The organism is Herbiconiux sp. (genome assembly GCF_004297105.1).
Taxonomy (GTDB): Bacteria; Actinomycetota; Actinomycetes; order Actinomycetales; family Microbacteriaceae; genus Herbiconiux.
The window spans coordinates 57672-114334 of the sequence record NZ_SCVE01000001.1; the positions used below are offsets into that span (position 1 = coordinate 57672).

53 protein-coding genes, 1 tRNA gene and 1 other RNA gene (2 of these 55 cut by a window edge) are annotated in these 56663 nt (G+C 69.6%); 21 read left to right on the top strand and 34 right to left on the bottom strand.

Translation table 11 applies throughout. The features are described 5' to 3' along the window. From EPO52_RS00240 to EPO52_RS00265, 6 genes are all read right to left on the bottom strand, one after another. Positions 1–597 carry the 5' portion of an ABC transporter permease gene (locus EPO52_RS00240; protein ID WP_290800440.1) on the bottom strand. The gene continues 417 nt to the left of window position 1, outside the view, so the window shows 597 of its 1014 coding nt (coding positions 1–597); it begins with the start codon at positions 595–597; the stop codon falls past the left edge of the window. Continuing rightward, positions 594–1589 (bottom strand): ABC transporter permease, encoded by a 996-nt coding sequence (locus EPO52_RS00245; protein WP_290800442.1) that lies wholly within the window; start codon positions 1587–1589, stop codon positions 594–596. The genes EPO52_RS00240 and EPO52_RS00245 overlap by 4 nt, the downstream gene beginning before the upstream one ends. Beyond that, positions 1586–3175, bottom strand: coding sequence for a sugar ABC transporter ATP-binding protein (locus EPO52_RS00250; RefSeq protein ID WP_290800444.1), 1590 nt, complete (start codon positions 3173–3175; stop codon positions 1586–1588). Before EPO52_RS00250 ends, EPO52_RS00245 begins: the two co-directional genes overlap by 4 nt. Positions 3176–3221: 46 nt before the next feature. Further along, entirely contained in the window at positions 3222–4358 is a 1137-nt protein-coding gene (locus tag EPO52_RS00255; protein WP_290800445.1) for a substrate-binding domain-containing protein, read from the bottom strand. A 273-nt stretch (positions 4359–4631) separates the two neighbouring features. Next, positions 4632–5378, bottom strand: coding sequence for an SDR family oxidoreductase (locus tag EPO52_RS00260; protein ID WP_290800447.1), 747 nt, complete (start codon positions 5376–5378; stop codon positions 4632–4634). 8 nt (positions 5379–5386) lie between these two features. Further along, entirely contained in the window at positions 5387–5836 is a 450-nt protein-coding gene (locus EPO52_RS00265) for a heme-binding protein (RefSeq protein WP_290800449.1), read from the bottom strand. A gap of 164 nt (positions 5837–6000) precedes the next feature. Between EPO52_RS00265 and EPO52_RS00270 the strand changes: the two genes are divergently transcribed. The 11 genes from EPO52_RS00270 to EPO52_RS00320 are packed head-to-tail and all read left to right on the top strand — an operon-like array spanning position 6001 to position 15592. Then, positions 6001–7668, top strand: a complete 1668-nt coding sequence (locus EPO52_RS00270) for a GMC family oxidoreductase (RefSeq protein ID WP_290800451.1) — start codon at positions 6001–6003, stop codon at positions 7666–7668. Then, positions 7665–8129: a hypothetical protein gene (locus EPO52_RS00275; protein ID WP_290800453.1), complete on the top strand. Its 465-nt coding sequence runs from the start codon at positions 7665–7667 to the stop codon at positions 8127–8129. The genes EPO52_RS00270 and EPO52_RS00275 overlap by 4 nt, the downstream gene beginning before the upstream one ends. Further along, positions 8129–8692 (top strand): gluconate 2-dehydrogenase subunit 3 family protein, encoded by a 564-nt coding sequence (locus EPO52_RS00280; protein ID WP_290800455.1) that lies wholly within the window; start codon positions 8129–8131, stop codon positions 8690–8692. The genes EPO52_RS00275 and EPO52_RS00280 overlap by 1 nt, the downstream gene beginning before the upstream one ends. Beyond that, complete coding sequence (locus EPO52_RS00285) at positions 8689–10302, top strand: GMC family oxidoreductase (protein WP_290800457.1); 1614 nt, start codon at positions 8689–8691, stop codon at positions 10300–10302. Before EPO52_RS00280 ends, EPO52_RS00285 begins: the two co-directional genes overlap by 4 nt. Next, entirely contained in the window at positions 10295–11191 is an 897-nt protein-coding gene (locus EPO52_RS00290; RefSeq protein ID WP_290800458.1) for an N-acyl homoserine lactonase family protein, read from the top strand. Before EPO52_RS00285 ends, EPO52_RS00290 begins: the two co-directional genes overlap by 8 nt. Beyond that, the gene (locus EPO52_RS00295) at positions 11188–12111 is read left to right on the top strand and encodes an SDR family oxidoreductase (RefSeq protein ID WP_290800459.1); all 924 of its coding nucleotides are present in this window, start codon (positions 11188–11190) and stop codon (positions 12109–12111) included. The genes EPO52_RS00290 and EPO52_RS00295 overlap by 4 nt, the downstream gene beginning before the upstream one ends. Then, the gene (locus EPO52_RS00300) at positions 12024–13067 is read left to right on the top strand and encodes an NAD(P)-dependent oxidoreductase (protein ID WP_290800461.1); all 1044 of its coding nucleotides are present in this window, start codon (positions 12024–12026) and stop codon (positions 13065–13067) included. Before EPO52_RS00295 ends, EPO52_RS00300 begins: the two co-directional genes overlap by 88 nt. Beyond that, on the top strand, positions 13064–13498 hold the full coding sequence (locus tag EPO52_RS00305; RefSeq protein WP_290800463.1) for a cupin domain-containing protein: 435 nt from the start codon (positions 13064–13066) through the stop codon (positions 13496–13498). Before EPO52_RS00300 ends, EPO52_RS00305 begins: the two co-directional genes overlap by 4 nt. Beyond that, positions 13495–13902, top strand: a complete 408-nt coding sequence (gene pcaC / locus EPO52_RS00310) for a 4-carboxymuconolactone decarboxylase (RefSeq protein ID WP_290800464.1) — start codon at positions 13495–13497, stop codon at positions 13900–13902. Before EPO52_RS00305 ends, pcaC begins: the two co-directional genes overlap by 4 nt. Beyond that, positions 13895–14827, top strand: coding sequence for an NAD(P)-dependent oxidoreductase (locus EPO52_RS00315; protein WP_290800466.1), 933 nt, complete (start codon positions 13895–13897; stop codon positions 14825–14827). The genes pcaC and EPO52_RS00315 overlap by 8 nt, the downstream gene beginning before the upstream one ends. A 57-nt stretch (positions 14828–14884) precedes the next feature. Then, on the top strand, positions 14885–15592 hold the full coding sequence (locus EPO52_RS00320) for a GntR family transcriptional regulator (RefSeq protein ID WP_290800467.1): 708 nt from the start codon (positions 14885–14887) through the stop codon (positions 15590–15592). Positions 15593–15596: 4 nt separating this feature from the next. On the opposite strand, the gene EPO52_RS00325 is transcribed toward EPO52_RS00320, so the two are convergent. After that, positions 15597–16070 carry a GNAT family N-acetyltransferase gene (locus EPO52_RS00325; protein ID WP_290800469.1) on the bottom strand — a complete coding sequence of 158 codons (474 nt, stop codon included), beginning with the start codon at positions 16068–16070 and terminating at the stop codon, positions 15597–15599. Positions 16071–16154: 84 nt separating this feature from the next. On the opposite strand from EPO52_RS00325, the gene EPO52_RS17795 reads away from it, so the two are divergent. Then, complete coding sequence (locus EPO52_RS17795; protein ID WP_363339023.1) at positions 16155–17303, top strand: GNAT family N-acetyltransferase; 1149 nt, start codon at positions 16155–16157, stop codon at positions 17301–17303. Here EPO52_RS17795 and EPO52_RS00340 read toward each other — a convergent pair. From EPO52_RS00340 to ffs, 5 genes are all read right to left on the bottom strand, one after another. Further along, positions 17300–18490 carry an acetate kinase gene (locus tag EPO52_RS00340; protein WP_290800471.1) on the bottom strand — a complete coding sequence of 397 codons (1191 nt, stop codon included), beginning with the start codon at positions 18488–18490 and terminating at the stop codon, positions 17300–17302. The two genes, EPO52_RS17795 and EPO52_RS00340, sit on opposite strands and share 4 nt — an antisense overlap. Further along, positions 18487–20796, bottom strand: coding sequence for a phosphate acetyltransferase (gene pta, locus EPO52_RS00345; protein WP_290800566.1), 2310 nt, complete (start codon positions 20794–20796; stop codon positions 18487–18489). Before pta ends, EPO52_RS00340 begins: the two co-directional genes overlap by 4 nt. A gap of 123 nt (positions 20797–20919) precedes the next feature. Then, positions 20920–21573, bottom strand: a complete 654-nt coding sequence (locus tag EPO52_RS00350) for a hypothetical protein (RefSeq protein WP_290800473.1) — start codon at positions 21571–21573, stop codon at positions 20920–20922. A 3-nt stretch (positions 21574–21576) separates the two neighbouring features. Further along, positions 21577–22224: a hypothetical protein gene (locus tag EPO52_RS00355; RefSeq protein ID WP_290800474.1), complete on the bottom strand. Its 648-nt coding sequence runs from the start codon at positions 22222–22224 to the stop codon at positions 21577–21579. A gap of 170 nt (positions 22225–22394) precedes the next feature. After that, positions 22395–22491: signal recognition particle sRNA small type (ffs, locus tag EPO52_RS00360), an RNA gene on the bottom strand. A gap of 62 nt (positions 22492–22553) precedes the next feature. Between ffs and EPO52_RS00365 the strand changes: the two genes are divergently transcribed. The 3 genes from EPO52_RS00365 (at position 22554) to EPO52_RS00375 (ending at position 23894) form a co-directional block, all read left to right on the top strand. Next, on the top strand, positions 22554–23207 hold the full coding sequence (locus tag EPO52_RS00365) for an SDR family oxidoreductase (RefSeq protein ID WP_290800476.1): 654 nt from the start codon (positions 22554–22556) through the stop codon (positions 23205–23207). 166 nt (positions 23208–23373) lie between these two features. Then, positions 23374–23461: transfer RNA gene (locus EPO52_RS00370), tRNA-Ser, on the top strand. Positions 23462–23636: 175 nt separating this feature from the next. Beyond that, on the top strand, positions 23637–23894 hold the full coding sequence (locus EPO52_RS00375; RefSeq protein WP_290800478.1) for a hypothetical protein: 258 nt from the start codon (positions 23637–23639) through the stop codon (positions 23892–23894). A gap of 5 nt (positions 23895–23899) precedes the next feature. Here the strand turns inward: EPO52_RS00375 and EPO52_RS00380 are convergent, their stop codons facing one another. From EPO52_RS00380 to EPO52_RS00395, 4 genes are all read right to left on the bottom strand, one after another. Next, positions 23900–24172 (bottom strand): hypothetical protein, encoded by a 273-nt coding sequence (locus EPO52_RS00380; RefSeq protein ID WP_290800480.1) that lies wholly within the window; start codon positions 24170–24172, stop codon positions 23900–23902. Between the two features lie 403 nt (positions 24173–24575). After that, positions 24576–25013, bottom strand: a complete 438-nt coding sequence (locus tag EPO52_RS00385; RefSeq protein ID WP_290800482.1) for a DUF3151 domain-containing protein — start codon at positions 25011–25013, stop codon at positions 24576–24578. Positions 25014–25238: 225 nt separating this feature from the next. After that, complete coding sequence (locus EPO52_RS00390; RefSeq protein WP_290800484.1) at positions 25239–27713, bottom strand: phosphoketolase family protein; 2475 nt, start codon at positions 27711–27713, stop codon at positions 25239–25241. Positions 27714–27849: 136 nt separating this feature from the next. Further along, complete coding sequence (locus EPO52_RS00395; RefSeq protein WP_290800486.1) at positions 27850–28221, bottom strand: hypothetical protein; 372 nt, start codon at positions 28219–28221, stop codon at positions 27850–27852. 165 nt (positions 28222–28386) lie between these two features. Here EPO52_RS00395 and EPO52_RS00400 point away from each other — a divergent pair, with 165 nt between their 5' ends. After that, positions 28387–29016, top strand: a complete 630-nt coding sequence (locus EPO52_RS00400) for a hypothetical protein (RefSeq protein ID WP_290800488.1) — start codon at positions 28387–28389, stop codon at positions 29014–29016. Positions 29017–29087: 71 nt separating this feature from the next. Here EPO52_RS00400 and EPO52_RS00405 read toward each other — a convergent pair whose 3' ends face one another. The 8 genes from EPO52_RS00405 to EPO52_RS00440 form a co-directional block, all read right to left on the bottom strand. Continuing rightward, complete coding sequence (locus EPO52_RS00405) at positions 29088–29723, bottom strand: GNAT family N-acetyltransferase (protein WP_290800489.1); 636 nt, start codon at positions 29721–29723, stop codon at positions 29088–29090. A 34-nt stretch (positions 29724–29757) separates the two neighbouring features. After that, entirely contained in the window at positions 29758–30903 is a 1146-nt protein-coding gene (gene menC, locus EPO52_RS00410) for an o-succinylbenzoate synthase (protein ID WP_290800490.1), read from the bottom strand. 17 nt (positions 30904–30920) lie between these two features. Beyond that, complete coding sequence (locus EPO52_RS00415; protein ID WP_290800492.1) at positions 30921–31652, bottom strand: phosphatase PAP2 family protein; 732 nt, start codon at positions 31650–31652, stop codon at positions 30921–30923. 112 nt (positions 31653–31764) lie between these two features. Further along, a complete protein-coding gene (locus EPO52_RS00420) occupies positions 31765–32562 on the bottom strand; it encodes a CPBP family intramembrane glutamic endopeptidase (RefSeq protein ID WP_290800493.1) in 798 nt (265 codons plus the stop codon). Positions 32563–32695: 133 nt separating this feature from the next. Then, on the bottom strand, positions 32696–34450 hold the full coding sequence (locus tag EPO52_RS00425; RefSeq protein WP_290800495.1) for a hypothetical protein: 1755 nt from the start codon (positions 34448–34450) through the stop codon (positions 32696–32698). Positions 34451–34566: 116 nt separating this feature from the next. After that, positions 34567–35160, bottom strand: coding sequence for a hypothetical protein (locus EPO52_RS00430; protein WP_290800496.1), 594 nt, complete (start codon positions 35158–35160; stop codon positions 34567–34569). A gap of 274 nt (positions 35161–35434) precedes the next feature. Next, entirely contained in the window at positions 35435–36979 is a 1545-nt protein-coding gene (locus tag EPO52_RS00435) for an MFS transporter (RefSeq protein WP_290800498.1), read from the bottom strand. Further along, positions 36972–37541 carry a PadR family transcriptional regulator gene (locus EPO52_RS00440; protein ID WP_290800500.1) on the bottom strand — a complete coding sequence of 190 codons (570 nt, stop codon included), beginning with the start codon at positions 37539–37541 and terminating at the stop codon, positions 36972–36974. Before EPO52_RS00440 ends, EPO52_RS00435 begins: the two co-directional genes overlap by 8 nt. Positions 37542–37659: 118 nt before the next feature. On the opposite strand from EPO52_RS00440, the gene xylB reads away from it, so the two are divergent. Next, positions 37660–39114 carry a xylulokinase gene (gene xylB, locus EPO52_RS00445; RefSeq protein ID WP_290800502.1) on the top strand — a complete coding sequence of 485 codons (1455 nt, stop codon included), beginning with the start codon at positions 37660–37662 and terminating at the stop codon, positions 39112–39114. Positions 39115–39423: 309 nt separating this feature from the next. Here xylB and EPO52_RS00450 read toward each other — a convergent pair whose 3' ends face one another. Further along, positions 39424–40569: a glycerate kinase gene (locus EPO52_RS00450; protein ID WP_363339030.1), complete on the bottom strand. Its 1146-nt coding sequence runs from the start codon at positions 40567–40569 to the stop codon at positions 39424–39426. Positions 40570–40857: 288 nt separating this feature from the next. Between EPO52_RS00450 and EPO52_RS00455 the strand changes: the two genes are divergently transcribed. Then, complete coding sequence (locus EPO52_RS00455) at positions 40858–41844, top strand: D-glycerate dehydrogenase (protein ID WP_290800503.1); 987 nt, start codon at positions 40858–40860, stop codon at positions 41842–41844. 7 nt (positions 41845–41851) lie between these two features. Here EPO52_RS00455 and nrdF read toward each other — a convergent pair whose 3' ends face one another. From nrdF to nrdH, 4 genes are read right to left on the bottom strand one after another with little or no spacing between them, the layout of a single operon-like run. Then, the gene (nrdF, locus tag EPO52_RS00460; protein WP_290800505.1) at positions 41852–42838 is read right to left on the bottom strand and encodes a class 1b ribonucleoside-diphosphate reductase subunit beta; all 987 of its coding nucleotides are present in this window, start codon (positions 42836–42838) and stop codon (positions 41852–41854) included. 31 nt (positions 42839–42869) lie between these two features. Then, on the bottom strand, positions 42870–45017 hold the full coding sequence (nrdE, locus tag EPO52_RS00465) for a class 1b ribonucleoside-diphosphate reductase subunit alpha (protein WP_290800507.1): 2148 nt from the start codon (positions 45015–45017) through the stop codon (positions 42870–42872). Further along, positions 45002–45406 carry a class Ib ribonucleoside-diphosphate reductase assembly flavoprotein NrdI gene (gene nrdI / locus EPO52_RS00470; protein ID WP_290800509.1) on the bottom strand — a complete coding sequence of 135 codons (405 nt, stop codon included), beginning with the start codon at positions 45404–45406 and terminating at the stop codon, positions 45002–45004. The genes nrdE and nrdI overlap by 16 nt, the downstream gene beginning before the upstream one ends. A 7-nt stretch (positions 45407–45413) precedes the next feature. Continuing rightward, positions 45414–45653, bottom strand: a complete 240-nt coding sequence (gene nrdH, locus EPO52_RS00475) for a glutaredoxin-like protein NrdH (protein WP_290800511.1) — start codon at positions 45651–45653, stop codon at positions 45414–45416. 361 nt (positions 45654–46014) lie between these two features. Between nrdH and EPO52_RS00480 the strand changes: the two genes are divergently transcribed. Then, the gene (locus tag EPO52_RS00480) at positions 46015–46788 is read left to right on the top strand and encodes a siderophore-interacting protein (protein ID WP_290800513.1); all 774 of its coding nucleotides are present in this window, start codon (positions 46015–46017) and stop codon (positions 46786–46788) included. Here the strand turns inward: EPO52_RS00480 and EPO52_RS00485 are convergent. Together EPO52_RS00485 and EPO52_RS00490 are read right to left on the bottom strand one after the other, a co-directional pair. Next, the gene (locus EPO52_RS00485; protein ID WP_290800515.1) at positions 46719–48068 is read right to left on the bottom strand and encodes an amino acid permease; all 1350 of its coding nucleotides are present in this window, start codon (positions 48066–48068) and stop codon (positions 46719–46721) included. The two genes, EPO52_RS00480 and EPO52_RS00485, sit on opposite strands and share 70 nt — an antisense overlap. A 107-nt stretch (positions 48069–48175) precedes the next feature. Beyond that, entirely contained in the window at positions 48176–49747 is a 1572-nt protein-coding gene (locus EPO52_RS00490) for a PucR family transcriptional regulator (protein ID WP_290800517.1), read from the bottom strand. 124 nt (positions 49748–49871) lie between these two features. Here EPO52_RS00490 and gabT point away from each other — a divergent pair, with 124 nt between their 5' ends. After that, complete coding sequence (gene gabT / locus EPO52_RS00495) at positions 49872–51257, top strand: 4-aminobutyrate--2-oxoglutarate transaminase (protein WP_290800519.1); 1386 nt, start codon at positions 49872–49874, stop codon at positions 51255–51257. A gap of 143 nt (positions 51258–51400) precedes the next feature. Beyond that, entirely contained in the window at positions 51401–53167 is a 1767-nt protein-coding gene (locus EPO52_RS00500) for a M1 family metallopeptidase (protein ID WP_290800520.1), read from the top strand. A 17-nt stretch (positions 53168–53184) separates the two neighbouring features. Here the strand turns inward: EPO52_RS00500 and EPO52_RS00505 are convergent, their stop codons facing one another. The 3 genes in view from EPO52_RS00505 to EPO52_RS00515 are tightly spaced (at most 43 nt apart) and all read right to left on the bottom strand, a layout consistent with a single transcriptional unit that may run on beyond the window. After that, entirely contained in the window at positions 53185–54447 is a 1263-nt protein-coding gene (locus EPO52_RS00505) for an FAD-binding protein (protein ID WP_290800522.1), read from the bottom strand. 11 nt (positions 54448–54458) lie between these two features. Beyond that, positions 54459–55616 carry a cystathionine gamma-synthase gene (locus EPO52_RS00510; protein WP_290800523.1) on the bottom strand — a complete coding sequence of 386 codons (1158 nt, stop codon included), beginning with the start codon at positions 55614–55616 and terminating at the stop codon, positions 54459–54461. Positions 55617–55659: 43 nt separating this feature from the next. After that, positions 55660–56663, bottom strand: the 3' portion of a protein-coding gene (locus EPO52_RS00515; protein ID WP_290800525.1) for a cystathionine beta-synthase. The gene runs 364 nt beyond the window's last position; only the last 1004 of its 1368 coding nucleotides appear in the window; its start codon lies off the right edge, out of view — the gene reads right to left on this strand; the stop codon is at positions 55660–55662.

Below are 56663 nucleotides of genomic sequence, written 5' to 3' on the forward strand. Positions count from 1 at the left end.
GAACGCCACCGCGATCACCACACCCACGATGCCGAAGATCGGGATGGGCCCGATCTGCGCGGTGGTGAACTGCGAGAGCGCCGGAGCCGCGACCCCGACCACGCTGCCCGAATAGACGAGCGTGATGGTCTGCAGGCCGAAGCCCACCGCCAGAGTACCGACGAGAGGCGGCATCCCCACGAATTCGATCAGCACCGCGCTCACCGCGCCGGCGGCGAGGCCGGCGACGACGGCCACCAGGATGCCGGCCACGATGTTCGAGTTCTCACCGGCCATGATCTGGCAGGCGAGGAACGCGCTCAGCGTCATCACGTACGACACGGAGAGGTCGATGCCGCCGTTGCCGACGGTGATGACGAAGAGCTGGCCGATGCCCACGATCACGAGGAAGGTGGCGATGATGATGCCCGCGCTGATGGTCTCCACGAGTCCGCGGCCGGCGATGATGCCGATGGCGAGCCAGATGGCGATCATGCCGATGAAGGCGGGAGTGGCGGGATGCTTCAGCACGGTGAGGACTGCGGCTCCGAGTGTGGGCCTGCCCGGTTTCGTGGATTCGGCCGGCGAGGTCTTCAGCCGGGTATCGAGATCGGTCACAGCGTCCTCCGCACCTTCCGGATCCAATTGACGAGCGCACGCAGCACCAGCACGAGCACGAGCACGAGGCCCTGTGCAGCGGCCTGGAAGCTCGACTGCACACCGATGAACTGCAGGAGCGAGCCGATCAGGCCCACCACGAGACCACCGGCTACCGCGCCGACCACCGACACCTCGCCGCCCTTGAAGCTGCCTCCGCCGACGATCACGCCCGCGATGCTCAGCAGCACGTAGCTCTGGGCGATGTACGGGTCGCCTCCGCCCGTCTGGCCGCTCAGGTAGAGGCCCGACAGCAGCCCGAAGATCGCGGCGAGCACGTAGAGGCTCACCTTGGCCCTGATGACCGACCATCCGGCGCGGCGAACCCCCTCCGCGTTCGAGCCGGAGCCCCGCAGCACCGCACCGTACTTGCTGCGATGCAGGAACAGCGCCGTGACGACCGTGACGATGGTCAGCACGATGATCACGCCCGGCACCACCGGCGGGTTGAATCGCACGAAGCTCACGATGCCTTCGGGCACCACTCCTCCGGGCGTCGGCAGGATCAGGATGGCGATGCCCAGCCACACGAACGACATGCCGAGGGTCACGACGATGGAGGGAAGACCTCGCACCGCGATCAGCACCCCCATCGCGGCGTACGCGGCCACCATCACCACGAGGAACAGGATGCCCGCCGCGGGGTTACTCGGCAGGATCACCGCGATCACGACGTTGGCGAGCCCGATGAACGAGCCGATCCCGAGGTCGATGTCGCCCGCGGCGATCACGAACATCTGGGCCAGCACCGCGAAGACCAAGGGGATGAGCGGCGCGAGAACGAGGTTGAGTCCCGTCGGTGAGGCCACGAGAGGCCGCAGCGCCACCATGATGCCGAAGATGATGAGGGCGGCGACGCTCGGCAGGAACCAGGGACCAAACAGGCCGCTGAGGCGTTCGCGCGCCGTCGGTGCGGTGCTCCGCTCCCGCGTGATCGGTGGGGTGGTCGTCATCGAACCGACTCCTCTGCATCGAGGGGACCGGCTCCATCGAGAAGCTCGGCGTCCTGGCCGCCGAACGACAGCGCGATGACGGCGTCCTCCGTGGCCTCGGTCCCGGTGAGGGTGGCCACGATCGTGCCCACCCGGAAGACGAAGACGCGGTCGCAGTTGCGCAGCTCCTCGTTCTCCGTGGAGTACCAGACGATGGTCTGGCCCTCTGCGGCCTGGCGGCGGAGCAGGTCGTAGACCTCGCTCTTGGTGGCCTGGTCGACGCCTCGGGTGGGGTCTTCGAGCAGAAGGATGTCGGAGCCCACCGCCATGGCCCGCGCCATCAGTGCCTTCTGCTGCGTGCCGCCGCTGAGGCTCGTGATCGGATCGGTGGGGCTGCCCTTGATGCCGAGACGCGAGTACCACTCGTTCACCAGGGCGCCCTCGCTGCGGGGCTTGATGAGGCCGGCCGCCGTGAGCTTGCCGAGACTCGAGAAGCTGATGTTGGCGGCCACGTCCCACAGCGGGAAGATGCCGCGCACACCGCGGTCGCCGCTGACGTAGGCGGAGTCACCGACCACGGAGACCGAGTGGTGGGTGGTGCGCTTCGGCGACCGGTGCCCGCCGGAGCGGCGGGCCGAAGCGCGGTAGACCGCCTCGAGGGCGAGCAGCTGACCGTGGCCCTCGAGTCCGGCGAAGCCGATGATCTCGCCCTTCCGGATCTCGAAGTCCGCGGTGTTCCCGTCAGCCGACTGCTGCTCCAGGCGCACGACGACCTCGCCGTCGGTGACCGGTGGCGCATCGATGGTGCTCACCGGGAGGCCATCAGCCGCCTCGGGCACGGGCCGCTCGCTCTCGTGCGCCGCGAGACCCATGGCGGCCACGATCGAGTCCTTGGTGGCCGTGGCGGCATCCTGCTCGCTGAGCACCCGGCCGTCGCGCATCACGTAGATGCGCGAGAGGTGGTCGATCATCTCCTGCAGACGGTGCGTGGTGATGATGACCGAGACGCCGTCGGCCGCGCGTTTCTCCAGGTAGGCGTAGAAGCTGGCGGTCGCGGAGGCGTCGAGCGACGAGGTGGGCTCGTCGAGGATGACGAGCCGTGGAGGAGTCGTGCTCTCGATGAAGCTGCTCGCGCACTCGATCATCTGGCGGCGGGCGATCGAGAGTTCGTGGATCGTCGCGTCCTGGCGGATGCCGTGGCCCGGGAACATCTCGTCGAGCACCGCGCGCAGACTCCGCCAGGCCTTCGAGCGCCAGGAGAGGCCCTTGGCCGCATGGTCGAAGATCGCCGCCGTCTCGTCGACCCGGAGGCTCGCGCAGAGCGACAGCTCCTGGTACACGGTGCGCACCCCGAGATGCTCGGGGTGCGCCACCGCATCGGTTGCGGAGCGGGGCGTGCCACCGATCGTCACAGTGCCGGAATCGCCCGCGATGGTGCCGTTGACCACCTTGAGGATCGTGCTCTTGCCCGCTCCGTTGTGGCCGGCGATTCCGATGAGCTCGCCCCGCCCGACGGTGAACGACGCATCGTCCACCGCCAGGGTCGAGCCGAACCGCTTGCTGACGCCCTGGACGACCAGGGTGTCCTGTGTTGATTCGTCTGGCATGGTGCCCTCTCTCCGCGTGCCTTCGTGACCGTTCAGCCGACCGAGGTCAGTTGGTCGGCGGCAGCGGCGAGTCCTGCAGCACGGGGTCGCCGTCGATCGCCGCCTTCACGTAGGACTGGGCCTGGTCGAGCGTGGTGGGGTTCTCGGCGATCTGCGTGTACTCGAGCGCCGAGGCCCAGGCGTCCCGGTTCTCCTCGGGGATGATCAGGAGCGGGGCGTAGACGGTCTTGTCGGGCAGGTTGGCCGCGTCGTCCTGGTTGTTGATCAGCATCCACGACAGCCACAGGGCGGTCGAGGAGATGCTCGGCTGCGACGAGATCGACATGGTCTTGTAGTCGGGGTTCTCCTGAGCGACCTTCACCCAGCCCTGGAGGCCCTGACCCGAGTTGCCCTGGATCACGAGCGGCACGGGCGAGGTGCCGGCCTGCAGGAAGGCGTCGAGCGTTCCACCGCCGTCGTTGCCCTCGGTGAGCACGCCGTCGATCGTGGGCAGTGAGGGGAGGATCTTCGCCACCTCCTGCTGCGCGGTCGACTCGGTGAATTCGCCGTAGACCTCGCCGACGATCTTCATGTCGGGGTACTTCGCGAGAACCGACGTCGCGCCGCGGTAGATGTCGTCATCGACGGTGATGCCGGCGATGCCGCGGACGAACAGGATGTTGCCCTTGCCGCCGAGCTGGTCGGCCATGAACTGGGCCTCGAGTGCGCCGTAGGTCTCGTAGTCGAACGCGACCTTGTAGGCGCAGTCGGCGGTGGCGAGCGAGTCGAACACGACGACGGTGACGCCGGCGTCGCACGCCTCCTGGATCGCGCCGTTCAGCGCGGTCGGTGAGGCGGCGTCGATGATGATGGCGTCGTAGCCCTCGAGCACGAGCGACTGGATCTGCTGGGCCTGCTGAGGAGCCGAGCCATCCGAGTTCACCACCTTGAAGTCGCTCACCTTGTCGGGGTTGGCCTTCGCGGTGGCCTCGAAGCTGGCCTCCATCTGCTTGCGCCAGATGTTGCCGTTGAAGTAGTTGCTGAGGGCGATCTTGATCGGCTTGTCACCACCGGCGGCGCCGCCATCGGTGGCGCCGGGGTCGGTTCCCGCACCGGCGCAGCCGGAGAGGACCGCGGCGGATGCGACGATCATCGCGCCGATGGCGAGTGACCGGCGGAGGCCGGAGCGAAGTGGATTCATCATGTTTCGTTTCTCCTCATTGAGTGGAACTATGACTGCTGGTTCGGGCCGGAGCCCCAGGGACACCCTTCCCACCGCGGGCGGGGATCGACTCGCGGTCGAAGTGGGAATCGGGTCAGGAGGTCGACGACGAAGACATCCGTGTCACGTAGCTGAGCCTCATTGTAGGATTGTCGTACAACCGACGGGACCACCGTATACGCGAGTCCGATCCGGCGCAACTCCCTCCCCGAGATCGGTTCTGAGCCGGGTTATGAGCCACGTTCTGGGCCGAGTTCACGACGCCCCTCCGTCGACCACCAGGGCGTGACCGGTCATGAACGACGACGCGTCGGAGGCGAGGAACACGAAGGCCTCCGCGATCTCGTCGGCGCGGCCTTGGCGCTGCAGCGGCACGGCCGCACGCACGGCTGCATCCTGGGCCGCCCGGCCGCCCATGTGCGACACGATGGGGTCATTGAAGGGCGTGTCGACCCATCCGGGGGCGATGCAGTTCACGCGGATGCCCTCGGGCCCGAGCTCGGAGGCGAGCGTTCGCGTGAAGGCGATGATCGCGCCCTTCGAGGCCGAATAGCCCGCGAGGCCCGCCGGCGCCTTGAAGCCACCCACGGATGCCATGTTGACGATGGCCGGCGAATCACTCTCCCGCAGGTACGGCACGCCGTACTTCGCCGCCAGGAAGCACGAGCGGGCATTCACCGACATGTGCAGATCCCAGTCCGACTCGGCCATCTCGGTGATCGGCGACGAGCGCTGCACCCCGGCGTTGTTCGCGATGACATCGATGCCGCCCATGTGCTCGACGGCTGTGCGGAACAGGTTCTGCATGGCCTCCCCGTTCGACACGTCGGTCTGCACGAACCAGGCGCGTCCGCCGGCGGCGACGATCCGCTCGGCGGTCGACGCGGCGGCCGGATCGATGTCGCCGATCACGACATCGGCACCCTCGGCCGCGAACAGCTCCGCGGCGGCGGCGCCGATGTTCGCGGCGGCTCCGGTGATGACGACATGGCGTCCCTGCATCCGGCCGCTCATCGGTTCCATCCCTCGAACAGGTCGACGGCGGCTTGCGCGATGGCGACGTCTTCGTCGAGCGATCCGCCGCTGGCGCCGACCGCACCCGCGACCTCGCCGTCGACGATCAGCGGAAAGCCGCCCGCGAAGGTGATGAGCCCGCGCACCGACCCGTGGGCGAGCCCGGCGAACGGCCCGCCGGGCGAGGTCGCCTCGGCCAGGTCTCCCGACGGCTGGCGGAGGGATGCGGCGGTGTAGGCCTTCGCCGTGGCCACCTCCCCCGTGAGCACCGGAGCCCGGTCCTGACGCCCGAACGCCACGATCTCCCGGCTCGCATCGAGGATCGCGACACTCGCGGGAACCCCGATCCCGGTCGCCCGCTCGAGTGCCGCGTCGAGCAGCAGGCGAGCCTCCTCGTAGCCGAGCACGCGGGCCATGCGCGCCGCGGGGATGTCATTCGACGTCATCGTCGTCCTTTCTCGTGGCAACGCGAGCGTGCATCCGGAGAGGGCGTCGCTGCCGTTGACCTGTGACTGACTTTCGTCATACGATCGTACAGAAGACGATCGCGTCCAGCCAGACTTTTCTCGCGTCTTCCCAGAATCGATCGTCGAACGAAGGTGTTCATCAGATGCAGCATTCCCCTCTCCGCAGCCCGTCGCATCCCGGCGACAAGGCCGGTGGCAAGGCCGGCGACAAGGCCGACGTGGTCATCGTCGGGGCAGGGCCGGCCGGAGCCGTCGCGGCGCGTCGATTCGTCGAAGCCGGGTACACCGTGGTCTGCATCGAGCAGGGCGACTGGCCCGACTACACGCAGTCGCACGTCGCCGACGAATTCCTCGAGCTCAGCGCGGGCAAGCAGTGGAACCCGCAGCCCTCGGTGCGGCGGTCGTTCAGCGACTACCCGATCGACACCACCGCATCCGACGTCGAACCCCTGATCTGGAACGGCGTCGGCGGCAGCGCCGTGATGTACGCGGGCATCTGGATGCGGCTCATGCCCTCCGACTTCCGCGTGCGCAGCCTCGACGGCGTGGCGGATGACTGGCCCCTCAGCTATGAAGACCTCGCGCCGTACTACGAGCGCATCGAGCGCGACTTCGGCGTCTCGGGCCACCCGGGCGACCCCGCGTTCCCCGACATCGACGCCTACCCGATGAAGCCGGCACCCATCGGCGCGGCCGGCCGCATGATGGCCGAGGCGCACAACCGCCTCGGCTGGCACTGGTGGCCGGGCAGCAACGCCATCGCCACCGAGGACTACCGCAACCAGGGGGCCTGCGTGCAGCGCGGCGCCTGCATGTGGGGCTGCATCAACAAGGCCAAGGGGTCACCGGATGTCACCCACTGGCCCGATCTTCTGAAGCAGGGCGTTCGGCTCATCACCCGCGCCACCGCGCAGGAGATCGAGACGGATGCGCGGGGCCTCGCCACCGCGGTCGTCTACATCGACGACGACGGCGTCACCCATCGCCAGGAGGGCGATCTGGTGGTGCTCGCCGCGAACGGACTCGGCACACCTCGACTGCTGCAGCTGTCGACGAGCAGGCGCTTCCCGAACGGGCTCGCCAATGGCTCGGGGCTCGTGGGCAAGCGGTTGATGATGCATCCGTTCGCCACCGTCGTCGGCGTCTTCGACGAGCAGCTCGACCCGTGGAAGAGCGTGTGGGGGCAGCCGATCTACTCGCTCGAGTTCTACGAGACCGTGCGCGAGCGCGGCTTCCTGCGCGGCGCGAAATGGAACGTGACGCCCACCGGCGGCCCGCAGGCCATGTCGGCCGCCTTCCCGTGGGGCGGCGCCGCCATCTGGGGCGACGCCTTCCACGACACCGTGCGCGACCGCCTCGGCCACTCGCTCGCCTGGGGCATCGTGGCCGAAGACCTGCCCGAGGAGCACAACCGGGTGGAGCTCGACCACTCGACGCGCGACCGGTCGGGGCTGCCCGGGGTGAAGATGATCTACGAGACCTCGACGAACACGAAAGACCTGCTGGCCTTCAATGTGGAGCGCGCCGGCGAATCGTTGCGGGCCGCCGGCGCCAAGGAGACCATCGTCGCGCCGATGATCCGCGAGACCGGCTGGCACATCCTCGGCACCGCGACCATGGGCGACGACCCCTCGTCGTCGGTGGTCGACGGATGGGGGCGAGCCCACGACGTGCCCAACCTGATGATCGTCGACGGCAGCACCTGGCCCACGTCGTCCGGAATGAATCCGACGCCCACCATCGCCGCGTTCTCGCTGCGAGCCGTGGAGCACGCCGTCACCGCGCGCCGCAGCCAGGCGGTGGCCCTGTGAACGCACCGGCCCTGCCCGCTCCCCTGGGCGACGTGCCCCTGAGTGATGTGCCCCTAAGTGACGACGAGAGAGCGAAGCTCGCCTCCGTCGCCGACCTCTTCATCACCCGCTCCTCCGGCATGCCCAGCGCCTCCGATGCGCGGGTGCACAGCGAGTTCATCGACCGGGTGTTCGGTGTGCGGCCCGATCTGCTGCACGCGGTGCGCACCGGTCTCCGCCAGATCAAACCGCCCCTGCCGGGCACATTCGAGGAGCTCTCCGACCGGGGCCTGCCGGGGCTGCGCGCTCTCGCGGATGCCGTGACCGCCGCCTACTTCCTCAACCCCGATGTGGCCCGGCTCGTGGGCTACCAGAAGCGGTCGGTGATCCCGATCCGCTTCGACGACGACCTCGATGGTCTCGTGGCGCCCGTGAGCGCGCGCGGCCCCATCTATCGCCCGACCCCCCGAGAGGACTCCTGATGGCCTTCGACCACCGCGACGGGGCATCCGCCGCCAATCCCTATGCGCCCCTGATGGGACGCACGTTCGTCGACCTCGACGAGACCGGGCCGCTGACCGTTCTCGATGAGACACGGGCGGCCACGCTGTCGGCGTGGGTGTCGCGCCTCATCCCGGGCAACGCCCACTGGCCCTCGGCCTGCGAACTCGACACCGTGGCCTACATCGACGCGATCGTGCGCAAGGCCCCGACCCTCCGCCCTGTGCTGCTCGGCGGCATCGACGCGGCGGATGCGGCAGCGCGATCCGCCCACGGGTCGCCGTTCCGCGAACTCGAGACCGCGCAGCAGGTCGCGCTCCTCACCGAGCTCGAGACCACCGGCGCTCCCGAGGCCTTCTCGATGATCTTCGAACTGACCTATGAGGCGTACTACCGCGCCCCGAGCGTGCAGGAGGTCGTCAAGAGCCGCACGGGCTTCGACGTGCACAACACCGTCGTCGGCAAGCCGATGAAACCGTTCCCCGTCGAGCGCCTCTCGACCATCAGCACCCGACCCGACCACTTCAGGAGCGTGAACGCATGACCGACGCGAGCACTCAGATCCCCCTCGAGTCCCCCGTCGCCGACGTTCTCGTCATCGGTGCCGGCGCGGCCGGAGCCGCCGTGGTGTGGAGCCTTGCTCGCCGGGGCCTCGACGTGGTGTGCCTCGAGCAGGGCGACTGGGTTCCCCAAGACCAGATCCCCAAGAACCACGCCGACTGGGAGGTGCGCGGGCGACACTACTGGAACCCGAGCCCCGGCAAGCGCCGAGGCCCGGCCGACTACCCCGTCACGAACCTCGGCGAGAACCCGGTCGACGTGTACATGTACTCCGCGGTCGGCGGGAGCGCGATCGGCTACGGCGCCCACTTCTGGCGGTTCGAGCCATCCGACTTCAAGGCGAAGACCATCGACGACTTCGGAGTCGACTGGCCGATCGACTACGACGACCTCGTTCCCTACTACGAGATCAACGAGCAGATGATGGGCATGTCGGGCGCCGGCGGCGACCCGGTGCAGCCCGGCCGGCCATCGGTACCGCTGCCCCCCATCCCGATCGGCCGACAGGGCGACCGCTGGATCGACGGCTTCGACAAGCTCGGCTGGTACTGGTGGGCGCAGAGTCAGGCCCTGCTCTCCGAGGACTACAAGGGCCGGCCCGCCTGCGTCAACCGCGGCTTCTGCGCGTTCGGCTGCCCGAGCGGCGCTCTCGCGCTCCCCTCCAACACCTACTGGCCCGAGGCGCTCGCCGCCGGTGCCCACCTGCGCACGAACGCCCGCGTGCGCGAGGTCACCGTCGATGACGACGGCGCAGCCACGGGAGCCCTCTACTACGACGAGGAGGGCGAGCTCCGCCAGGTCAGGGCGCGCATCGTGGTGATCTGCGGCAACGGCGTCGGCACTCCGCGACTCCTTCTGATGTCGAAGTCGCCGCGGTTCCCGAACGGTCTCGCCAACAGCAGCGGCCAGGTGGGCCGCAACTTCATGCCGCACGTGCAGACCATGGTGATCGGCCACTTCGACGAGCCCACCGACGCCGACCACGGCGCGTGGGGCGGCACCGTCTCGTCGCGCCACTTCTATGAGACGGATGCCGGGAACGACTACGTGCGCGGCTTCACCATGGTGGCCATGCGCGGCTACTCCCCGCTCAACACCGCTCTCGCCACTGCGCCCTGGGGCGAGGGCCACCACGAGGCCCTCGAGCACCACCTCAACCACGAGGCCACCATCTGGGTGTGCGGCGACGATGCTCCCGAGGAGCACAACCGAATCGAGCTCGACGAGGTCAATCTCGACGAGTTCGGCCTGCCGGGCGTCACCACCTATTACACGCTGAGCGAGAACTCGAAGCGCCTCGGTGCCGACGGGGTGCGCAAGGCCACCGAGCTCGCCTTCGCTGCCGGCGCCGACTCCGTTCGAACCACCGGCTTCGACTCGATCCTCGGCTGGCACCTCCTCGGTACCGCGCGCATGGGAGATGACCCCGCGAACTCGGTCGTGAACGCCGACAACCGCGCGCACGACGTGCCGAACCTCTACGTGGTCGACGGCTCGAGCTTCTCGACGGGAGGCGCGGTCAATCCCACCCACACCATCCAGGCCCTCGCCCTCCGGGCCGCCGACAAGATCTGGGAGGCGCTCGATGTCTGAGACCGTGCCAGCCGCGACCGCGCCCGGCCTGTGGGAGATCACGATCGTGCGCGTGGGCACGCGCAGCACCTCGCGCAGTGACGTCTACCTCAACTACCCGCTGTACCACCAGGCCGACGGCCCGATCGACATGGACTACTTCTTCTGGGTGCTCCGCAGCCCGGAGGAGACCATCCTCGTCGACACGAGCTTCTCCCGGCACGGCGGCGAGTCCCGCGGCCGCACGGTGCTGCTCGAGCCGGCGGATGCCTTCCGGCTCGCAGGCGTCGAGCCGGGCAGCGCGCCGCGCATCATCGTCACCCACGGCCACTACGACCACATCGGCAACCTGAGCCTCTTCCCCGACGCACAGATCACGATGTCCCGCACGGAGTTCGACTTCTGGACGGGACCGCACGCCGACAAGCCGCTGTTCGCGCACTCCGTGGAGGCCGATGAGATCGAGCACCTGCGCCAGGCGGCCGACCGCGGCAACGTCACGTTCATCAGCGGCACGGCCGACGTCGCGCCGGGCATCCGCCTCCTCGAGATCGGCGGGCACACGCCCGGGCAGTGCATCCTGTTCGTCGAGACCAGCGAGGGCACCGTGCTGCTCGCCTCCGACGCCGTGCACTACTACGAGGAGTACGAGCAGGACATCGTGTTCACCTCGGTGAGCGACCTCGTGGAGATGTACGACAGTTTCGCGCTCATCCGCCAGTGGGAGGCCGACGGCACCGTCGACCTCGTGGTGTCGGGGCACGACCCCTCCACCCTCGGCCGCTTCACGCCCGCCACCGGCGCCCTCGAAGGGCTCGCGGCCACCATCGGCACAGCGACCCCCGGTGACACCACCACAGCAGAAGACACCACCACAGCAGTCACCACAACAGAAGGAGTGCACTCGTGACCAGCAGGAGACTCGAGGGCGCGGTCGCCGTCGTCACGGGAGCCGGGAACGGACTCGGTCGCGCCTCGGCACGGCGACTGAGCGAGGAGGGCGCATCCGTCGTCGTGGTCGACATCAACGGCGACACGGCGGAGCAGGTCTCGGCCGGTCTGGCCGGCCCCTCGATCGCCGTGCACGCCGACATCTCGACCGAGGACGGGGTTCAGTCGTACGTCGACGCCGCGCTCGCCGAGTTCGGCCGCATCGATCTGCACCACCTGAACGCCGGGATCTTCGGCGGGTTCGACGCCCTGCCCGACCTCTCGGTCGACGACTTCGAGAAGGTCATGGGCGTGAACGTGCGCGGGCAGTTCCTGGGCCTGCGCGCGGCGTTCCGGCAGTACCGCGATCAGGGCAGCACCGGGGCGATCGTCGTGACCGCCTCGATCGCGAGCCTCACCGGCAGCGCCGACCTGCTCCCCTACGTCACGTCTAAGCACGCCGTGGTGGGTCTCATCCACGGCGCCGCGATGTACGGCGGGCCACTGGGCATCCGCGTCAACGGTGTCGCGCCCGGCATCGTGCCGACCGACCTTTTCGCGGCCGCCGCCTCGACCTCGGGGGGCAAGAACGACATGGAGCAACGTGCCTCCACCACCCCGCTCCGCCGGGCCGGCACCGCGGAGGAGATCGCCGCGGTCGCCGCGTTCCTCCTGTCGGATGACGCCTCGTACGTGACGGGGCAGATCGTGTCCGCCGACGGCGGGGCGACCATCGTCAACACCGTGCGTCCCTCCGGCGGCGCAGGGGCCTGGAACACCGACCGCGTCGATCAGGCGCTGTACGGCGATCAGTGGAACACGCAGCGCGGTATACCGCAGAGCAGCACTCCGCAGGGCAGCACACCGCAGAGCACACACGAGAAGGGCACCGCACGATGACGGAACCAGTGATCGGGTTCATCGGACTCGGCAACATGGGCGGGCGGATGACCCGCTGCATCACCGGCAAGGGGATCGAGGTCATCGGCTACGACGCCCACGCCCGCAACATCGAGGGGGCAGGGGCTGTGGCCGGCACCTCGGCCGGCGATGTGACGGATCGGGCCGACATCGTCTTCCTGTCGCTTCCCGACAGCCGCATCGTGGAGTTGGTGGTGCTCGGCGACGACGGCGTGCTCGCGCACGCCAAGGAGGGCCAGATCGTCGTCGACCTCAGCACCGCGAATCCGGAGTCGACGCGCGAGATCGCGGCCGCTCTCGCGGAGAAGGGCGCGCACTACCTCGACGCCGGCATCTCGGGCGGCGCGGCCGCCGCGGAGAAGGGCACGCTGACGCTGATGGTGGGAGGCGAGCAGTCGGCACTCGACGCCGTGCACGAGGCGATGTCGCACTTCGCCTCGAACATCGTCTTCATGGGCCCGTCGGGTGCAGGACACACCACGAAGCTGCTCAACAACTTCCTCAATGCGGTGGCTCTCTCGGCCACCTCGGAGGTCATGGTGGCGGGCCGCCGCGCCGGACTCGACATGGATGCGCTGCTCGGCGTGCTCAACACGAGCTCGGGCGTGAACTTCGCCACCCTCAACCGCTTCCCGAAGATCGTTCACGGCGACTACCTCAAGGGTGGCCTCTCGAACGCTCTGATGATGAAGGACGTGCTCCTCTATACCGAGCTCATCGCCGGACTCGGCGTGGCCGGGGTGCACGCCGCCGGGCCGCTCGCGAGTTTCGGGGCGGCCATGGCCACCGGCCGATCGGCCGAGATCAGCAACACCGTCGTCGACGTGCTCGGCGACCTCTCGGGCGGAGTGCGCCTGTACGACACAGAAGACACAGAAGACACAGAACACGCAGAAGCCACAGAACACGCACGCGACACGGGGAGCGCATCATGAGACACATCTCGGCAGCCGAACGAGCGGGCACGGCCGGCAAGACCGGGTCGCAGTTCACCGGGCAGGTGTTCAACTACCTGACGATGCCTGCCACCGACGGCATCGTGATCAACACGGTCACCTTCAACCCCGGCGCCCGTACGTTCTGGCACAGCCACACCGACGGCCAGATCCTCGAGGTCCTCGCCGGCCGCGGCCTCGTGCAGTCCGAAGGCGGCCCTGTCGTCTCCCTCGGAGCCGGAGACACCGTCTGGGTTCCCCCGGGAGAGCGCCACTGGCACGGGGCCGCTCCCGACTCCTTCATGATCCACACCGCGATCTCCCTCGGTCCTACCCAGTGGGACCACGAAGTGACCGACAGCGAATACACCTCCCGCCCTGACGACAGCCCCCGCAGCGACCCCAGCCTCAACGAAACGGACGAACGATGAACCGAGAATCCACCCACTCCGACACCTACGAGGCCGGGCTCGCCATGCGCCGCCAGGTACTCGGCGCCGAGCACGTGGACCGCAGTCTCGGAGCCGTGACCGAGTTCTCCCGCCCCATTCAGGAGCTCGTCACCGAGTACTGCTGGGGTGAGATCTGGACGCGGGAGGGCCTGCCGCCGCGCACCCGCAGCCTGCTGAACATCGCGATGCTCACCGCTCTCAACCGTCCGCACGAGCTCGGCGTGCACGTGCGCGGCGCGATCACCAACGGGGTCACCGAGGAGGAGATCCAGGAGGCGCTGCTCCAGACTGCGATCTATGTCGGAGTGCCCGCGGCGCTCGAGTCGTTCCGGGTGGCCGAGAAGGTCCTCCGCGAGCTCAAGGAGAGTGCCTCGAATGGCTGATCGGGGAGTCGTCGCCTTCGTCGGGCTCGGCAACATGGGGTTCCCGATGGTGTCGCGGCTCGTGGCTGCGGGGTTCGAGGTGCACGGCTTCGACGTGTCGCCGGACGCGATCGAGCGACTGGCCGGCATCGGGGCGACGGGCTACCCGACGGCTGCCGCGGCCGCTGAGGGAGCATCCGTCGTCGTGCTGATGCTGCCGAACTCGGCGATCGTGCAGTCCGTGGTCGACGACCTCGTCGCGGCGGATGCCGTGAGCGGCCGGATCATCGTCGACATGAGCTCCTCGGAGCCGCTGGCCACCCGCGCGCTCGCGGTGTCGCTGGGCGAGGCGGGTGCGGCGCTCATCGACGCGCCGGTCTCCGGCGGCGTGACCGGCGCGGTGAAGGGCACGCTGACGATCATGGTCGGCGGCGACGAGGACGCGTTCCAGACCGTGCTGCCCGTGCTGTCGGAGCTGGGCAGGCCCATCCGCACCGGCGAGGCGGGCTCGGGACATGCCATCAAGGCGCTCAACAACCTGCTCTCGGCGACCCATCTCATGGCGACGTCGGAGGCCATGGAGGCCGGCGTGGCGTTCGGTCTCGATCCCGAGGTGATGCTCGCGGTGTTCAACACGTCGAGCGGCCGAAGCGGATCGACTGAGAACAAGTGGCCGAACTTCGTTCTGCCGGGCAGCTACGACTCGGGCTTCGGGCTCGCACTCATGCTCAAGGACATGAAGATCGCCGTGGGTCTCGCCGACTCGACGAGCGCTCCCCACGCGCTCAGCTCGCACGCGGTCGACCTGTGGTCGGCCGCGTCATCGGCGCTTCCGGCGAAGGCGGACCACACCGAGGTGGCAAGATGGGTCGCAGCCGCCGGATCCGATGATCGCTCCGGCTCCGCCGCACCGAATCCGATCACGGGGGTCGAATCCGATGCCTGAGCACCGCGGTGCTCGGGTGGGGACCGAGCAGCCGTGCCGCACCGACGAAGGGACGCCATGATGGCCACCAATTCGCTGTCCGATGCGTGGGCCTCCGAACCCGTCGGACGCGTGGCCGCGCCGCTGCGCGAGCAGGTGACGGATTCCATCCGTCAGGCCATCCTCGATTTCTCGCTGCAGCCCGGTCAGCGCCTCGTCGAGCGTGAACTGATGGAGCGCCTGGAGGTGTCCCGCACCACCATCCGCGAGGCGATCCGCGAGCTGTCGGCCGAGGGGCTCGTCACCGTCGTGCCGCAGAAGGGCGCCATCGTCACCGCCCCCTCGCTCGAAGACGCGGTCGACCTCTACGAGGTGCGCGCCTCCCTCGAGTCGCTCGTCGTGCAGCGCTTCGTCGAGCGGGCCACCGACGACCAGGTGGTGCGGCTCGCGGGTGCGGTCGACTACCTCGAGTCGGTCACCACGGCCACCACCGCGATCCGCGAGGTGCTGCGCGCCAAAGACCGGTTCTACGTCGTCCTCATCGAGGGCGCCCGGAGTGCCGCCCTCCAGCAGCTCCTCGAAAGCATCCAGGCCCGCGTGCAGGTGCTGCGGGCCACCTCGCTGTCCGAATCGGGGCGGCCCCTCGAGGTGGTGCGGGAGCTGCGCGCCATCGTCGACGCCGTCGCCCGGCGGGATGCCCCGGCCGCCTCGGCGCTCTGCGCCATCCACATCCGCTCCGCCTCGGTGACGGCCCTCGCGCACCTCCGTGCGGAGCAGCAGGCCTGATCGATCATCCCAGGTCGCGGGCGTAGCAGAGGGAGAGCTCCGAGTCGGCATAGTGGCCGAAGTTCGCGATGCGCGTGTACCCCTCGCGCTCGTAGAAGCGCATGGCATCGGGCTGGGCGGATCCCGTCTCCAGCACAAGGCGCGCGAGGCCCATCGCCCGCGCCTCGTCTTCGATCGCTCGCAGGATCGCGGTGGAGACGCCGCGGCCGCGCGCGTGGGGGGCGACGTACATCCGCTTGACCTCTGCGCCGCCTCCGTCGAGTGGTCGCAGACCTCCGCAGCCCACCGCTGAGCCCGCGTCGTCGCGGGCCACCAGGAACACCGGCACCGAGTCCGCCGTGGGCACCGGGCCCGGCTCGTGCGAGTCGTTTCCGTAGCGGGCATCGAGCTCGGCACGCTGGGCAGCCCTCAGCGTGGCCGCGTCGGGCGAGTCGAACGGCTCGCGCCCGATGGTGACGGGAAGGGCTTCGGTCGGCATGGGCGTCCTTTCGTAACGAGTATTACCGTAACGCTTGTTATGCTTCTGTTCCAACTCGCTCCACCGTGGAAAGGACCGTACCGGATGGCTCGCCAGCGCAATCTCGCCGACCAGCAGGAACGGCTCTCCGAAGCCACCTGGTCGGTGCTCACCGAGGCGGGTCTCACCGGGCTCACCATCCGCGCCGTCGCCGAGCGCGCCGGCTGCACCACCGGACTCGTGATGCACGCCTTCCCCTCCAAGGAGGCCCTGCTGCTGCACGCCCGCGACCTCCTCTACGACCGCACCGCCGTGCGCGCCGACGCCGCCGAGGCGGAGGCCGCCACCCCCACCGACGCCCTGCTCGCGGTGCTCCTGAACGCCGTCTCGCTCGACGCCCGGAGCGACGAGGAGGCTCGCGTCTGGGTGAGCTTCCTCGCAGCGTCGCTGGCGGATGCAACTCTCGCCGCCCGGCACACCGCGGGCAACCGCAGCTTCCTGGCCCGGGTGACGCGTCTGCTGGCGGCCGCCCGGCCCGACTGGTCCGACTCACGAGTGGCCGCGCAGTCGGTGGCGCTGGTTGCCCTGGCCGAGGGCCTCAACACCCTCGGCTCGGTCGATCGCGAGAGCTACTCCCCCGACATCCAGCGCCGCACGATGACGGATGCGCTCACCCACGCGCTCGGCTCGCCGCCCACTGCAGCTCCGCCTGCAGCGTCGGCCACCGCACCGGCAGTCGAGACCACCGGCTCACCTGCGCGCATGGCGGGCGACCACGTCATCCGGCCCTTCGCGGCCGCCGACGCCGATGCCGTCGTGGCGCTCTGGCAGGCGTGCGGGCTCACGCGGCCCTGGAACGATCCGCGCCGCGACATCGAGCGCAAGCTCACCACTCAGCCGGAACTCTTCCTCGTTGTGGAAGGCGCGCCCGACCTCGTGCCCGGTGTCGCGGGCTCCGCCTCCGACAGCGCGGGCGAGGCATCCGAACCCACCATCGTCGGCAGCGCGATGGCCGGCTACGACGGGCACCGCGGCTGGGTGAACTACCTCGCCGTCGCCCCCTCCGCGCAGGGCCGAGGACTCGGCCGCCGGCTCATGCAGGCCGTCGAAGAGCAGTTGCTCGACCGCGGCTGCCCCAAGATCAACCTGCAGATCCGTGAGGGCAACGAGCCCGTCCTGGCGTTCTACCGCGCGCTCGGCTACACGCCCGATGCCGCCGTGAGCTTCGGCAAGCGCCTCATCCCCGACGCCTAGCCCGCGACGGCCGCCAGCGACTGCCGGGCGATCTCCAGCTCCTCGTTCGTGGGCACCACGAGCACCTCGACGCGCGCCGTGGGCGGCGAGATGCGCCGCGCCGACGACAGCGAGCGCTCGTTGAGCGCCGGGTCGACCACGATGCCGAGCTCCGAGAGCCCCTCGAGGGCCCTCGCCCGCACCAGCGGGTTGTTCTCGCCCACGCCCGCCGTGAAGACGATCGCATCGAGATGCCCCAGCTGCGCGTAGTACGAACCCACATAGCCCCGGATGCGGTGCAGGTACACCTCCAGGGCCAGCAGCGCCGCCTCGTCGCCGTCTGCGGCGGCCTTCTGCACATCGCGCATGTCGCCTCGCCCCGAGAGCCCGAGCAGCCCGCTGCCGCGGTTCAGCAGCTCGTCGAGCTCGGCGAAGCCCATGCCCGTCTTGCGGTTGAGGTGGAACAGCACCGCCGGGTCGATGTCGCCGGAGCGCGTGCCCATCACGAGTCCCTCGAGCGGCGTCATGCCCATCGATGTCTCCACCGACCGACCGCCGTCGATGGCGCAGACGGATGCCCCGTTGCCGAGGTGCAGCACGATCATCTTCAGCGACTCGACCGGCTTGCCGAGGAAGGCGGCCGTCGCCCCGGCCACATACTTGTGCGAGGTGCCGTGGAAGCCGTACCGGCGGATGCGCTGCTTCTCGGCGAGCGCCCGGTCGATGGCGTAGGTGTAGGCCGCCGGGGGCAGCGTCTGGTGGAAGGCCGTGTCGAACACCGCGACCTGCGGCACGTCGGGGAACGCCTTCTGCGCCGCCTCGATGCCCTCGAGATTGGCCGGGTTGTGCAGCGGCGCCAGCTCGCTCAGGTCTTCGATGTTGATCTTCACCAGGTCGGTGATGACGGTCGCCTCGTGGAACCGTTTGCCGCCGTGCACGACGCGGTGCCCGACGGCCACGAGCGGATGCGTGTCGAACGACGGCCCGTGCTCCTCGAACGCCGCGAGCATCGCCTCGAATCCGGCCGTGTGGTCGGGGATGGCGGGCGACGCCGTCCACGAGCCCACCTGCGTGGTGTGCCGGGTCTTGCCCGTCTCCTCACCGATGCGCTCGACCAGACCGGATGCCAGCACCTGTTCGGTGCCGGTGTCGATCAGCTGGTACTTGAACGACGAGGAACCGCTGTTCACCACGAGGATGGAGCTCATGAGCGACCCTCCGGCGTGGAGGACGAGGACGGTCCAGCCGGTCCAGCCGGTCCAGCCGGCCCGGCGGGCGCTGTCGGCGTCGCCGCCTGGATGGCCGTGATGGCGATGGTGTTGACGATGTCCTGCACAAGGGCTCCCCGGGAGAGGTCGTTGATGGGCTTGTTGAGGCCCTGCAGCACCGGCCCGATGGCCACGGCTCCAGCACTCCGCTGAACAGCCTTGTAGGTGTTGTTGCCCGTGTTCAAGTCCGGGAAGATGAACACTGTGGCACGACCTGCCACCTTCGAACCGGGCATCTTGGCCGCGGCGACCACGGCATCCGTCGCCGCGTCGTACTGGATGGGCCCCTCGACGGGCAGCGACGGCCGCTCGGCTCGCACCAGCTCGGTGGCGGCACGCACCTTCTCGACGTCGGCACCGGATCCCGACGATCCGGTCGAGTACGACAGCATCGCCACGCGGGGGTCGATGCCGAACTGCGCCGCCGTCTCCGAGGAGGAGATGGCGATGTCGGCCAGCTGCTCGCTCGTGGGATCGGGCACCACCGCGCAGTCGCCGTAGACGAGCACCCGGTCGGCGAGGGCCATGAGGAACACACTCGACACCACCGAGACATCGGGCCGGGTCTTGATGATCTCGAACGCGGGCCGGATGGTGTGCGCCGTGGTGTGCGCGGCACCGGAGACCATGCCGTCGGCGAGGCCGAGCTTCACCATCATCGTGCCGAAGTACGAGACGTCGGAGACCGTGTCGAAGGCGAGGTCGAACGAGATGCCCTTATGGGAGCGGAGCTTCTGGTACTCCTCGGCGAAGCGCTGGCGAAGCTCCGGGTCGAAGGGGCTGACGACGGCTGCGCCCTCGATGTCGAGGCCGAGCTCGCGGGCGCGGCTGCGCACCTCGTCGTCGTCGCCGAGGATCGTGAGCCGCGCCACCTGGCGCTTCAGCACGGTGGCTGCGGCGCGCAAGATGCGGTCGTCGCCTCCCTCGGGGAGCACGATGTGACGCTGGGCGCTGCGGGCCCGGTCGAGCAGGCCGTACTCGAACATCAGGGGCGTCACGACGTCGGCCTTGCTCACGTCGAGCAGCTTCAGCAACTGGGTGCCGTCGATGTACTGCTCGAAGAGACTGAGGGCGCTGTCGTACTTCACCGTCGAGTCGGCGGCGAGGCGCCCCCGGGTCGAGGTGATGCGCACCGCTGTCTCGTAGGTGCCGAGCGGGGTGGTGACGATCGGGATCGACGGATCGAGTCCCGCGATCAGCTTCAGCACGGCGTCGGGCAGGTCGAACCCGCCGTTCAGCACGATTCCGGCCAGCGACGGGAAGTTGCCCGACTCGTTGGCCATCAGCACGGCCAGCAGCACTTCGGCGCGATCGGCGGGCACCACCACGACGGCGCCCTCGGTGAGTCGGGGCAGCACGTTGCGCATCGACATCGCGGCCACCACCACACCGAGTGCCTCGCGGGCGAGCAGGCGTTCGTCGCCCATGAGGAGCGTGCCGCCGATCGACTCCACGATTGCGCGCATGCTCGGCGCCACCAGCACCCGGTCTTCGGGCAGGGCCCAGACCGGGATGCGGCGGGGTTGCACCGGGATCGACGAGGTGACCGCCGCGGGAGAATCGGGCGTGGGAGCACCACCGTCGGGCGTGGGCGCGGCCGGTGCCGCGGGTGCGGCCGCCGAGGCGGCGAGCCCCTCCACGGCATCGCGCGCGGCGAGCCCGATCGCGTCGCGGATCTTCTCGAGGTGACCCGGATCCGACCGGTTCGACACGATGCCGATCAGGGTGGCGTGCGCGTTGCGCAGCTCCACGAGGGCGATCTCGGTGATCTGCCGCATCTCGTCGGCCGAGCGCGGTTCCGAGTTGCCGAGCAGCTCATCCGAACCCTGGCCCTTCCGGCCGCCGAGCACGAGCAGCACCGGGGCGCCGAGGTTCGCGGCGATGCGCGCGTTGAAGCTGAGCTCGGTGGGGCTGCCGACATCCGTGTAGTCGGAACCGAGGATGACGACCGCGTCGCAGTCGCGCTCCACCGCCTTGTAGCGCTCGAGGATGCGCGAGAGCGCCGCCTCGGGGTCGAGGTGCACGTCGTCGTAGGTCACGCCGATGGCCTGCTCGTAGTCGAGCGGGGTGCCGCCCACGTGGTCGAGCAGCATCTCGATCACGTAGTCACGAGCGGTCACGGAGCGCGCGATGGGGCGGAACACCCCCACGCGCCGCACCGAGCGGCGGAGGATGTCGAGCACCCCCAGCGCGATCGTGGACTTGCCGGAATGCCCCTCCGCGGAGGTGATGTAGACGCTCTTCACGGGGCCGGCGGCGCCTGGGCCGGCGGCCGCCGGATCAGGGGTCGGCGCGGGGGCGGGAACAGGGGTGTTTTCGAGTGGTGACACGGAATCCTCTTCGGTTGTCCGTGTTCAATCCTAGGCCTGCTAACCGCAGTACTCCGTGGGAGTCTGGTCGACGGTCGCCACGGCGATCGACGCCACGGTGTCGGTGCCGTAGCCGGCGAAATGGAGCCAGGTCGTGCCGTCGGTGACGCGGTAGGCCGGAGTGCCGCTGTAGCTCTGGTACGTCTCGAGATCGGGGTAGGCGGCCTGCAGCTCCGCGATGGTGGAACCGATCGTGATGCCGGTGGCGGTGCTCGGGTAGCCGGGCGTCGCATCCGTCGTCCGGCCGACCATCGCCAGCACCACGGGCGCGCTGCCGCCGGTGGGGTCGTCGGATCCGACCGCGCCGAGGGCGACGATCGACGAGCCGAAGAACTGGATCACGCCCGGGCGGCAGCTCTCGCCCTGCACGGGAATGGATGCGGTCACCTCGTCGATCGTGTCGCCGATCTTCACCGGGCCGACGCCCGAGAAGTCGATGATCCAGGTCGAGGGGTCGTCGGGCGCGGAGACGGGGCCGGCGGCCGTGGGGGTCGGCGTCGGAGCAGGCGTCGACGTGGGGGCGGGTGCCGTCGGCACCGGTGTCACAGCTGAAACGGTCGGGCTCGGAGCCGGTGTCGGGGCCACGCAGCCGGCTGCACCGAGAGCCACGCCCAAGCCGATGACCGCCGCCACGACCGCATGTCGGATCCTCATCGCTCAGGCACCGCAGTATTCGAAGCCGACCTGCTGCGAGTCGGTGACCGAGATGATGGAGAGGCCCCCGTCATCCGAACCCTCGAAATGGATGTACTCGCTGCCCTCGGCGAGGCGGTAGATGGCATTGCCCTGCTTGCCCGAATACTGCTCGATGCCGGGATAGGCCGCCAGGAGCTCGTCGACGCTGGAGGCCAGCGAGATGCCCTTCTCGGTGTGCGGCTGGGGAGCCGACGGGTCGTAGCCGTCGATGCGCAGCATGCGCACCACCTGCACGGGGGCCGACGGGTCGGACTCGTCGATGCCGCTCACCGCGGTGAGGCCGAGGCCGTCGAGCGAGTAGGTGTCGACGCCGGCCCGGCAGGTCTCCACGGCTGCCGGAACCTGGCTCTCGATGTCGGCGAGAGTGGAGCCGACCACGAAGGGGCCGATGCCCGCGCCGTCGATGATCCAGGTGCCGGGGTCGTCGGCCGAGAAGGCCGCGGTCGTGGGGGTCGGTGCGACGGTCGGCGTCGGAGTGGGGGTCGGACCGGCCGACGGCGTCACGGTGACGGTGACGGTCGGTGCGGGCGTGGAGCCCACGCATCCGGATGCGCCGAGCACCACCGTGAGTGCGACGCCGGCCAGCGCGAATCCGCTGCGAATCCCCATGCTGTTCTCCCCTGAACGGCACCCCTGCGGTGCTCTCTTCAGAGACTAAGGCCAAACCGCGCGGGATCACGAGCAAACGGCACGAGCAGACCGAGAGGCGCTGACTGATGGGCGCTGAATGATGGGCGCAGACCGATGGGCGCAGGCCGATAGGCGCAGACCGAGTTAACGAGAAGGACTCCCCGCGCACCCGCCAGAGCCCGGTTACCCTTGCTGCGTTTCCGTCCTGGGGGAGTTGGCCTGGATGGCGCCACACGGGGAGCCGACGTCCAGTGTAGCAAGTGCCTGGCGGGGTTGAGACCCGACGCCTGGAGGCGTTAGCTGGAGACATGAAGATCGCAATCGCAGGTGGACACGGACAGATCGCGCTTCTCGCGACCAAGCTGCTCAGCGCATCCGGCAACGAGGTGTGGGGCATCGTGCGCAAGCCGGAGCACGCCGCCGACATCGAGGCGGCCGGCGGGCAGGCGCTGGTGCTCGATCTGGAGCAGAGCGATTCGGAGACGCTGGCCGGGGAGCTCGCGGCGAAGTCGATCGATGCGGTGGTGTTCGCGGCGGGCGCCGGGCCGGGTTCGAGCGCCGAGCGCAAGCTCACCGTCGACCGCGACGGCGCCGTGCTGCTGGCCGATGCCGCCTGGCGGGCAGGGGTGACCCGCTACATACTGATCTCCGCGATGGCGGCCGACTCGTTCGATGCGTCGAGCGACGACGTGTTCCAGGTGTACCTGCGCGCGAAGAGCGAAGCGGATGCGGCGGTGCGCGCATCCGACCTCGACTGGACCATCGTGCGCCCGGGAGCGCTCACCGACGACGACGCGACCGGCCGCGTGACCCTGGCCGAGTCGACGGGGCGGGGCAGCATCCCGCGCGCGGACGTGGCGTGGATCGTGGCGCAGCTGCTCACATCCGGCACGGCTGTGCACCGCCAGTTCGAGGCGATCTCGGGGTCGACCCCCATCGCAGAAGCTCTCCGCGCGGTCTAGCCCGACCAGACGACGGAGATCGCGGCCGAAACCGGCGCTCAACGGAGTCTCAGCCCGTCGTTTCCGCGATCCTCCGTCGTCAGCCGGGTGCACGTGGCGCGCGCGGCCCTCCGGTTACGGGTAGGATGCTTCATGGTCATCGCCCGCTCGCCGGAGTGATGCTCCAGGAGAATTCGCCTAGTGGCCTATGGCGCACGCTTGGAAAGCGTGTTGGGTGCAAGCCCTCGGGGGTTCGAATCCCCCATTCTCCGCCAGACGCTTAGTGGGAGCGCGCACAAACCCCCAACCGGGGTTCGAATCCCCCATTCTCCGCCAGACGCTTCGTGGGAGCGCGCATAAACCCCCAACCGGGGCCCGAAGCCCCCATTCTCCGCCAGAACCAGAAGTCCGCCCCTTGGCGGCGGGCGTGGGCAGACGTAGAGTCTGGCCATGAGCGATGACGTGCACTACACGGCCCACCTGCTGGCCGACGAGCCCTCGGGCGTGGGCCCCGGCGAGATCACGATCACCGCCGACGACGACGGCAAGGCGCGGGAGCTTCTCGCACACCGCAACAGCGCCGGGCTCTACGACGTGTGGAAGACCGACTCCACGAAGCTGAAGGAGAGCACCGTCGGAGTCGAGTACGCCCTCTTCGAGCACAACATGCCGGACCCCGGCGAGGCGTTCGTCATCGACCTGGCGTAGCCGCGCTAGAGGTTCGGGCCCACCAGGTCGCCGCCGATGACATCCTGCATCGCGACCAGTTCGGAGCCCGATCCGTCGGGGTGATCGACGGTCATCACCCACCGCGTTCCCACCAGGAACGGCTTCGGCGTCGCCGATGTCGTCGAGCGCTGCACAGCGGCCTCGAGCGAGTCCTGGTCGGGGAAGACCAGAGCGCTGATCATCGACTCCTCGCAGCGGCCGCCCACGCCCTGGTCGAGGGTCGCCGGCGTCCAGGTGGCACACCCGTAACCCGACACTCGTGATCGTGGTGCGGAGCTGATCCGCGGTGTACGCCGGCACGCTCGGCGTCGATTCGGGCACCACTCCCCCGAGCGGCGGAGCCTCGGCCTCGGCTTCACCCGAAGAATCGGATGCCGCATCCGGAGCGGAGGTGGCATCCGACGCGGAGGCACCCGCCGACGCCGCGCCGGACTCCGCCGGAGCGGGCTCGACCGAGGTGCAGCCCGCCGCGGCGACCGCGAGCAGACCCGTCAGCACCACGATGCCGGCAAGGCGAGAGGAGCGCGCGGGGCGGGACGGGCGGGGGTTCAGGGCATCCTCGCCGGGATCCGTACGGTGCCGCATCCGCTCAGCCGATTCCGCCCGCGCCGACGACCGGACCGATACCCGCGCCGCTACCCGCGCCGATACCCGCGATCATCAGCGCTCGCCGGCCTCGATGCGCGCGATCGCCTCGGGATCGGCACCCTCGAGGAACTCGGTGAGCCGCGTCACCTCGGCCTCTTCGCCGAAGGCCTCGGCGGCCCGGCGCAGCATGAAGAGCGAGAGCAGCACCCCGCGGTTGGGCTCGTGCGACCACGGCACGGGGCCCTGGCCCTTCCAGCCGGCCCGCCGCAGAGCGTCGAGGCCACGGTGGTAGCCGACACGCGCATAGGCGTAGGAGGGCACGACCTCCACCCGCGACCAGGCCCGGTCGGCAAGTGTGGCCCAGGCCAGCGACGAGGTGGGGAACTGCTTCACGGTGGCTTCCAGAACCTCGTCGACGTCGTAGCCGATGGCTCCGGCGAGCGCGTCGGCCACCCCCTCCTCTGCGGGCAGGAGGGTTTCAGGAAGGCCGAGGAGATTGGCTGAGCTCATACCTCGATCGTACGACGCGAACGCTCCCCGACGCACAGAACCGCCCCCGTCGAAGGACGGGGGCGGTTCGAAAGTCGAGCTGGAAATGCGTCGCCTAAGCGCGCACCTTCTTCATCGAACCCGATGCAGTGATGCCATTCATATCGACTCCTTCCGACGGTGGAGTCCCATCACACACCCGTTGGCTCCCGATGTCCAGGGGCGGTCGCAGATTCCAGCAGACGTTCAGCGTGCGGCGTTGTCGTCGCCGGTGTCGGATGCCTCGGATGACGCCGCCGCACCGGCCTCACGACCGGCGAACGGCAGCCCCGCGCTGCCCACGACATCCGGCGCATCCTCCCCGTGCTCGCGCGTGTAGGCGCGGTGGGCGGCCCGTTCGTCGTCCATGCGCTGCGAGAGACCGGCATACGCGGTCGACAGGCGCGGCACCCGCCGGATGACGTCCATCACGAGCCGGAACCGGTCGAGATCGTTGAGCATCAGCATGTCGAAGGGCGTCGTGGTGGTGCCCTGCTCCTTGAAGCCGCGCACGTGGATGTTCGCGTGGTTCGTGCGCCGGTAGGTCAGCCGGTGGATGAGCGACGGATACCCGTGGAACGCGAACACCACGGGCTTGTCCTTGGTGAAGAGCGCGTCGAAGGCCTCGCTCTCGAGACCGTGCGGATGCTCGGTGGAGTCCTGCAGGCGCATCAGGTCGACGACGTTCACGAACCGCACCGCGAGATCCGGGATCTCGGAGCGCAGGATCTGAACGGCCGCCATGGCCTCCACGGTGGGAACGTCGCCGGCCGCGGCGACGACCACGTCCGGCTCCTCGCCGGGCCGCTCGGTGCCCGCCCATTCCCAGACGCTCGCCCCGCGGGCGCCGTGCGTGCGCGCCTCCTCGAGCGAGAGCAGCGAGGCCGTGGGCTGCTTGCCCGCCACGATCACGTTCACGTAGTCGCGGGTGTTGAAGCAGTGCTCGGCGGTGACGAGGAGGGTGTTGGCATCCGGTGGCAGGTACACCCGCACCACGCTGGCCTGCTTGTTCACCACGTGGTCGAGGAAGCCGGGATCCTGGTGCGAGAAGCCGTTGTGATCCTGCCGCCAGACGTGCGACGAGAGCAGATAGGTGAACGACGAGACCGGTCGCCGCCACTCCACCTTCGCGCTCGACTCGAGCCACTTCGCGTACTGGTTGAACATTGAGTCGACCACGTGGATGAATGCCTCGTACGAGGTGAAGAGGCCGTGCCGCCCCGTGAGCAGGTAGCCCTCGAGCAGGCCCTGCATCGCGTTCTCACTCAGCATCTCGATCACGCGCCCCTCGTGCGCGAGGTGCTCATCGGTGTCGAGCAGCTCCCCCTGCCACGCCTTCGCCGTGACGTCGTAGACGTCGTCGAGACGGTTCGACGCCACCTCGTCGGGCCCGAAGATGCGGAAATCGTCGGGGTTCGCGCGGATGATGTCGCGGAGCCATCGTCCGAGAACGCGGGTGGGCTCGACAACGGTTCCCCGGCCCTCGGGCCCGGCATCGTCGGCGACCTCGACCGCGTGGGCGGCGAGCGGGGGCAGGGAGAGGTCGCGGCGCAGCAGGCCGCCGTTGGCGTGCGGGTTGGCGCTCATCCGCAGGTCGCCTTCGGGGCGGTCGACGCCGAGGGATTCGACGGGGATTCCGGATGCGTCGAACAGCTCGTGTGCGCGATAGCTCTTCAACCACTCCTCGAGCTGGGCGAGGTGCTCGGGGTTGTCGCGCACACCGGAGAGCGGCACCTGGTGCGCGCGCCAGGTGTTCTCGACCGGGAGGCCGTCGACCACCTTCGGGCCGGTCCAGCCCTTCGGGGTCTTCAGCACGATCATGGGCCAGGCCGGGCGCACGCCCTCGCCGGCGGGGCCGCCGTTCTCCGCGCTCGTGCGGGCCGCATCCTGGATCGCGGTGATGTCGTCGAAGCACTCCGCGAGCACGGCGGCGAACCGCTCGTGTACCGCTGCCGGATCCTCGCCGTCGAAGCCGCCCGTGACGAACCGCGGCGAGTAGCCGTAGCCCACGAAGAGCGACCGCAGCTCGTCTTCGGGGATGCGGGCGAGGATCGTGGGGTTCGCGATCTTGTAGCCGTTGAGGTTGAGGATCGGCAGCACCGCGCCATCCGTGGCGGGATCGAGGAACTTGTTGAGGTGCCAGCTCGTGGCGAGGGTGGCGGTCTCGGCCTCGCCGTCGCCCACGACACACGCGGCCACGAGCGACGGGTTGTCGAGAACGGCGCCGTAGGCGTGCACCAGCGAGTAGCCGAGCTCGCCGCCCTCATTGATCGACCCCGGTGTCTCGGGCGCCGCGTGCGACGGGATGCCGCCCGGGAACGAGAACTGCCGGAACAGTCGCTGCATCCCCTCGCCGTTGAAGGGCACCTTGGGGAACAACTCGGAGTAGGTGCCGTCGAGCCAGGCGTTCGCCACCACGCCGGGGCCGCCGTGCCCCGGGCCGGCGAGGTAGATCACGTTCGACGACCGTTCCACGATCACCTTGTTGAGGTGCGCCCACACGAGGTTGAGGGCGGGGGTGGTGCCCCAGTGGCCGAGCAGCCGGGGCTTGATGTCGTCGCGGGAGAGTGGCCGCTCGAGCAGTGGGTTGTCGAGCAGGTAGATCTGTCCGACGGAGAGATAGTTCGCCGCGCGCCACCACGCGTCGACTCGGTCGAGCGGAACGGGAGCGTCTGAGGTCATGACCTCAGCGTAGGCACGAGGATCGACCGTGCACAGGGCCCAAAGGCACAGAACCGGTGAACAGCTCCGGCCTCCGGCCGGCGTCCGACCGCCGCGAGCCCGGGGTTCGGGCGGAGTCAGGTGCCGCCGGGCGGAGTCAGCCGCGCAGGAGATCGGCGACGATCGCCACCACGAGCGACACCGCCGCCACCACGAGCGCCGCAGCCACGATGATCCGCGCGGCGAACGGACGCCCCGTCCGCACCCGTGCCGGCAACCCCGCGATCAGCCCGGCCGCGACAGCGATCAGGAGGCCACCGCCCGCGATGCCGAGCGCGAGAAGCAGCCCGGCCCCGATCTCGGGACTGTGCAGATACCCGAGCAGGAGCGCTCCCCCATAGATGATCGCCGCTGTGATCACGCCGGCGAGCACACGGGTGCCGATGTCGCGCCAGAACTTCTCCTCGCGCATCCAGGCCGCCGGCCAGTACCAGGGCCGGGTCGGCGCGGGCGTCGTGTCTTCGGGCATGGCTGCACCCTAATGCGAAATCGCTGATCCTGCCGTCTGAACGCCGGCTGGGAGCATCCGGAGCCCTGTCCCCCGGATGGCCTCTAGTTCCGCACGATTGCCGCCCGTATCCTCGAAGCAGACGACAGAACGGGTGCGACGGCACCCTCGACGAGGTGAGAGCCGATGGCCATCCGACCGAGCTCCGACACCGGCATCGACGTGCGCCCCCGGGCCCAGATCTTCAGTCAGACGCGGCTCGTTGCCGCTGCTCTCATCCTGCCTGTCTTCACGGCCATGTTCTGGTTCGCCATTCCCCGTGGCACCTGGCCGCGCGTCGTGATCGCGATGTTGTTCGTGGTGGCGCTCTACGCGGCCGGAGCCGCCCTGCTGCGCGGAGTGAGCGTGCGCATCACCCACGACGGGCTGATCGAACGCGGCTACTTCATCCACAACAACCGCATCCCGGCCAAGCGCATCGCCACGGCGCTGGTGGTCGACGTCTATCGCGGAGCGAGCACCGACACGAACCGGCAGCTCTTCCTGCTCGACTCCACGGGCGAGCTCCTGCTCCGGATGCGCGGCGAGTTCTGGTCGAACGACGACATCGACGCCGTCACGCACGCCTTCGACGTGCCGGTCCAGCACCGGCCGGATCCGGTCACCGCCGCGCGGCTGCGCACCGAGATGCCCGACTTGCTCTACTGGTTCGAGCGCTGGCCGTGGGTGGGCGGACTCGCGGTGGCCGGGGCGATCGCGCTACTGGCGCTGCTGCTGATAGCCCTCATGTCGCCGGCGAGCCTCGTCATCTCCTGATCACACCGGGAAGTGACGCATTTCAGAGGCACCGGTGCCTTATACGCCCTCGGTATCGCTGAAATGTGGAGTTACCCGCACGACCGCACGAAGAGCACGCCGTCGGGGACGCTGCGGCGGCGCTCGAAGCCGACGCGCGGGTAGAAGGCCTGCGCGCCGGCGTTCGCCGGATCGACCACGAGGTGGATGCCGGGCACCCCGGCAACGGCCAGATTCGCGGCGAAGGTCTCGACGAGCATCCGTCCCGCACCACGGCCTTGCGCGGCGGGCAGCAGGTCGATGTGGAGGTGCGCGGGATAGGCCTGCGTCTCGTCGGCGGCGATCGCGCTGCCGAGCGCAGCGACGTGGGCGGCCCGCTCCGCTGCGGTGAGCGAGCTCGGCCACCCCGCGAATCGCTCTGCGAACGCCGGCGTGTCCGGCGTTCCCACGAGGTAGCCCACCACCTCGCCGTCGGCCTCGGCCACGAACGCCCACTCGGGCTCGAGCGCCAGGTAGGGAGCGGCGTAGCGGTCGGTGAGGGCACGGGCATCCGGATGCAGCCCCGTCGCGTCACGACCGGCATCCCCCGTGCGCACGCAGATGTCGAGCACGGCGGCGGTGTCGCCGGCACGGTCGGGATCGAACGCCCGGATCGTCACCCCCATGGCGCCGGCACCCGACTGACCGCGCAGTGCTGCTCCGCAGGCACGCCCGCGACGGGTCGCCACGGCCCGACGGCGGTCGTGGTGCGTTCGCCCACCGTCACGCGCGGCCGACCCACTCCGGCGGGCGCACCTGCCAGTCGTCGACCAGCTCGGTGCGCACGGTCACGCCCGAACCCGGCCCCGCCGGCACGGCCAGGCGGCCGTCGACGAGCACGAACGATTCCGTGAGGTCGTCGGCAAAGTACCGGTTCGATGCCGATGTGTCGCCCGGCAGCGTGAAGCCGGGCAGCGCGGCGAGCGCCACGTTCGCCGCACGGCCGAGGCCCGTCTCGAGCATCCCGCCGCACCAGACCGGCACGTCGCGCTCTCGGCAGGCGTCGTGGATGCGGATCGCCTCGAGGTAGCCGCCCACCCGACCAGGCTTGATGTTGATGATCGACGTCGCGTCGCGTTCGATGGCGTCGATGGCCACCGTGGTGTTCGTGATCGACTCGTCGAGGCACACCGGGGTGTCGATGGCGTGGGCCAGCCGCACGTGCGCGGCGATGTCCTCCTCCACGAAGGGCTGCTCGATCAGCAGCAGGCCGAACTCGTCGAGTTGCCGGAGGTGATCGATGTCGGCGATCGTGTAGGCGGTGTTCGCGTCGACCTGCAGCAGGGCATCCGACCCCAGCATCGACCGCACCGCGGCCACGGGCTCCACGTCCCAGCCGGGTTTGATCTTGAGCTTGATGCGCCGGTAGCCCTCGTCGCGGTAGCCCGCGACCTCCTCGAGGAGCGCGTCGATCGACGGGGCGATGCCCACCGACACCCCGCAGTCGACCTCGGGCCGAACGGCTCCGAAGTACTCGCCGAAGCTCACGCCGGATGCGCGCGTCTGCGCGTCGAGCACCGCCACCTCCAGGGCGGCCTTCGCCATCCGGTGGCCCACGGCGAACTCGAGCACTCCGGCGACATCCGATGCCCGCAGCGTGCGCGCCGTGAGCAGGGCGGGCGCGAGGTAGTCACGGATGACGGCTGCCGCACCGCCGACGTACTCGCTCGAGTACACCGGGTCGGCCATCGCCACGCACTCGCCCCAGCCGTCGCCCTCGGTGGTGAGCACGTGCACGAGTAGCACCTCGCGCGCGGTCTGCCGGCCGAAGCTCGTCTCGAAGGGCCGCACGAGCGGCATGCCGATGCGATGCAGCTCGACCGCCTCGATCTCGACGGCGTCGATCCCACCCAGGAGTCCGGTTCTCATGGGTCGACGTTACCGGTTCAGGATGCTCCGGCGGAATGCATCCAGATCGGTCGGTGCACGGCCTCCCGCTCGCGGTAGAGCCGAGCGGCGAACGGCGCCCAGAGCAGCACGGCGACGCCGGCGCCGAGGAGCAGGCCGCCCACGGTGTCGCTCAGCCAGTGGGCCCCGAGGTAGGTGCGGCTGGCCATCATGAGCACGGTGTAGGCGGATCCGGCCACCCAGATCCACACCCGCACGAAGATGATGCCGAGGGTCACCGCGAGGGTGGCGGCGTTCGCCGAGTGACCCGAGGGAAAGGAGCCGAAGTCGGCGGTGACGAGGATGTCCTCCGGCCGGGGCCGGCCGACGACCGTCTTCAGGATCTGCACCAGCCCCGCACTCACGATGATGGCGATGGTGAAGTAGAGCGCTGCCCACGGCCTCCGGAACACCAGGAGCAGAGCGATCGAGACGAGCGGCACCACGAACACCGCGATGACCCCGCCGCCCAGGGAGTTCATGATGAGCGAGGGAACCTCCCACGCCGGGTTGCGGTGCTCGATGATCTCGTTCATCCACTCGGTGTCGAAGAAGAACGGGAGGCCGTTCTCACGGAACACCACCACCGCGCCGATGAGCAGAACGAACACCAGGGCCACGATGCCCGAGACGATCGGCCACCGACGCGCCACCTTATAGGGGGCGGGAGCGCTCGAGGGCAGCGGTTGGCTGAGTGGGGGGATCTCGGGGGTCGGCTGCTCGGGGTCCATCTTCGCGACCCTACCGCGATCGGTCCCGAGCCGGATCAGCCCGGGGCCGGATCAGCCCCGCGCCGGCTCAGCCCCCGCGCTGGATCCTCTGCCGGATCGACTCCCCGTCGGGTCACCCGAGCGCCGGGCCGGATGCCCCCGCCGCGATGTCGAGCACGGCCACCGACAGGTTGAACACCACGTGGGTGAGGATCGAGGGCCCGAGCCGCCGGGTGAGCAGGGCGAGAGAGCCGAGCACCAGCCCGAAGACGAACAGGGTGATCAGCCGCGAGACCGCAGCCGGTGACTCGGGCACCCCGTCGAGGTGGAAGAGCATGAAGAGAAGGGCGGATCCGGCGACTGCGACGACGGACGCCAGCCTCCGGCGCCCCTCCGGTACCTCCAGGCGGGCGGCTACCGCACCGTCGTCGTGCTGCCCGAGGACCGCATTGCGGATCGAACGCAGCAGCAGACCCCGGAAGTAGAGCTCCTCGACCACGGGTGTGATGAGGGATGCCGCCACCACCGCGGTGAGCACGAACCACACCGGGTCGCTCCCCACGCCGCCCGTGAACGGGGTGGCCGGAGCCCCCGCGACGAGCCGAACGAGTTCGGCGAGGCCCAGGGCGACGAATCGCAACAGGATGCCGCAGAGCACGCCGATCGCGATGTCGAGCAGCCGGAACCGCAGCCCGAAGTCGGCCGAGAGACTCCGCCGGCCGCGCAGGTACGAGGCCACGAGCACCACCACGACGAACGGCAGCCAGCCGCCGAGCACCTGGTTGATGGCGTAGGAGAGGCCGGGCTGCAGGGCGACCTCTGGTGTGCGGGCGATCAGTTGCGCCACGGAGGAGAGCAGCAGGAAGAGCACGCCGCCGGCGAAGGCGTCGACGAGCCCCCAACGCGGGGCGACGGGGGTCTTCTCGGTCACGAGGGCAACGCTACCGGCTCGCGGGCGAGCGGGGTCGCGGGCGGGCGGGGTCGCGGGCGAGCCGGCTCGCGGGCGAGCGGGGTCGCGGGCGGGCGGGGTCGCGGCCGACGACACACGCCCGTCGGCGCTTCGCTCAGTCCGGTGCGAGCAACGGAGCGATCTCGGTGGCAGGGGTGGCGGCCGGCACCGTCCCCGTGACCCGCCCTTCGGCCATCACCACGATGCGATCGCAGACGCGGCGCAGCGACTCGAGGTCGTCGGAGGCGATCACCACTCCCTTGCCCGCGGACGTGGCACGCGCGAGGTCGGTCTCGAGGTCGGCCCGCTCGATCGCCGTCGACCCCTGAAACGGTTCGCCGAGCAGCAGCACGTCACGCTCGCTCGTGGCGAAGGCCTGCACGAGACCCCGGATGCGCGCTGCCGTGTCCCCCTCTCGACTCACCGAGCGCACGGCGCCGAGGATCTTGCTCCCGAGCCCGTCGGCCGCCCCCTCTTCAACGTCCACCATTCCCGAGCGCACGAACCCGGGCATCCTGCCGGCCGAGACGGGGACGCTGATGCCACCGAGGAACCGCATCCGGTAGCGGGGCGCGTCCGTGCTGGCGAAGAAGAGCCCGGCCGCGATCGCCTTCTCGACGGTCGAGGTGTCGACCTGGGTGCTGCGTACGAGCACCGTTCCGGTGGCGGCGGTTCCGGCCGATCGGCCGTACACGCTGAGGAGGAGCGTCTCACTGCCCGAGCGGGCCAGCCCGGCGAGCCCCACGATTTCGCCCGCGCCCACCGTCAGATCGGCTTCCTCGACGCTGAGGCGCTCGGGGTGGAAGGCGTCGTGGGTGCTCCAGCTCTCGATGCGGAGCAATTCGCGGGCGGCCGTTTCGTCACGAACCGCGCCGCCGTCGTGAACAGCGGCCTCGTCGCCGCGATCACCATCGCCTTCGCCGGCGGATGGCTGTCCCGGGCGGTCGACCATTGCGCGAAGGATCCCGCACCGAACCGCGTCAGCGCGAACGGCGTCAGCGCGAACGGCGTCGACCAGGGCGTCGGCACCCGGGGTCGCCCAGTCCGCACGCGGATACTCGGCCACCACGTCGCCATCACGCGCTACGACGACCGAGTCGGCGTAGCCGAGCGCCTCACGGGGCTTCTGGGTGAGCACGAGCACCCCGATCCCCGCATCCCGAAGCACCTCGATGGCGCGCCTGACGCGCGCCGCCTCCTCGCCCCGGAGGAGCGCAGTCGGCTCATCGATCACCACGAGTCCCACGTCGCGCTGCAGTGCGCGCGCCAGCTCCACGAAGAGCCGGTCGAACTCCCCCAGGTCACGACCCGCGGCCGTGGGGGCGAGAGTGCTGCCGAGCCGGCCGAGCAGTCCGGCGGTGCGGGCGCGCATGGCGGCCCAGTCGATGCCGATCGGGATCGGCCCGAGCATCCGGCGCACCATGTCGCCCAGGAAGACGTTCTCGCTCACGTCGAACGAGGGGCTGATGCCGCTGCGGCGGGTGATCACAGCGATTCGGGCGTCGCCGAGGAGAGCTCCGGATGCGCGCACGCCGCCCGCCGAGACGGTCGGGGTCGGCGGGGTGCGATCACCGCGGCCGGGGCCGCGCGCGGTGCCCGGGTCGCTCGCGGTGCCCGGATCGCGCGCGGTGCCCGGGTCGCGCGCGGTGCTCATCCGGCGCCTCGCCACCCGGGAGCCCTGCTCGTCGCGCACGATGTGGTCGGCCACCGCGCGGAGAAGCTGGTCTGCGCCGGAGCCGTTCTCCCCGATCATCGCCACGATGCGGCCGGAGGGGACGTCGACGGATCCGGATCCCAGACGCAGGTGGTAGGCGGCCTCCTGGCTCGCAGGCTGCAGCGCCGGTGCGCCCTCGACCGTCTCGTCTGCCACGGCTCCACGGTAGTCGTCCGCCGGCACGACCGACCACCGCGCCACGGGGTGAGAACCTGCGCCCCCACCCCGCCCGACACCGGCAAGGCCACTCGGCGCGCCGCCGGCCGGCACCGTCATCGGGCGGTGCCGACCAGCGGCGACGCAGAGCCTGCCGTGAGTGCCCGTGCCGAGTACGACACCCGCAGCCGGGGGCCGGCGTCGACACCGGACTCGCCGCCGATGCCGGCGCCCGCAGCGGCATCGGGGGCCGCACCGGAAGCGGCGCCGAGCATCCGCTCGGTCACCACCGGGAGCCCGGCGGCCTTCGCCGCCTCCCGACGCCACTCCAGGGCGGCCTCGACGGCGGGTTCGTGACGGCGATGCGGCGCGACATCCACCACCAGGTCGGGGGCCAGGATGGCGCCCGCATCGGCGAAGGCCCGGTGCGCCGAGCGGATCAGCGCCGCACCCCACACCTCGGGATGCGGGAGCGTCGCGTCGACGAGCAGGCAGTGCAACTCGATCGGATGCACCGACCCGACGGGGCCCCACCAGACTCCGCGGGCGACCGGCTGGTCGTCGACGAAGGCCAGCCAGACCCAGTCGCGACGGTAGGTGCCCGCCGCGAGCCCGCGGCCGAAGCGGAGGGGATCGACCCAATCCAGGGGATCGGGATTTCTGAACGTGAGGAGCGCCTCATCGTGGGCGCGACTCGATGATGTGAACACGGTGGTTCCTCCAGGAAGAGATGAGCGTTTCGAAGGGAGACGCTTCCTGGCGGAGCCGCAGCTCAGGTGTGACGCGAGGTCAGACCGAGGGGCGTGAGAACGGGGGAAGCGCCGTGATCGTGAAGTCTGTTGACGGGATCATGGTTCGCTCCTCTCTGCGTTTCTCGTCGGCGACCGTGTGTCGCGGTGTTCGACGATAGCGAACCCCCTGCGCCGAGCGCAAGGGGTTCGCCGAAGGTCGTTCGGTGGGGGCCGGCCCTCCTGACGCGAACCGTCAGTGCCCGCCAGGCGCGTTCGTGCGGCGCGGCAGAGCGAACACCAGCAGGAACGCGAGCACGCTGAACCCCACGCTCACCCCCATCGCGGCGGCTGAGCTCGACGCGAATCCGGCGGCCACGTCGCCCGGCGTGGGCCCCGAGATCACGAGGGTACCGAAGAACACGCTGCCGATCACGGCGATGCCGATCGCGCTCCCCACACGCTGCATCGTGCTGATGACCCCGGATGCGGCCCCCGCCTCCGAGCGCTCCACCGTGGCCACGATGAACTGCGCGTTCGGTGCGATGAAGAGGCCGTTGCCGAGACCGGCGATGAACAGCGGCGCGATGAGCATCCAGTTGGTGAGGTCGATGGGGGTCGTCAGCAGCAGCACGATCCACACCCAGGTGAGACCGATGGTCACGAGAGCCGTGCCGAGGATGAGCACGGTGCGGCCGAGTCGGCGCGAGAGGGTGTTGCTGAGCGCCGACCCCACGATCGAGGCGATCGCGAACGGGATCGACACGATGCCCGACTCGAGCGCGGTGTGGCCGAGGCCCGCCTGCCAGAGCAGCGAGATGGTGAAGAAGATGCTCGTGAACGCCGCGAAGTACACCAGCGCGAGCACCACGCCGCCGGTGAACGCGGGGTGGCGGAACAGCCGCGGGGGCACCAGCGGGTCGCGGCCTCTCTTCGAGCGGGCGACCTCCCAGGCGCCGAACGCGACCAGCAGCAGCACGCCGGCGCCCAGGGTGAGGAAGGTCCAGAGCGGCCATCCTTCGTCTTCGCCCTGGATGAGCGGCACGAGCAGCGCCACCAGCGCGGCCGAGAGCAGCACCAGGCCGAACCAGTCGAGGCCTGCCTTGGGGGCGGATGCGGCCCCCGCGCCTGCCGGGGCCGCCCCTGCCCGCGCACCCGCGCCGTGCGCCGTGGCGCTCACCGCCGCCGTCTCGCGGCGCGTGGGCAGCAGGATCGCGGCCGCGATGGCCGTGGCGATGCCGATCGGCAGGTTCACGCCGAACACGAGTCGCCAGCCCTCATCCGCTCCGAAGGCCTGGATGATGAGACCGCCCACGATCGGGCCGAGCGCCGTGGAGACGCCGATCACGGCGCCCATGATGGCGAAGGCCTTGCCGCGCAGCTGCGGGGGGAAGAGCAACTGGATGTAGGCCGTGACGGCGGGCACGAACATGCCGCCGGCGAGACCCTGCACGACGCGGGAGGCCACGAGCTGGAGGTCGTTCTGCGAGAGACCGCAGGCGAGGCTCGCGAGTGTGAAGAGCACGATGCCGGTGAAGAACACCCACTTGTGCCCGATGCGGTCACCGATCTTGCCCGCCGGGATCAGCGCGAGACCGAAGGCGAGCGCGTAGCCCGAGATGATCCAGGAGAGGGTCGCCTCAGAGGCGTCGATCGACGTACGGATGCTCGGCAGCGCGACGTTCACGATGGTCGTGTCGAGCAGGGCGATGCACATGCCCGCGAGCAGCACGATGAGCGCCTGCCAGGCACGTCGGGAGGCCACGGGGGCGCTCGGGTGGGTGAGGGTCTGGTCAGTCATGGTGATTCTTTCGTGTGAGTTCGTCGGCGACGATGTCGGGCACCGTCGCGAGGAGTTTCTGGTGGGAGTCGATCTCGGCCCGAATGCGGTCGGCCCGGTGATGCATCACCCAGGTCTCCGCGATGGTGAGATAGGGGGCGGCGAAGACGAGCCGTCGCTCCTGATCGGCGAGCATCGAGTTGAGCACCACGAGGCGGTTCTCGATGGCCTCGGCGAGGTGGTCGAGGCGGTCGGGATCGAGTCGGCTGATGGCCAGGTCGAACGGGTCGTGCTTCATCTGTACCGTGGTCAGGCCGTCTTCACGCTGGATGGCGAGGGTCTCGCGGCCCTCCGCCGTGATCGCGTAGACCTGACGCTCGGGGTAGCCCCCCTCCCGCTCGGTCCTCACCTCCTCGATGAGACCCTCGTTGGCGAGCCGCTTGAGCGCGCCGTAGAGGGAGCCGACCGAGACGTCAGCCCAGAGGTGGATGCGCTCCTCCTCGGCCAGCAGCCGGAGTTGGTGACCGTGCATGTCGCCGCGGGCGTCGAGCGCGCCGAGAATGAAGAGTCGCATGGGAGACATGCGACTACTCTCGCACGAGTAGTCGCATGTTGCAAGAGAGTCGCTTTTGCGTCGGCCCCGCCCTCTCGAATATGTTGTGAACGCGAACTTTTCAGCGCCCCGCCCTCAGGAGACACCAATGACGCTCGTCGCCGGCATCGATTCATCCACCCAGAGCTGCAAGGTCGTCATCCGCGACCTCGAGACCGGCGCCCTCGTGCGCCAGGGGCGTGCATCGCACCCCGCAGGCACCGAGGTCGATCCCGCCGCCTGGTGGGACGCCCTCCTCACGGCATTGGCGGCGGCCGGAGGCCTCGACGACGTCGCGGCCATCGCGATCGCGGGTCAGCAGCACGGCATGGTGGTGCTGGATGACGCGGGCGAGGTCATCCGTCCCGCCCTCCTCTGGAACGACACTCGCTCCGCGGGCGCCGCTGCGGCGCTGATCGAGGAGTTCGGCGCAGCCGGCATGGCCGCACGCACCGGCTCGGTGCCGGTGGCGTCGTTCACCGCCACGAAGCTGCGCTGGCTGCGCGATGCCGAGCCCGAGTCGGCGGCACGCGTGGCCGCGGTCGCCCTGCCTCACGACTGGCTCACCTGGCGGCTGCGCGGCTACGGACCGGCCGACTCGTCGCCCCTCGGCCCGGTGCTCGATGAGCTCGTGACCGATCGATCGGATGCGAGCGGCACCTCCTACTGGAACCCGCGCACCGGCGAGTACGACCGCGAGCTGCTGGCGGCGAGTCTCGGCCACGACGCCGTTCTGCCGCGCGTGCTGGGCCCGGCCGAGTCGGCGGGCGCGACCGTGGCATTCAGCCCGGTGTCCGCATCCGGAACCCCCGCCGCGCCCATCCCGGCCGGAATCGTCGTCGGCGCGGGGGCGGGCGACAACGCCGGCGCCGCGCTGGGCCTCGGAGCCGTCGAGGGCGACGTCGTCGTCTCGATCGGCACGAGCGGCACCGTCTTCGCGGTCACCGGCGAACCCTCGGCCGACGAGACCGGCACGGTCGCCGGGTTCGCGGATGCCTCCGGCGCCTTCCTGCCGCTCGTCGCCACACTGAACGCGGCGCGCATCCTCGACTCCGTCGCGGCACTGCTCGGCGTCGACCACGCGACCCTCGGATCGCTCGCCCTGGCGGCTCCCGCGGGGGCATCCGGTCTCGTGCTGCAGCCCTACTTCGAGGGCGAGCGCACCCCCAATCTCCCGGATGCGACGGCAACCCTGTTCGGCATGACCCTCGCGTCCACCACCCGCGAGGGCCTCTCCCGGGCGGCCATCGAGGGGCTGCTCTGCGGTCTCGCCGACGGCCTCGACGCCGTGCGGCGGGTGGGGGTCGTGCCCCAGCGCATCCTGCTCATCGGCGGGGCGGCTCTGAACCCGGCCGTGCAGGCGATCGCCGCGCAGGTGTTCGACGTGCCGGTGACCGTGCCGTCGCCCGGCGAGTACGTGGCGGATGGTGCCGCCACCCAGGCGGGCTGGGCCCTCACGGGCGCGCGCCCGGCCTGGGAGGTGTCGACGGCCGCGTCGCCGGCTCCCGACCACCAGCCGGTCATCCGCGCCCAGTACGCGGCCCACGCAGCCGCCCGCCCGTAGCGCCCCGCCCGCACCCACCCGCCGCCCGCCCCCATCGCCCGGCGTCCGCCCACCCAGCCCCGCGCGGCCGCCCACCCGCCGCACTCCACTCCACCTCCTCACCATCCGTCACTTTTGGCCCTTCCTCACCGCGAGAAGGGCGGAAAGTGACGGGTGAGTGAAGCCCGTGGGGTGGTGCTCGCGGTGCCCACTGCGCGCTTGCGGTGCACGCGCCCGGGCGCGAGGACCCCGGGGGTGGCGAACCGTCGGACCGGCGGCGCACCACGAGGGCGACACGCCAGGTAGCCCGCGCGTCAGGAGGGCGACGCGTCAGGGGCGGGCGGCCGCCAGGCGGCGGGCGGCCTCGGCGAGCCAGCGGTGGGGGTCGGCGGCCGCGGCCTCGCGGGAGCCGGCCACATCCACATCCGTGAGTGCCAGCCACTCGTCGAAAGCCCGCGGCTCGGCCTCGATCGCGCCGGCGACGAGTGCGGTGCGGGCGCCGGCCGCGGCGGCGGCATCCCGCACGTGGGAGGCCGTCTTGCCCGACTCCGACTGGTGGTCGTAGCGCCCCTCCCCGGTGATCACGAGGTCGGCGCCGGAGACCACGTCGGCGAGCCCGAGAGCCCCGGCCACCGCCGCCGACCCCGGCACCAGTTCCGCGCCCCAACTCAGCAGGCCGAAGCCCACGCCTCCCGCGGCGCCCGCACCGGGAGCGGCCGGGTCGGTGCCGCGGTCGTCCTCGACCAGCTGGGCGAATCGCGCGAGCCGCCGTTCGGCGTCGCGCTGGAGCCCCTCGCCGAGTCCCTTCTGCGGGCCGTAGACGGTCACGGCGCCGTGCCGCCCCAGCAGGGGGTTCACGACGTCGCTCATCACTACCGCTCCCCCAGGCGGAAGCTCGACCAGCGCGTCGAACTCCACCCGCTCGATGTCCCCGAGACCGATGTTGCCGAACGGCACGGTGCGCCCCTCCGCGTCCAGGAAGCGTGCGCCGAGGGCCGTGAGCACGCCGGCACCGCCATCGGTGGAGGCGCTCCCGCCGATCGCGAGCAGCAGCCGGTCGACGCCGTGAGCGAGCGCGGCGCGAACGGCCTGGCCGAAGCCCAGCGAGTGCGCCTCGAGGGGGCGCAGCGGATGCAGCAGTGTGATGCCGCTCGTACTCGCCAGCTCCACGACGGCGGTCCCTCCGGTCGCCGCATCCGCATCCGCATCCGTCTCCGGTCCCGGGAGCAACAGCCAGGAGGCCTCGAAGACGTGATCGTCCGGCCCGGTGACGGTGACGGGCATCCGGATGCTGCCGGGCCAGGCCTCCTCGAATGCATCGAGGGTGCCCTCGCCACCGTCGGCCATGGGAAGGCACGTGACGTCGTCCTGGGGCCTCTCGGCGCGCCAGCCCTCCGCGAGGGAGCGGGCCACGGAGCCGGCATCCGCGGTGCCCTTGAAGGAATCGGGAGCGATGACGACGCGCAGCACGGGCATGGCACCATCACCTCATGCCGGCCGCACGCTGTCAACGTGCCGGAGCGGCGCGCCTCCCCACGTCTGGCGCCGGACGGCAGACACCGCCCGCACGCCACCGCGGTCCGCCGCCGCGCGCCACGCGGTCCACACGCCACGCGGTCCGCACGTCGCGCCCGCCCGACCCGCACGCCGCGCCCGCCCGACCCGCACGCCGCGCCCACCCAATCCGCACGCCGCGCCCGCCCGACGCGCGCGTCGTGCTGTTCCGGTTTGGCCGCGGAGCCTTCCGCGCGGAAGAGTGGAGCCATGCCCACGATCGGTTCCGATGCCCCGCCCCGCGTACACGTCACGTTCGCCCTCCCACCGGGTGCGGCGGCCGAGCTCGCCGGCACCGGCCTCCAGATCGATTCGGCGGGGGAGGGCGACGGCGACGCCCGCTCCGAGCTGCTCGCCGGAGTGAGCGGAGCATCCGGCATCATCAGCACGGTCACCGACCGCATCGACGCCGAGGTGATGGATGCTGCAGGCCCCGGTCTGCGCGTCATCGCGAACTTCGGGGTGGGTTACGACAACATCGATGTCGCGGCGGCCCGCGAGCGCGGGGTGATCGTGACGAACACCCCTGGTGTGCTCGACAATGCCACCGCCGACGTCGCGTTCGCCCTCCTCCTCGCGACGGCGCGGCGCATCGTCGAGTCAGACCGGTTCGTGCGTGCCGGAACGCCGTGGACCTGGGAGTCCGACTTCTTCGTGGGCCTCGACGTGAGCGCCGGCGCCACGCTCGGCATCGTGGGTCTGGGCCGCATCGGTATGGCGGTCGCCCGCCGGGCCGCGGCTTTCGACATGACGATCCTCGCCACGGGTTCGCGGGCGGCGAGTGCCGAGGCCGGCGCCCTGGGCGTGCGGCAGGTCGAGCTTCCGGAGCTGCTCGCGTCGAGCGATGTGGTGAGCCTGCACTGCCCCCTGACGCCCGAGACCCGGCACCTCATCGGCGCCGAGGAGCTGCGCGCGATGAAGGCGAACGCCATCCTGATCAACACGGCCCGCGGCCCGATCGTCGACGAGCTCGCGCTCGTGGAGGCGCTCACCGACGGCGTGATCGGCGCAGCCGGCCTCGACGTCTACGAGTGGGAGCCTGCGGTGTCCGCAGGCCTGCTCAATCTGCCGAACGTGGTGACGGTGCCGCACATCGGCAGCGCCGGCCGCGCGACCCGCGAGCGCATGGGCTCCCTGGCCGTGCGCAACGCAGCCGCGGTGCTCGCCGGCGAGGAACCCCTCAACCCGGTGGGCTAGCGCGACCCTAGAAGTCCCAGTCCTCGTCTTCCGTGTTCACGGCCTTGCCGATCACGTAGGAGGAACCCGACCCCGAGAAGAAGTCGTGATTCTCGTCGGCGTTCGGCGAGAGCGCCGACAGGATGGCCGGGTTCACGTCGGTGACCGACTTCGGGAACATCGGCTCGTAGCCAAGGTTCATGAGGGCCTTGTTCGCGTTGTAGTGCAAGAACTTCTTCACGTCTTCGGTGAGACCGACTTCGTCGTAGAGGTCTTGCGTGTACTGGGCCTCGTTCTCGTAGAGGTCGTAGATGAGCGAGAACGTGTAGTCCTTGATCTCGTCGCGCTTGGCCTGGTCGACCAGCTCGAGCCCCCGCTGGAACTTGTAGCCGATGTAATAGCCGTGCACGGCCTCGTCGCGGATGATGAGGCGGATGAGGTCGGCCGTGTTGGTGAGCTTCGCCCGGCTCGACCAGTACATCGGCAGGTAGAAGCCCGAGTAGAACAGGAAGCTCTCGAGCAGTGTCGAGGCGACCTTGCGCTTCAGGGGATCGTCACCGTGGTAGTAGTCGAGAACGATCGACGCCTTCTTCTGCAGGTTCGGGTTCTCGGTCGACCAGCGGAACGCCTCGTCGATGTCCTTCGTGTTCGACAACGTCGAGAAGATCGACGAGTACGACTTGGCGTGCACCGACTCCATGAACGCGATGTTCGTGTAGACGGCCTCCTCGTGCGGCGTGATCGCATCCGGGATGAGCGACACCGCGCCGACCGTTCCCTGGATGGTGTCGAGCAGCGTGAGACCGGTGAACACCCGCATCGTGAGCTGCTGCTCCTGCGGGGTCAGCGTGTTCCACGACTGCACGTCGTTCGACAGCGGCACCTTCTCAGGCAGCCAGAAGTTGTTGACCAGCCGGTTCCATACCTCGACGTCTTTCTCGTCTTGGATGCGGTTCCAGTTGATCGCCTGCACCGTGTTGAGGAGCTTCAGCGGCTCCGAGGGAGGAGGGGTCATGAGAGATTCTTTCCGTTAGGCAGGTCGACGATCACAGCATGCACGAGACGCAGCCGTCGACCTCGGTGCCCTCGAGGGCGAGCTGACGCAGACGGATGTAGTAGATCGTCTTGATGCCCTTGCGCCACGCGTAGATCTGAGCCTTGTTGATGTCGCGCGTGGTGGCCGTGTCCTTGAAGAACAGCGTGAGCGAGAGACCCTGGTCGACGTGCTGCGTGGCCGCGGCGTAGGTGTCGATGATCTTCTCGGCGCCGATCTCGTAGGCGTCGTCGTAGTACTCGAGGTTGTCGTTCGTGAGGAACGGCGCCGGGTAGTAGACGCGCCCGATCTTGCCTTCCTTGCGGATCTCGATCTTCGAGGCAACCGGGTGGATCGACGAGGTCGAGTTGTTGATGTACGAGATCGATCCGGTGGGCGGCACCGCCTGCAGGTTCTGGTTGTAGATGCCGTGCGCCTGGATCGACGCCTTGAGCTCGAGCCAGTCGGCCTGCGTCGGGATGTGGATGTCCGACTCGGCGAAGAGCGAGGCGACGCGAGCCGTGGCCGGCTCCCACGCGACATCCGTGTACTTGTCGAAGAACTCACCGGAGGCGTAGGTGGAGTCGTCGAAGCCGTCGAACTTCTCCCCGCGCTCGATCGCGATCGCGTTCGAGGCCCGCAGTGCGTGGAAGAGCACCGTGTAGAAGTAGATGTTCGTGAAGTCGACACCCTCCTCCGACCCGTAGAACACGCGCTCACGGGCGAGGTAGCCGTGCAGGTTCATCTGGCCCAGGCCGATGGCGTGCGACTTGTCGTTGCCGTCTTCGATCGAGCGGACCGAGGCGATGTGCGACTGGTTCGACACCGAGGTGAGGCCGCGGATGGCGGTCTCGACGGTGCGGCCGAAGTCGGGCGAGTCCATGGTGAGCGCGATATTCAGCGAGCCCAGGTTGCACGAGATGTCTTTGCCGATGGTGTCGTAGGAGAGGTCTTCGTTGTACGTCGTGGGCGTGTTGACCTGGAGGATCTCCGAGCACAGGTTCGACATGTTGATGCGGCCCTTGATGGGGTTCGCCTTGTTGACGGTGTCTTCGTACATGATGTACGGGTAGCCCGACTCGAACTGGATCTCGGCGAGGGTCTGGAAGAACTCGCGGGCCTTGATCTTGGTCTTGCGGATACGCGGGTCGTCGACCATCTCACGGTACTTCTCCGTCACGGAGATGTCACCGAAGGGCTTGTTGTAGACCTTCTCGACGTCATACGGCGAGAAGAGGTACATGTCCTCGTCGTTCTTCGCGAGCTCGAAGGTGATGTCGGGAACCACCACGCCGAGCGAGAGCGTCTTGATGCGGATCTTCTCATCCGCGTTCTCGCGCTTGGTGTCGAGGAACTTCATGATGTCGGGGTGGTGTGCCGACAGGTACACCGCGCCCGCACCCTGACGGGCACCGAGCTGGTTGGCGTAGCTGAAGCTGTCTTCGAGCAGCTTCATGACGGGGATGATGCCCGACGACTGGTTCTCGATCTGCTTGATCGGCGCGCCGGCCTCACGGATGTTGGAGAGCAGCAGTGCCACGCCGCCGCCGCGCTTCGACAGCTGCAGCGCGGAGTTGATGCCACGGGCGATCGACTCCATGTTGTCTTCGATGCGCAGGAGGAAGCAGGAGACGAGCTCGCCGCGCTGCGCCTTGCCGGTGTTGAGGAAGGTGGGGGTGGCCGGCTGGAAGCGGCCGCCGATGATCTCCTCCACGAGGTTGACGGCGAGCTTCTCGTCGCCCTGGGCGAGACCCAGGGCGGTCATCACCACACGGTCTTCGAAGCGCTCGAGATAGCGCTTGCCGTCGAACGTCTTCAGCGTGTAGCTCGTGTAGTACTTGAACGCGCCGAGGAAGGTGTCGAAGCGGAACTTCTTCGAGTAGGCGAGGTCGTCGAGCTTCTGGATGAACTCGAACGAGTACTGGTCGAGCACCGCCTTCTCGTAGTACTCGTTCTCGACGAGGTAGTCGAGGCGCTCGCGCAGGTTGTGGAAGAAGACCGTGTTCTGGTTGACGTGCTGCAGGAAGTACTGCTTCGCCGCCTCTTTGTCTTTGTCGAACTGGATCAGGCCGTTCTCGTCGTAGAGATTCAGCATCGCGTTGAGCGAGTGGTAGTCGAGCGCCGGCGCGGCGGTGGGCGCGTCGATCAGTGTTGCTTCCACAGTGTGTCCAATCCAATCTGGACGGCCTCACGGTCATCCGGGGTTCCGAATACTTCGAATCGATAGAGCAGCGGGACCTTGCATTTGCGCGCGACGATGTCGCCCGCAAGGCAGTAGGCCTCGCCGAAGTTGGTGTTGCCGGCAGCGATGACGCCGCGGATGTGGGATCGGTTCTCTTCGTTGTTGAGGAACTGGATCACCTGTTTGGGAACAGCTCCGCCCAGACCACCCCCGCCATAGGTGGGGAGGACGAGCACGTACGGGGCTGTGACGTTCAGCCGCTCTTCACGGGCGTAGATCGGGATGCGCGAGGCGGGCCGGTCCAGCCCTTCGACGAAGCGACGGGTGTTGCCCGAGACGCTCGAGAAGTAGACGAGGTCGCCCGACACGACCCGATTAGCTCGCGGCGCGCGCGGCCAGCTCGGCGATCTTGTCAGGACGGAAGCCCGACCAGTGGTCGCCTTCGGAGGTCATGACCACCGGAGCCTGGAGGTAGCCCAGCTCCTTGACTGTCTCGAGGGCCTTGTCGTCGACCGAGAGGTCGAAGATCTCGAACTCGAGACCCTTGTTCTCGAGGGCGCGGTAGGTTGCCGTGCACTGGACACAGGAGGGCTTCGTGTAGACCGTGATTGCCATAAGGAATGCACCTTTCTCGAGTGAGTAGAAAGAGGAGGAACTAGAGGTTGCGAGGCCCTTGTCCACCGATTTCGTGGGCACTCAGCGCCAGGACTTCAATACTACATCTAGTTGTCATCGATATCGAGCACCCCTAGATGAAGTGTTACACCCGTGTAATTATCCACAGGTTCTCCACCGGCTGTGCACACCTTTCCGCACTGTTCATCCACAATGAATACAGCAGGAATTCGCGGATTCCGGAGAACCTGTGGAGAGATTTCCCGCTCCCGAGAAGTTTAGGAGCGACCTCCGACACCCGGCGTGTCGGAGGTTATCCTGAGGCCATGCCGACCACCCGATTCACCGTCATCGGCACGTCGTGGCCCACCCCCACACTCCGCCGCGTGCACCCCAGACGAACGACCTCTCCGCCTTCGCCGGGAGCGTCCACACCGACCGCTACGTGAAGCTCGTCTTCCCGAAACCCGGGGTCGACTATCCCGAGCAGATCGACGTGCGGGCGCTCCGCTCCACGATGGCTCCGGATGACCTGCCGGTCGTGCGCACCTACACGGCCCTGCATCCCGACCTCGGGGCCGGCACTCTCGACATCGACTTCGTCGTGCACGGCGACGAGGGCGTGGCCGGCCCGTGGGCCCGCACGGCCCAGGAGGGCGACATCCTCCTCGTCAACGGCCCGGGCGGCGCCTACCGCCCCGACCCGGACGCCGACTGGCACCTGCTCGTGGCCGACGACTCCGCCATCCCCGCGGTGACGGCCGCTCTCGAGGTGCTCCCCGCGGATGCGGCGGTCGAGGTGGTGGTGCTGGTCGACTCCGCGGCGCACGAGCCCGCACTGCCCCTGCCGGCGAGCGGCGGCGGCCGGGTGACCTTCGTGCACCGCGACGGCGGTTCGGCCGACGGGCTGCTCACCGAGGCGGTGCGCGCGGTCGAGTGGCGGAGCGGCCGGGTGCATGCCTTCGTGCACGGCGAGGCCGAAGAGGTGATGCACGGCATCCGCCCCTATCTGCGCGGCGAGCGCGGTCTCGGCCGCGACCAGCTCTCGATCTCGGGCTACTGGCGTCAGGGCCGCAGCGAAGACGGGTTCCGGGTGTGGAAGTCGGAGCTCGCCAAGGCCGAAGCGGGTTCCTGACCCGCAGCGGCAGGCGACACCCGGGTGTGCCGCTTGACCGCGGCCACCGCGAGCGCGGCAAGAGCCAGTAGCACGGGTGCCAGGAGGTTCGCCCCGGCCAGCGCCACGAGCCCGGCCACGAGCAGCACCGATACCGCAGCGAGCCACCAGCCCACCCCGAAGCGCGGCAGCAGCCGCAGTGCCGCCACCACACCGAGCGCGTACACGCACACCATGCTCGAGGTGTGGATGAGGATGAACGGCGTCAGCGACCCGCCCGTCACCACGATGGCCGCGAAGGAGCCGGTGGCGAGCGCCGCCACGAGCAGCACCGCCCGGCGCGGGACGCCGCCCGGCTCCGCGCCCCGCCCGAACCAGTGCGGCAGGTCGCGGTCCCGGCCGAGCGCCGCGCCGAGCTTGGCGAACGCCGCCACGTAGGCATTGAGCACACCGAGAGCCACGATCCCTGCGATCGCGGCCACCGCGATCCGGGCACCCTGCGGCGCAACGGCCGACGCCGAGGCGAGGTCGAGCAGGGGAACGGGTGACGCGCCGGCTGCATCACCCAGCACGCCGACCGTCACGATCTGCAGTCCCAGATAGCACGCGCCCACGACCACGATCGCGATCGCCGTGGCCAGGGGGATGGTGCGGCGCGGCCGCCGGAACTCCCCCGCGATGTGCGTCACCGCCTCCCAGCCGGCGAAGGCCCACACGAAGAGGCTCACGGCCACACCGACCCCGGCCCAGCCGTGCGGCAGCAGGGGGCTGAGGTTCGCCGGGTCGGCCGCGGGTGCGGCGAGCGCCACCACCCCCACGACCACGGCGACCAGCAGCCCCGAGAGCACGAGCTGCACGCGCCCGGAGAACCGCAGCCCGCCGAGATTCGAGAGGAAGGGCGGCACCAGCAGCACGGGTGCCACGACGAATGCCGTCCACTCCGGCGCCCCCAGCACGGCAACCAGGTAGCTCGCGCCGAGCAGGGCCACCACGGGGGTGCCGACGCTCACACCGAAGAAGAACCAGTAGCCGGCCATCCGCGCCGCCGTCGCACCGAGCGCGAGACGCACGAAACTCGCCACCCCGCCGGCATCCGGATGTCGCGACGCGAGTGCGGCGAAGGTGCCCGCCAGTGGCACCGAGAGCACGATGAGCGCCACCACGGCGAGGATCGAGCCCGGCCCCGCCGCCTGGGCCGCGAGCGCCGGCAGCACGAGGATGCCGGTTCCGAGCACTGCGGCGATGTACAGGGCCGAGCCCTGCGCGAGGCCCACCGAGGGGCCGGAAGGTGACGTGGTCATGGCTCCATGCTGCCGGTCGCGCAGGCGAAGAGGAATGGCAGAAATGCCAGTATTCATCGTGAAAGCGCCACGCCATCGTGCGCCCGCAAGGACGACTGCCGAGTGGCCTAGCTCGGCCCGGGATCTGCGGCCGACGACCTCGCGCTCCCGTGCTGCGCGCTCGGCACGAGGTCGGCGGCCGCGAGCAGCACCCAGAGCTCGGCGCGCCCCTGAAAGGTGTCGAGCGGCAGAGCCAGCTGCGCCGAGAGCTCGGCCACCCGGGCCTTGAGGCTGTGCCGATGCATCCCGAGTTCACGGGCGGCCGGCTCCCAGGAACCGTTGTGCCGCAACCACACCGCCGCCTCGCGCAGCCGGCGCCGGCCGGCCTCGGAGTCGAGCTGGGTGCGCAACCGGGACCGCGCGATGTCGGCCACCTGCGACGACGCGAGCAGCCCGAACACGTTCTCGGCCACGAGCTGCTCGAACGAGAGCAGCCGGCCCGCCGGTGCACTGTCGAGGGCGCGGAGCGATTGGGTGATGGCGGATTCGATCTGATTCCAGGCCCCGGGGTCCGAACGCCCGGCCCTCAACTGAGACGAGGAGAGCAGCCGCACCACCCCCTCGAGAGAGCTGCTGTCGCAGAGCACCAGCAGCTGACCGCCGTCGCCGGCCACGAACAAGCGCCGCGGGGACCGGGCGGCGAGGCGCTCGAGAGAGTCCCGAATGCCCGAGCGCACCTCCGCGAGATTCACCGCGATCACGGTCACCGGCTCACGCGGCAACCCCATCGGCAACGATGCCAGCCCACGACGCACCGAGGCCACCCGGCCGTCGCGCAGCAGCCTCAGGAACTGCTCGAGGATCGAACGGAGACCGATCCGCTGATCCTCCGCGTGCTCGAACGAGAGGCCGGCCAAGGCGGAGAGCATCGAGAGCACCGACTCGTCGGCGGCCGAGAACGGCTGCTCGCGCTCCACGAACACGGCACCGAGCAGTCGCCCCGCCCGGCCGAGCGTGCGAACCGACCAGTTCGTGCCGCCGCGCGCGCCCCCGTCGTGGGCGCGCTGGCCCCGAGCGAGCAGTTCGGCCACCCGCTGCCGCGCGAACTCGCGGGCCGACGGAGTCGTGCCGAGGCCGCCGCTCTGCTCCACCACGCCGCCATCGGCGTCGAACACCCCGACGCCACTGCCGAGCACCACGGATGCGCGGTCGACCACCGCGGCCAGCCCGCCGCTCGAGGAGGCGGCGCGGGAGAGCGCATCCTGGGCGTCGAGGGTCCACTCGAGCTGCTCACGGGCCTCGGCCGCGAGGCGGTCGGCGATGAAACGGCTCACCGCGATGAAGGGGGTGGCGTACGGCACTTCGACGAGAGGGAGGCCGAGTCGTTCACAGGCCTCGACGAGGGCCGGCGGCGTGGTGCGCACCACCTCGGTGCCGAAGCCGAGCGCCACGACCCCGGCGGCACCCAGCCGGGCGACGTACGAACCGTAGTCGTAGGAGGGGGAGAACTGCCGCCCCGTCGTCAGGAGCAGCTGACCCGGCTCGAGGAAGGGGCTGGGGTCGTCGAGGTCGGAGGAGTGCGACCAGAGCAGGGGTGCCGTGAGGCCCGGGGTCGCGGGCCGGACGGGCGTCGCGGGCGGCGTCAGCAGCTCCAGGCCAAGGCGGGGGCTGGCGAGCAGATCGGAGACGGTCGCGGGCATCCGGATTCCTCTCGACGGGTCTGCCGAACTGGCAGTGCATGTCGATGCTATCTCCGATCCGGCAGTGCGCTCGGGCCAGCTCTGGTTCTACCGTGGTGGCAGCGACCACGACAGGAGCCCGCCCATGACCTCGCCTCTCACCACCGACACGGCCACGACGACAGCCACGACCGCCGCCACGACCGGTGGGCCGGCGCTCCGCCAGCAGCGCGATCTCGTCACCGAGCTCCCCGGCCCGCGCTCGCGCGCCCTGCACGCCCGCAAACTCGCCGCCGTGCCCGACGGCGTGGGCGTGATGCTGCCCATCTACGTGGAGGCTGCCGGCGGCGGAGTGCTGCGCGACATCGACGGCAACACCCTCATCGACTTCGGGTCGGGCATCGCGGTCACGGGCGTCGGCAACTCCGCGCCCGCCGTGGTGGAGGCCGTCACCCGCCAGGTGAACGCCTTCACCCACACCTGCTTCACCATCACCGGCTACGAGGGCTACATCGAGGTCGCCGAGGCGCTCAACAACCTGACTCCGGGCGACTTCGACAAGCGCACCGCCCTCTTCAACTCGGGTGCCGAGGCCGTCGAGAACGCCATCAAGATCGCTCGGCACTTCACCGGAAAGCAGGCCGTCGTGGCCTTCGACCACGCCTACCACGGCCGCACCAACCTCACGATGGCGCTCACCGCCAAGTCGATGCCCTACAAGTCGGGCTTCGGCCCCTTCGCCCCCGAGGTGTACCGGGCGCCGATGTCCTACCCCTTCCGCGACGGCGGCGTCAGCGGAGCGGATGCGGCAGCCCGCGCCATCGACCAGATCGATAAGCAGATCGGCGCCGCGAATCTCGCCGCGCTCATCATCGAGCCCATCCAGGGCGAGGGCGGCTTCATCGTTCCCGCCGCCGGATTCCTCCCGGCACTCCAGGCCTGGGCCCGAGCGAACGACGTCGTGTTCATCGCCGACGAGGTGCAGACCGGCTTCGCCCGCACCGGGGCGATGTTCGCGAGCGAGCACGAGGGCATCGAGCCCGACCTGATCGTCACGGCGAAGGGAATCGCGGGCGGGCTCCCGCTCTCGGCCGTCACCGGCCGCGCCGACATCATGAACTCGGCTCACGGCGGCGGCCTCGGCGGCACGTACACGGGCAACCCGATCGCCTGCGCGGCGGCGCTCGCCACCATCCGGAGCTACCTCGACGACGATCTCCTGGGCCGGGCCCGCGAGATCGAGGCCCTGTTCCGCGCCCGCCTCGAAGAGCTGCGCTCCACCGACCCGCGCATCGGCGACGTGCGCGGCCGCGGCGCGATGCTGGCGATCGAGCTCGTCGACCCCGCGACGAAGGCTCCGGATGCGGCCCTCGCGGCCCGGGTCGCGGCGGCGGCCCACGCGCAGGGCCTCGTGCTGCTCACCTGCGGGACGTACGGCAACGTCATCCGCTTCCTCCCGCCACTCACGATCGGCGACGCCCTCATCGCCGACGGCCTCGACGTGCTCCGCGACGCCCTCGCCGCCGCCTAACCCACCCCTCCTCCTCGCGAGACGGCGATTTTCGTCGCATAAGCGCCCGCTCAGGCCCAAAATCGCCGTCTCGCGCGGAGTCAGCTGGACAATTCGTGCCTCTCTCGGGTAGCTTCCAGGAACCGAGTGGATATGGGGTTTCTGTGACGAACTGCGTGCTGGCCGCGACCGGATACGATTCTTGGCCGTTGGCCCTCGCCGCAGGATTGATCGCCGTGGGCGCGGGCACGGCCTGGTTGCTGGCCCGCCGCGGCCGGCGTCGCACCGCACTGTTCGCGGCCGCGCCCCTGCTCGTGGTGGCCCTGCTGGCCTCCGGAGCGGGCTCGGCCGCCCCCAGCTTCGCGGCAGAGGGCTCCGGCACCGGTACCGGATGCGCCACCTCCAGCCCCGCGCCCGTGGTCACCCCCACGGCGCCCCCCACCACCACTCCCGTCGACTTCCAGCCCGGGGCCGCGGGCATCGGCGACGACTACTTCCCGCTCGACGGCAACGGCGGCTACGACGTGCAGCACTACGACCTCGACCTGGCCTACGACCCCACCACCGACGTGCTCTCGGGCACCGTCACCATCACCGCCCTGGCCACCCAGAACCTCTCCACGTTCAACCTCGACTTCGACACCCGGGACGTCGACGGCACCGACTCGATCGTGATCTCAGGCATCACGGTCGACGGCACGGCCGCCGACTGGAGCCTCGCCAGCACCCAGATCAGTGCCGACACCGGCCAGCCGCAGGCACCGGGCAGCACCGACGCCGACGCGACTCCCCCTCGCACCGAGCTCACCGTCATCCCCGTGGCAGGAATCACCACGGGCTCCACCATCACGACCGCGGTGACCTACAGCGGCGTCCCGTTCGAGATCGACGACGCATTCGGCGCCGCGGGCGTGTTCCACACCACCGACGGAGCCGTGATCGTCGGCCAGCCGCGCGTGGCCGCCGCCTGGTTCCCCTCGAACGACCACCCGTCCGACAAGGCCACATTCAGCACCCGGATGACCGTTCCGGCAGGTCTCCAGGTCGTGGGCAACGGCCGTCTGGCCGGCCAGACCACCGACGGAGCAACGACCACCTGGGACTGGGAGATGGACCAGCCGATGGCCACCTACCTGGCCACGGCCACGGTGGGCGACTACCAGATCACGGAGAACGAACAGGCCGGCATCTCCTACTACAACGCCATCGCACCGAGTCTCTTCTCGGTGACGGCATCAGGCGGCGGAACCACCGTGGGCGACGTGGCGACCTCGATCTTCAACGACGAGCCCGAGGTGATCGACTTCCTCTCCGGCTACTTCGGCGCCTACCCGTTCTCCGAGGCCGGAGGAATCGCGATCGCCGACGTGCACCCCGGGCCGTCCGGCTATCTGCGGTACGCGCTGGAGAACCAGACCAGGCCGATCTATCCGCGCTGGGCCTTCCCGGCCGACGCCGATGCCTCCGTCGTGGTGCACGAACTGGCACACCAGTGGTACGGCGACAGTGTGGCGATCGACCGCTGGTCGGACATCTGGCTGAACGAGGGTTTCGCCACCTACGCCGAGTGGCTGTGGGAGGAGCACGAGGGTGGGGACACCACCGCGATGACGGCGCAGGCGGTGTACGACGACCCGAGCGACTACGACGATCCGTCCGCATTCTGGTCGACCGTGATCGCCGACCCGGGCGCGGCGGGCATCTTCGACGGTGCGACATACGGCAAGGGCGCGCTCACCCTGCAGGCGCTCCGCAACGAGGTCGGCGACCCCGCTTTCTTCGCGATCATCAAGGGCTGGGCCACCGACAACGCGGGCGGCAACGGATCGACGGCGCAGTTCGAGGCCTACGCCTCATCCGTCGCCGGCACCGATCTCACCGCCTTCTTCGACACGTGGGTGCACTCGGACGTGAAACCCGCCACGCTCTAGCCCGAGAGGCGCTCGGTTCAGTCAGGCAGCCCGAGCACCCGTTCGAGATAGGCGTTGCGGAAGCGATGGGCCGGGTCGAGTCGCTCGGCGAGTGCCCGGAACTCCTCGAGGCGGTCGTACTGCGGCGCGATCTGCTCAGCGTCCAGCGAGAACCACTTGCCCCAGTGCGGACGCGGGGCGAACGGCGCGAGCGCCTCCTCGATCAGCGGGAGGAGAGCGCGCACGTCGCCCGGCCGATTGAACCAGGTGAAGTGGATGGCCAGGCTGTCGCGAGCGAAGGCCGGGCTGAGCCACAGCCGATCGGAGGCGACGGTGCGGAGCTCGGTCACGAGCAAGGCCGGTGCGATCCGGTCGTCCAGGGCGCGCACAGCCTTGATCGCCTCGACGGCGTCGGCCACGTCGACGAAGTACTCGGTCTGGATCTCGTCGCCGGCGCTCGGGGTGACATCGGCACGGAAGTGCGGCAACCGTTCGAACCACGGTCCGGGAACGCCGCCCTGCGCCGTGGTGTTGTCGAGGTCGTCGCCGGCGGGCGACATCACGGCGTCTCCCGCAGGCCGCGCACCGAAGAACGATTCGGGCAGCTCGGGTGCGGCATCCATCCGCGACTTCACCCACGCCTGCTTGAGGGTCTCACCCGTCCAGTCCGTGAAGAGGCTCACGCTGTAGGCGCTCGACATGATGGCGTCGAACTCGTCGAGCACCGCATCCCAGGGCAGATCGAGGTAGATGTCCTGCCGCACCTGGTAGCTGGGCTGCACGTCGAGGATCACCGCAGTGACGATGCCGAGGGCTCCGAGCGACACGACGAAGCCGTCGAAGTCAGCGTCGCCGCGCTCGACCGTGACGAGATCACCTGAGCCCGTCACGAGTTGCAGGCCGGCCACCGCCGACGACAGGTTGCCGTTCCGCCGCCCGGATCCGTGGGTACCGGTGGCGATCGCGCCGGCCACGGAGATGTGCGGCAGCGAACCGAGGTTGTGCAGAGCGAGGCCCTCCGCCTCGAGCTGCACCGCGAGCTCGGCGAAGCGCACGCCCGCGGGCACGGTCACACGCCGACGCGTGGGATCGACGACCGGATGCCCCGTGAGCCGTTCGAGCGAGATGAGCTCGCCCGAGCTGTCGGCGATGTCGTTGAACGAGTGCCGCGACCCGAGCGCCTTGACCCGGGTGCCCGAGCGCACGGCATCCGCGACCTCCTCCGCAGTGCGGGGAGTCACGACGCCACGGGCCGCGTAGTCGTGCGTACCCGCCCAGTTCGATCCGGGAGCGACTCTCACGTCCGCACCGACTACTTGCGGGGCAGCGCGGCGTCGAGGTCGGCGAGCAGGTCGTCGACCTGCTCGATGCCGACGGAGAGCCGGATGACGTTCTCGGGCACCTCGAGCGGCGTGCCCTTCACCGAGGCGTGCGTCATCTCCGAGGGGTAGCCGATGAGCGACTCCACACCACCGAGCGACTCGGCGAGCTGGAAGAGCCGCGTGGACTCAGCGAACTTGCGCGCCGCCTTCGGGCCGCCCTTGAGGGCGAGCGAGATCATGCCGCCGAACGAGCGCATCTGGCGCTTCGCCAGTTCGTGCCCCGGATGCGTGGGCAGGCCCGGGTAGTACACCGCGTCGAGTGCGGAGTGGCCGACGAGGTGCTCGGCGATGGCCTGAGCGTTCGACGAGTGGCGGTCCATGCGCACCGCGAGCGTCTTGATGCCGCGGGTGGTGAGCCAGGCATCCATCGGTCCGGAGACGCCGCCCGAGGCGAACTGCAGGAAGCGCACCTTCTCTTCGAGCGCGTCGTCGTTGAGCACCACCGCGCCGCCGAGGACGTCGGAGTGGCCGCCGAGGTACTTCGTGGTGGAGTGCACCACGATGTCGGCACCCAGGGAGAGGGGCTGCTGCAGGTAGGGCGAGGCGAAGGTGTTGTCCACCACCACGAGGGCTCCGGCGGCGTGCCCGATCTCGGCGAGCTCGGCCACATCCGAGATCTTCATCAGGGGGTTCGAGGGGGTCTCGAGCCAGAGCAGCTTGGTCTTGCCGCCGGCGACGGCCTTCGAGACGGCCGCCAGGTCGCTCATCTCGACCACGACGTTCTCCACCCCCCACTTGCCGTGGATGCGCTCGATCAGGCGGTGGGTGCCCCCGTACACGTCGTTGCCGAGCACGATGCGGTCGCCCGGTTCGAGCACGGCGCGCAGCAGGGCGTCCTCCGCCGCGAGGCCTGAGGCGAACGAGAGGCCGTGCTTCGCACCCTCGAGCGAAGCGATCAGCGTCTCGAGCGAGGTGCGGGTGGGGTTGCCGCCGCGGGCGTACTCGTAGCCGCCGCGGAAGCCGCCGATGCCGTCTTGCACGAAGGTGGAGGTGAGGTACACGGGCGGGATGATCGCGCCGGTCGTGGGGTCGAATTCCTGCCCGGCGTGGATGGCGCGGGTCTCGAAGCTGTCAGTGTTCTTGGCCATGGTGGTCGCTTTCAGGGGGGTACAGACGAAGGAAGAGGGGTGGTCACGCTTCGCTGAGGAAGGTGAGCAGGTCTTGGCGGGTGATGACGGTGACGGGCTTGCCGTCGTCGGAGACCAGCAGCGCGGGCGACTGGGTGAGCGCCTGGCGAGCGGATGACACCGGCTCGTTCACGCCGATCAAGGGCAGGGCCGCGCCCACGAAGTCGGCCACCTTGTCGGTCATGGCGGCCTTGCCGCCGAACACCTGGTCGAGCAGGGTCTGCTCGTCGAGCGAGCCGACCACCTCGCCCATCACGACGGGAGGCTCCGCCGAGAGCACGGGCAGCTGCGAGACGCCGTAGGTGGTCATGATCTGGATGGCGTCGTGCACGGTGTCGCTCGGATGCGCGTGAACCAGAGCAGGAAGACCCTCGCTCTTGAGCCCCAGCAGGTCACGCACCGTGGAACCCTCGTTCTCCGCCGCGAAACCGTAGGAGCGCATCCACTTCTCGTTGAAGATCTTGCCGAGATAGCCGCGACCACCATCGGGAAGCAGCACCACGACGACCGCGGAGGCGGGCAGGTCGCGCGCCGCCTTCAGCGCAGCCACCACGGCGAGACCGCTGGAGCCGCCGACGAGGAGGCCCTCCTCGCGGGCGAGTCGCCGGGTCATGTCGAACGACTCCGCGTCGGACGCGGCGATGATCTCGTCGACCACGGTGCCGTCGTACGCGGTGGGCCAGAAGTCCTCCCCCACACCCTCGACGAGATAGGGGCGACCGGTTCCACCCGAGTATACCGAGCCCTCGGGGTCGGCTCCGATGATCGTGACCCGGCCATCCGACACCTCTTTGAGGTACCGGCCGGTGCCGCTGATGGTGCCGCCGGTGCCGACGCCCGCCACGAAGTGAGTGACTTCGCCCTCGGTGTCGCGCCAGATCTCGGGGCCGGTGGTCTCGTAGTGGCTGAGCGGCCCGTTCTGGTTGGAGTACTGGTTCGGCTTGAAGGCACCCGGGATCTCGGTCACCAGCCGGTCGGAGACCGAGTAGTACGAGCTCGGGTCTTCAG

Bases quoted from the DNA above. Each gene is read 5' to 3' on its own strand.
- EPO52_RS00245 (WP_290800442.1), bottom strand. From the start codon at position 1,589: ATGACGACCACCCCACCGATCACGCGGGAGCGGAGCACCGCACCGACG.
- EPO52_RS00250 (WP_290800444.1), bottom strand. From the start codon at position 3,175: ATGCCAGACGAATCAACACAGGACACCCTGGTCGTCCAGGGCGTCAGC.
- EPO52_RS00255 (WP_290800445.1), bottom strand. From the start codon at position 4,358: ATGATGAATCCACTTCGCTCCGGCCTCCGCCGGTCACTCGCCATCGGC.
- EPO52_RS00260 (WP_290800447.1), bottom strand. From the start codon at position 5,378: ATGCAGGGACGCCATGTCGTCATCACCGGAGCCGCCGCGAACATCGGC.
- EPO52_RS00265 (WP_290800449.1), bottom strand. From the start codon at position 5,836: ATGACGTCGAATGACATCCCCGCGGCGCGCATGGCCCGCGTGCTCGGC.
- EPO52_RS00270 (WP_290800451.1), top strand. From the start codon at position 6,001: ATGCAGCATTCCCCTCTCCGCAGCCCGTCGCATCCCGGCGACAAGGCC.
- EPO52_RS00280 (WP_290800455.1), top strand. From the start codon at position 8,129: ATGGCCTTCGACCACCGCGACGGGGCATCCGCCGCCAATCCCTATGCG.
- EPO52_RS00285 (WP_290800457.1), top strand. From the start codon at position 8,689: ATGACCGACGCGAGCACTCAGATCCCCCTCGAGTCCCCCGTCGCCGAC.
- EPO52_RS00290 (WP_290800458.1), top strand. From the start codon at position 10,295: ATGTCTGAGACCGTGCCAGCCGCGACCGCGCCCGGCCTGTGGGAGATC.
- EPO52_RS00305 (WP_290800463.1), top strand. From the start codon at position 13,064: ATGAGACACATCTCGGCAGCCGAACGAGCGGGCACGGCCGGCAAGACC.
- pcaC (WP_290800464.1), top strand. From the start codon at position 13,495: ATGAACCGAGAATCCACCCACTCCGACACCTACGAGGCCGGGCTCGCC.
- EPO52_RS00315 (WP_290800466.1), top strand. From the start codon at position 13,895: ATGGCTGATCGGGGAGTCGTCGCCTTCGTCGGGCTCGGCAACATGGGG.
- EPO52_RS00320 (WP_290800467.1), top strand. From the start codon at position 14,885: ATGATGGCCACCAATTCGCTGTCCGATGCGTGGGCCTCCGAACCCGTC.
- EPO52_RS00325 (WP_290800469.1), bottom strand. From the start codon at position 16,070: ATGCCGACCGAAGCCCTTCCCGTCACCATCGGGCGCGAGCCGTTCGAC.
- EPO52_RS17795 (WP_363339023.1), top strand. From the start codon at position 16,155: ATGGCTCGCCAGCGCAATCTCGCCGACCAGCAGGAACGGCTCTCCGAA.
- EPO52_RS00340 (WP_290800471.1), bottom strand. From the start codon at position 18,490: ATGAGCTCCATCCTCGTGGTGAACAGCGGTTCCTCGTCGTTCAAGTAC.
- EPO52_RS00350 (WP_290800473.1), bottom strand. From the start codon at position 21,573: ATGAGGATCCGACATGCGGTCGTGGCGGCGGTCATCGGCTTGGGCGTG.
- EPO52_RS00355 (WP_290800474.1), bottom strand. From the start codon at position 22,224: ATGGGGATTCGCAGCGGATTCGCGCTGGCCGGCGTCGCACTCACGGTG.
- EPO52_RS00365 (WP_290800476.1), top strand. From the start codon at position 22,554: ATGAAGATCGCAATCGCAGGTGGACACGGACAGATCGCGCTTCTCGCG.
- EPO52_RS00375 (WP_290800478.1), top strand. From the start codon at position 23,637: ATGAGCGATGACGTGCACTACACGGCCCACCTGCTGGCCGACGAGCCC.
- EPO52_RS00385 (WP_290800482.1), bottom strand. From the start codon at position 25,013: ATGAGCTCAGCCAATCTCCTCGGCCTTCCTGAAACCCTCCTGCCCGCA.
- EPO52_RS00390 (WP_290800484.1), bottom strand. From the start codon at position 27,713: ATGACCTCAGACGCTCCCGTTCCGCTCGACCGAGTCGACGCGTGGTGG.
- EPO52_RS00395 (WP_290800486.1), bottom strand. From the start codon at position 28,221: ATGCCCGAAGACACGACGCCCGCGCCGACCCGGCCCTGGTACTGGCCG.
- EPO52_RS00400 (WP_290800488.1), top strand. From the start codon at position 28,387: ATGGCCATCCGACCGAGCTCCGACACCGGCATCGACGTGCGCCCCCGG.
- menC (WP_290800490.1), bottom strand. From the start codon at position 30,903: ATGAGAACCGGACTCCTGGGTGGGATCGACGCCGTCGAGATCGAGGCG.
- EPO52_RS00415 (WP_290800492.1), bottom strand. From the start codon at position 31,652: ATGGACCCCGAGCAGCCGACCCCCGAGATCCCCCCACTCAGCCAACCG.
- EPO52_RS00435 (WP_290800498.1), bottom strand. From the start codon at position 36,979: ATGACTGACCAGACCCTCACCCACCCGAGCGCCCCCGTGGCCTCCCGA.
- EPO52_RS00440 (WP_290800500.1), bottom strand. From the start codon at position 37,541: ATGTCTCCCATGCGACTCTTCATTCTCGGCGCGCTCGACGCCCGCGGC.
- xylB (WP_290800502.1), top strand. From the start codon at position 37,660: ATGACGCTCGTCGCCGGCATCGATTCATCCACCCAGAGCTGCAAGGTC.
- EPO52_RS00450 (WP_363339030.1), bottom strand. From the start codon at position 40,569: ATGCCCGTGCTGCGCGTCGTCATCGCTCCCGATTCCTTCAAGGGCACC.
- EPO52_RS00455 (WP_290800503.1), top strand. From the start codon at position 40,858: ATGCCCACGATCGGTTCCGATGCCCCGCCCCGCGTACACGTCACGTTC.
- nrdF (WP_290800505.1), bottom strand. From the start codon at position 42,838: ATGACCCCTCCTCCCTCGGAGCCGCTGAAGCTCCTCAACACGGTGCAG.
- nrdH (WP_290800511.1), bottom strand. From the start codon at position 45,653: ATGGCAATCACGGTCTACACGAAGCCCTCCTGTGTCCAGTGCACGGCA.
- EPO52_RS00485 (WP_290800515.1), bottom strand. From the start codon at position 48,068: ATGACCACGTCACCTTCCGGCCCCTCGGTGGGCCTCGCGCAGGGCTCG.
- EPO52_RS00490 (WP_290800517.1), bottom strand. From the start codon at position 49,747: ATGCCCGCGACCGTCTCCGATCTGCTCGCCAGCCCCCGCCTTGGCCTG.
- gabT (WP_290800519.1), top strand. From the start codon at position 49,872: ATGACCTCGCCTCTCACCACCGACACGGCCACGACGACAGCCACGACC.
- EPO52_RS00510 (WP_290800523.1), bottom strand. From the start codon at position 55,616: ATGGCCAAGAACACTGACAGCTTCGAGACCCGCGCCATCCACGCCGGG.